Source organism: Actinokineospora sp. PR83 (assembly GCF_021056305.1).
Lineage (GTDB): Bacteria > Actinomycetota > Actinomycetes > Mycobacteriales > Pseudonocardiaceae > Actinokineospora > Actinokineospora spheciospongiae.
Genome location: NZ_JAJCXD010000151.1, coordinates 2652 through 60322, shown reverse-complemented (window position 1 = coordinate 60322; position 57671 = coordinate 2652). Strand labels below are relative to the sequence as shown.

Annotated in this window: 40 protein-coding genes and 1 pseudogene (1 of these 41 only partly in view); 13 read left to right on the top strand and 28 right to left on the bottom strand. The window is 74.6% G+C overall.

Features of this window, described 5'->3' with window-relative positions:
• Together L6E12_RS33775 and L6E12_RS33770 are read right to left on the bottom strand one after the other, a co-directional pair.
• Nucleotides 1–296 carry the beginning of an LLM class flavin-dependent oxidoreductase gene (locus tag L6E12_RS33775; protein ID WP_236231979.1) on the bottom strand. It extends 514 nt beyond the left edge of the window, so 296 of the gene's 810 nt are visible here — the first part of the coding sequence; the start codon lies at nt 294–296; the stop codon falls past the left edge of the window.
• A gap of 293 nt (nt 297–589) precedes the next feature.
• A complete protein-coding gene (locus L6E12_RS33770; RefSeq protein WP_236231978.1) occupies nt 590–889 on the bottom strand; it encodes a DUF1540 domain-containing protein in 300 nt (99 codons plus the stop codon).
• A gap of 364 nt (nt 890–1253) precedes the next feature.
• Here L6E12_RS33770 and L6E12_RS33765 point away from each other — a divergent pair, with 364 nt between their 5' ends.
• Nucleotides 1254–2057 carry an isocitrate lyase/phosphoenolpyruvate mutase family protein gene (locus tag L6E12_RS33765; RefSeq protein WP_236231977.1) on the top strand — a complete coding sequence of 268 codons (804 nt, stop codon included), beginning with the start codon at nt 1254–1256 and terminating at the stop codon, nt 2055–2057.
• A 322-nt stretch (nt 2058–2379) separates the two neighbouring features.
• Here the strand turns inward: L6E12_RS33765 and L6E12_RS33760 are convergent, their stop codons facing one another.
• Nucleotides 2380–3600: an alpha-amylase family glycosyl hydrolase gene (locus tag L6E12_RS33760; protein WP_236231976.1), complete on the bottom strand. Its 1221-nt coding sequence runs from the start codon at nt 3598–3600 to the stop codon at nt 2380–2382.
• Nucleotides 3601–3751: 151 nt separating this feature from the next.
• Between L6E12_RS33760 and L6E12_RS33755 the strand changes: the two genes are divergently transcribed.
• On the top strand, nt 3752–4492 hold the full coding sequence (locus tag L6E12_RS33755) for an SDR family oxidoreductase (protein ID WP_236231975.1): 741 nt from the start codon (nt 3752–3754) through the stop codon (nt 4490–4492).
• Entirely contained in the window at nt 4474–4905 is a 432-nt protein-coding gene (locus L6E12_RS33750; RefSeq protein ID WP_236231974.1) for a hypothetical protein, read from the top strand. Before L6E12_RS33755 ends, L6E12_RS33750 begins: the two co-directional genes overlap by 19 nt.
• A gap of 84 nt (nt 4906–4989) precedes the next feature.
• On the opposite strand, the gene L6E12_RS33745 is transcribed toward L6E12_RS33750, so the two are convergent.
• Nucleotides 4990–5904 (bottom strand): serine aminopeptidase domain-containing protein, encoded by a 915-nt coding sequence (locus L6E12_RS33745; protein WP_236231973.1) that lies wholly within the window; start codon nt 5902–5904, stop codon nt 4990–4992.
• A 138-nt stretch (nt 5905–6042) separates the two neighbouring features.
• Here L6E12_RS33745 and L6E12_RS33740 point away from each other — a divergent pair, with 138 nt between their 5' ends.
• The gene (locus tag L6E12_RS33740; RefSeq protein WP_236231972.1) at nt 6043–6633 is read left to right on the top strand and encodes a TetR/AcrR family transcriptional regulator; all 591 of its coding nucleotides are present in this window, start codon (nt 6043–6045) and stop codon (nt 6631–6633) included.
• A 37-nt stretch (nt 6634–6670) separates the two neighbouring features.
• Nucleotides 6671–7102, top strand: a complete 432-nt coding sequence (locus L6E12_RS33735) for a protein phosphatase (protein ID WP_236231971.1) — start codon at nt 6671–6673, stop codon at nt 7100–7102.
• A gap of 6 nt (nt 7103–7108) precedes the next feature.
• Here the strand turns inward: L6E12_RS33735 and L6E12_RS33730 are convergent, their stop codons facing one another.
• The 4 genes and pseudogenes from L6E12_RS33730 to L6E12_RS33715 all read right to left on the bottom strand — a co-directional run bounded on the left by L6E12_RS33730 (nt 7109) and on the right by L6E12_RS33715 (nt 10435).
• A complete protein-coding gene (locus tag L6E12_RS33730) occupies nt 7109–8722 on the bottom strand; it encodes a DUF2079 domain-containing protein (protein ID WP_236231970.1) in 1614 nt (537 codons plus the stop codon).
• Nucleotides 8723–8844: 122 nt separating this feature from the next.
• Nucleotides 8845–9042 (bottom strand): annotated as a pseudogene (locus tag L6E12_RS33725) (hypothetical protein); the annotation flags it as partial.
• Between the two features lie 206 nt (nt 9043–9248).
• On the bottom strand, nt 9249–9764 hold the full coding sequence (locus tag L6E12_RS33720; RefSeq protein ID WP_236231969.1) for a pyridoxamine 5'-phosphate oxidase family protein: 516 nt from the start codon (nt 9762–9764) through the stop codon (nt 9249–9251).
• 143 nt (nt 9765–9907) lie between these two features.
• A complete protein-coding gene (locus L6E12_RS33715; RefSeq protein ID WP_236231968.1) occupies nt 9908–10435 on the bottom strand; it encodes a hypothetical protein in 528 nt (175 codons plus the stop codon).
• Between the two features lie 384 nt (nt 10436–10819).
• Here L6E12_RS33715 and L6E12_RS33710 point away from each other — a divergent pair, with 384 nt between their 5' ends.
• Together L6E12_RS33710 and L6E12_RS33705 are read left to right on the top strand one after the other, a co-directional pair.
• The gene (locus tag L6E12_RS33710) at nt 10820–11749 is read left to right on the top strand and encodes a PfkB family carbohydrate kinase (protein WP_236231967.1); all 930 of its coding nucleotides are present in this window, start codon (nt 10820–10822) and stop codon (nt 11747–11749) included.
• Nucleotides 11750–11856: 107 nt separating this feature from the next.
• Nucleotides 11857–13887, top strand: a complete 2031-nt coding sequence (locus L6E12_RS33705) for a trehalose-6-phosphate synthase (protein ID WP_236231966.1) — start codon at nt 11857–11859, stop codon at nt 13885–13887.
• Here the strand turns inward: L6E12_RS33705 and L6E12_RS33700 are convergent.
• A complete protein-coding gene (locus L6E12_RS33700; RefSeq protein WP_236231965.1) occupies nt 13874–14614 on the bottom strand; it encodes a PP2C family serine/threonine-protein phosphatase in 741 nt (246 codons plus the stop codon). The genes L6E12_RS33705 and L6E12_RS33700 overlap by 14 nt on opposite strands.
• Before the next feature lie 285 nt (nt 14615–14899).
• Nucleotides 14900–15361: an SRPBCC family protein gene (locus L6E12_RS33695; RefSeq protein ID WP_236231964.1), complete on the bottom strand. Its 462-nt coding sequence runs from the start codon at nt 15359–15361 to the stop codon at nt 14900–14902.
• A 95-nt stretch (nt 15362–15456) separates the two neighbouring features.
• On the opposite strand from L6E12_RS33695, the gene L6E12_RS33690 reads away from it, so the two are divergent.
• Nucleotides 15457–16320, top strand: coding sequence for an ADP-ribosylglycohydrolase family protein (locus L6E12_RS33690; protein WP_236231963.1), 864 nt, complete (start codon nt 15457–15459; stop codon nt 16318–16320).
• Between the two features lie 278 nt (nt 16321–16598).
• Here the strand turns inward: L6E12_RS33690 and L6E12_RS33685 are convergent, their stop codons facing one another.
• The 7 genes from L6E12_RS33685 to L6E12_RS33655 form a co-directional block, all read right to left on the bottom strand.
• Nucleotides 16599–18050 carry a DHA2 family efflux MFS transporter permease subunit gene (locus L6E12_RS33685; RefSeq protein ID WP_236231962.1) on the bottom strand — a complete coding sequence of 484 codons (1452 nt, stop codon included), beginning with the start codon at nt 18048–18050 and terminating at the stop codon, nt 16599–16601.
• A 99-nt stretch (nt 18051–18149) separates the two neighbouring features.
• Nucleotides 18150–18989 carry an LLM class flavin-dependent oxidoreductase gene (locus L6E12_RS33680; RefSeq protein WP_236231961.1) on the bottom strand — a complete coding sequence of 280 codons (840 nt, stop codon included), beginning with the start codon at nt 18987–18989 and terminating at the stop codon, nt 18150–18152.
• The gene (locus tag L6E12_RS33675; RefSeq protein ID WP_236231960.1) at nt 18989–19723 is read right to left on the bottom strand and encodes a class I SAM-dependent methyltransferase; all 735 of its coding nucleotides are present in this window, start codon (nt 19721–19723) and stop codon (nt 18989–18991) included. Before L6E12_RS33675 ends, L6E12_RS33680 begins: the two co-directional genes overlap by 1 nt.
• Nucleotides 19720–20568 carry a class I SAM-dependent methyltransferase gene (locus L6E12_RS33670; protein WP_236231959.1) on the bottom strand — a complete coding sequence of 283 codons (849 nt, stop codon included), beginning with the start codon at nt 20566–20568 and terminating at the stop codon, nt 19720–19722. The genes L6E12_RS33675 and L6E12_RS33670 overlap by 4 nt, the downstream gene beginning before the upstream one ends.
• 43 nt (nt 20569–20611) lie before the next feature.
• A complete protein-coding gene (locus tag L6E12_RS33665) occupies nt 20612–22462 on the bottom strand; it encodes a hypothetical protein (RefSeq protein WP_236231958.1) in 1851 nt (616 codons plus the stop codon).
• Nucleotides 22459–22890, bottom strand: coding sequence for a hypothetical protein (locus tag L6E12_RS33660; RefSeq protein WP_236231957.1), 432 nt, complete (start codon nt 22888–22890; stop codon nt 22459–22461). The genes L6E12_RS33665 and L6E12_RS33660 overlap by 4 nt, the downstream gene beginning before the upstream one ends.
• On the bottom strand, nt 22887–24467 hold the full coding sequence (locus L6E12_RS33655) for a hypothetical protein (RefSeq protein WP_236231956.1): 1581 nt from the start codon (nt 24465–24467) through the stop codon (nt 22887–22889). Before L6E12_RS33655 ends, L6E12_RS33660 begins: the two co-directional genes overlap by 4 nt.
• 179 nt (nt 24468–24646) lie before the next feature.
• Between L6E12_RS33655 and L6E12_RS33650 the strand changes: the two genes are divergently transcribed.
• On the top strand, nt 24647–25459 hold the full coding sequence (locus L6E12_RS33650; RefSeq protein WP_236231955.1) for a serine/threonine-protein kinase: 813 nt from the start codon (nt 24647–24649) through the stop codon (nt 25457–25459).
• A gap of 7 nt (nt 25460–25466) precedes the next feature.
• On the opposite strand, the gene L6E12_RS33645 is transcribed toward L6E12_RS33650, so the two are convergent.
• The 10 genes from L6E12_RS33645 to L6E12_RS33590 all read right to left on the bottom strand — a co-directional run bounded on the left by L6E12_RS33645 (nt 25467) and on the right by L6E12_RS33590 (nt 50634).
• On the bottom strand, nt 25467–26813 hold the full coding sequence (locus L6E12_RS33645; protein WP_236231954.1) for an MFS transporter: 1347 nt from the start codon (nt 26811–26813) through the stop codon (nt 25467–25469).
• 83 nt (nt 26814–26896) lie between these two features.
• Nucleotides 26897–27154 (bottom strand): MbtH family protein, encoded by a 258-nt coding sequence (locus tag L6E12_RS33640; protein ID WP_374201992.1) that lies wholly within the window; start codon nt 27152–27154, stop codon nt 26897–26899.
• A 25-nt stretch (nt 27155–27179) separates the two neighbouring features.
• Nucleotides 27180–28334: a VCBS repeat-containing protein gene (locus tag L6E12_RS33635; protein ID WP_236231953.1), complete on the bottom strand. Its 1155-nt coding sequence runs from the start codon at nt 28332–28334 to the stop codon at nt 27180–27182.
• A complete protein-coding gene (locus L6E12_RS33630) occupies nt 28331–29041 on the bottom strand; it encodes a DUF6875 domain-containing protein (protein WP_236231952.1) in 711 nt (236 codons plus the stop codon). The genes L6E12_RS33635 and L6E12_RS33630 overlap by 4 nt, the downstream gene beginning before the upstream one ends.
• Nucleotides 29042–29065: 24 nt before the next feature.
• Complete coding sequence (locus tag L6E12_RS33625; RefSeq protein WP_236231951.1) at nt 29066–30367, bottom strand: cytochrome P450; 1302 nt, start codon at nt 30365–30367, stop codon at nt 29066–29068.
• On the bottom strand, nt 30364–31395 hold the full coding sequence (locus L6E12_RS33620) for an acetylserotonin O-methyltransferase (protein WP_236231950.1): 1032 nt from the start codon (nt 31393–31395) through the stop codon (nt 30364–30366). Before L6E12_RS33620 ends, L6E12_RS33625 begins: the two co-directional genes overlap by 4 nt.
• Nucleotides 31392–38411 (bottom strand): non-ribosomal peptide synthetase/type I polyketide synthase, encoded by a 7020-nt coding sequence (locus L6E12_RS33615; RefSeq protein ID WP_308075429.1) that lies wholly within the window; start codon nt 38409–38411, stop codon nt 31392–31394. The genes L6E12_RS33620 and L6E12_RS33615 overlap by 4 nt, the downstream gene beginning before the upstream one ends.
• A complete protein-coding gene (locus tag L6E12_RS33600) occupies nt 38408–47731 on the bottom strand; it encodes a non-ribosomal peptide synthetase (protein ID WP_308075428.1) in 9324 nt (3107 codons plus the stop codon). The genes L6E12_RS33615 and L6E12_RS33600 overlap by 4 nt, the downstream gene beginning before the upstream one ends.
• Nucleotides 47728–49398, bottom strand: a complete 1671-nt coding sequence (locus tag L6E12_RS33595; protein ID WP_236231949.1) for a fatty acyl-AMP ligase — start codon at nt 49396–49398, stop codon at nt 47728–47730. Before L6E12_RS33595 ends, L6E12_RS33600 begins: the two co-directional genes overlap by 4 nt.
• Nucleotides 49399–49413: 15 nt before the next feature.
• On the bottom strand, nt 49414–50634 hold the full coding sequence (locus L6E12_RS33590) for a phytanoyl-CoA dioxygenase family protein (RefSeq protein WP_236231948.1): 1221 nt from the start codon (nt 50632–50634) through the stop codon (nt 49414–49416).
• 346 nt (nt 50635–50980) lie between these two features.
• Between L6E12_RS33590 and L6E12_RS33585 the strand changes: the two genes are divergently transcribed.
• The 4 genes from L6E12_RS33585 (at nt 50981) to L6E12_RS33570 (ending at nt 57359) form a co-directional block, all read left to right on the top strand.
• Nucleotides 50981–53995: a helix-turn-helix transcriptional regulator gene (locus L6E12_RS33585; RefSeq protein WP_255683588.1), complete on the top strand. Its 3015-nt coding sequence runs from the start codon at nt 50981–50983 to the stop codon at nt 53993–53995.
• A gap of 49 nt (nt 53996–54044) precedes the next feature.
• Nucleotides 54045–55295, top strand: coding sequence for a cation:proton antiporter (locus L6E12_RS33580; RefSeq protein ID WP_236231946.1), 1251 nt, complete (start codon nt 54045–54047; stop codon nt 55293–55295).
• Complete coding sequence (locus L6E12_RS33575; RefSeq protein WP_236231945.1) at nt 55292–56785, top strand: DUF885 domain-containing protein; 1494 nt, start codon at nt 55292–55294, stop codon at nt 56783–56785. Before L6E12_RS33580 ends, L6E12_RS33575 begins: the two co-directional genes overlap by 4 nt.
• 106 nt (nt 56786–56891) lie before the next feature.
• Nucleotides 56892–57359: a hypothetical protein gene (locus tag L6E12_RS33570; RefSeq protein WP_236231944.1), complete on the top strand. Its 468-nt coding sequence runs from the start codon at nt 56892–56894 to the stop codon at nt 57357–57359.
• Nucleotides 57360–57364: 5 nt separating this feature from the next.
• Here the strand turns inward: L6E12_RS33570 and L6E12_RS33565 are convergent, their stop codons facing one another.
• On the bottom strand, nt 57365–57601 hold the full coding sequence (locus L6E12_RS33565; RefSeq protein WP_236231943.1) for a hypothetical protein: 237 nt from the start codon (nt 57599–57601) through the stop codon (nt 57365–57367).
• Between the last annotated feature and the right edge of the window lie 70 nt (nt 57602–57671).

Sequence of the window (57671 nt, the reverse complement as noted above, 5' to 3'; positions counted from 1 at the left end):
CCGACCCCGATGCCGAACTCGAACCGCCGCCCGGTCAGCACGGACAGGCTGTGGGCCTCCCGCGCCGCCATGCGCGGCACGCGAAGCGCGCCGGACATCACCAGGGTGCCCAGCCGCAACCGCTGCGTGAGACCGGCGGCCACCCCCAGCGACACCGCGGGGGCAGGCATGTGCAGGTTGTCCGCGGTCAACAGGGTGTCGTAGCCGAGGTCCTCCGCCCGGCGCACCACCGCCCGCCACTGCTGTGCGTCGCGGGGGTTGGCCACCATGCCGAACCGCAACCTGCCGTCTGCCACCGCACTCCTCCCACGTGTGGTCCGAACCTCGAACCGCACAGCGATCGAACGCCTGAACCAGCGGACGGGCAGCGGCGAACGTAACGGCACAGCGCCGACACCACGACCGAATATCGCTCGAACCCACCGCGGGAGGTCGAGGGGTTGGCCGCCGGGGTGCTCGCGGGGAGCCCTGACAGCGCTTGAGCGCCCGAGGAGCCCGCGCGGGGCCCTCGGGCGCTCGTGTGCGCTGACCGCCCGGTCTCGCCGTCGGCGCTCTGCTCGCCGACGCGGACCTGGGCAGGTAGGAGGGGTCAGCTGGTGGTGTAGGTGAGGCAGTTGGCGTCGTGGGTGCCCTTGCCGGGGCCGACGCGGACGCCGGAGGCGGTGCACTCCAGGTTGGCGTTGAACTTGCAGTCGGCGCGGGAACAGGCCCCGACCTGGGCGACGACCTTGTCCAGGCCGCCCTTGCGGGCCAGCGGGACGAAGGTGCCGCAGTCGGCGGCGCCGTTGCTGCCGCCGACGGTGATGGCGAAGGCGTGGCAGCCGTCGTGGTTGTACGAGCAGCCGGTGACGGTGCACTCGTTGACGGCGGGCATCTCGGTGGTGGTCATGGCTTCTCCTGTGGTGGGAGTCGGCAGTCCTCGCGGTCTGGCCGCCGGGCGGTTCACCCGGCGGGTGGTTCGACGGTCTCACCGGTCCTGGGAGGTCGCAACAGGGGGGCGATTAGGTGAGGCTAACCTAGAAACTGTTGTGCTGGGCCGGATCCGGTGTGTCGCAAGAGGATTGGAGGGGGGACTGGCCACCGGGGTGCGCCAGGGTTGACCCGTCCGTGGAGTGGGCCCGCGCCTGCGGCGGGGCCCGGCGGCACCGGTTGCGACTAGGATCGGGCGCCGACGAGGGGGGCGGTGACTCGCCCACCCCACCCGAGCCCGACCGGGTTCTCGACGGCCTCCCCCACCCCGTGCTGGAGCAGACATGACCGAGTGGCAGGACAAGGCAGCGGCGTTCCGGGCGCTGCACGAAGACGGTGTGCTGGTGCTCCCCAACGCGTGGGACGCGGGCAGCGCCGTCGCCGTCGCGCAGGCCGGGGCGGCGGCCGTGGCGACCAGCAGTGCCGGGGTGTCGTGGTCGTTGGGCAGGCCCGACGGGCACGGGGTGCGCGGGGCGGACATGGTCGAGGCCGTGCGGCGCATCGCCGGGGCCGTCCGGGTCCCGGTCACCGCCGACGTCGAGGGTGGCTACGAGGACGTGGCCGCCACCGTGCGGGGCGTCGTCGACGCGGGTGCCGTGGGGGTGAACCTGGAGGACTCCACCTCCCGCACCGAGCTGCGCACCTCCGCCGCGCAGGCCGACCTGATCCGCACCGCCCGTGCCGCGGGCGCGGCTGAGCTGTGGATCAACGCCCGCACCGACGTGTACCTGCTCGGCATCGGCGAGCCTGAGAGCCGGTTCGACGAGGTGGTCAGCCGGGGGCGGGCCTACGCCGACGCGGGGGCCGACTCGTTCTTCGTGCCGGGGTTGCTGGACCTGGAGGTGCTGGCGGCGCTCACCGCCGCGGTTCCGCTGCCGGTCAACGCCCTCGCCGGGCCAGGGGCTCCCACCATCGCCGAGTTGGGCGCCGTGGGGGTGCGCCGGGTCAGCCTCGGCTCCGCTGTGAGCAAGGCCGTCTTCGGGCTGGTCCACCGGGCGGTGCGGGAGGTGTTGGCCGAGGGGACCTACGGCGCGTTGGCGGGTGGGTCGGACTACGACGTGGTGAACGGGCTGTTCGACCGGTCGTGAGTTCGCCTGCTCGTGGAGCCCGGGTTGTGGTGGGGGTGCCCGGCTGGGTGGATGTGCTTGGCCGGGGCCCCTACGGCGATCATGTGCCCAGTGTGACCGAGTGGGGCTGAAGAGATGCCCCACAGCCCGAGCAGGCTTGCACATGATCGCCACCCCCGGCCAAGCACATCCACCCACCCGGGCAGTTGCGTAGCCGGGCCTGCGGTTCTCGGGGTGATCGGCAGCTGCGCTGTTGGGGTTGGAGTTGGCTGGTTGTGGCTGCGCCGGCAGGGTTCGGCGTGGCTGGTGGTCGAGCCGCTTGTTCCGGGAAGGGGGCACGGGGTCAGCGTCGGGCGATGCGCCAGCCGTGGGGGCCGAGGTGGGTGGTGGGCTCGCCCGCCACGGCCTCGGTGCCCGCTGCCTCGATGGTGCCGGGGCCGTAGTTGAGGGTGACCACCAGGGTGTCGTCGCCGGAGGTGGACTCGTAGGTCAGGTGTTCGTGGGTGGTCTCGACGATCCTGGTGCGGGCGGTGTGCAGCCAGGGGTGGCGCCTGCGCAGGCCGATGAGGTCCTGGTGCAGGCGCAGGACCGCCGGGTCGGTGCCGGGGAACGGGTCCTCGGGGGTGGCGGGGAACTCCGGGCGGATCGCGTCGTCGCCGCCGTGGCGGTCTTCCTTGACCGCGCGCAGGCCCAGTTCGTCGCCCGCGTAGACGGCGGGGGTGCCCGCGGTGGTGAACAGGACGACCAGGGCGTGGGGGAGGTGGTGGGGGTTGGTGAGCTTGGCGGCGATGCGGGTGACGTCGTGGTTGCCGACGAAGGTGGCAGGCACGAAGGTGTCCAGGAAACCGTTGTGGCGGGTCAGGGACCAGGCCAGTTCGTGGGGGTTGCCGTCGTTGAGGCTCGACCACACCGCCTTCCACAGCTCGTACTGGGTGACGCTGTCCACTGTGGTCTGCGCGGCGAACCCGGCGTAGTCGCCGTGGATGACCTCGGCGACGAACCAGGCTTCGGGGTGGTGGGCGCGGACCCGGGGCAGCACGTCGGCCCAGAAGTCGGGGGGCGTGGCGTAGGCGGCGTCGAGGCGCCAGGCGTCGGCGCCCCGGTCCAGCCAGTGGGTCAGCACGGCGGTGACGTGGTCGCGGACCTCCGGGTTGGCGTGGTCGAGGGTCAGCAGGCCCCCGTGCCCCTCGAAGGTGTGCCCGGGCCGCAGCCACCCCGGGTGCCCGAACTCCGGGCCCACGTGGTTGAACACCCCGTCCAGCAGGACCCGCAGGCCGCGCTGCCGGGCCTCGGTGACGAGGGTGTCGAAGTCCCGGTCGTCGCCCAGGCGGGGGTCGACGCGGAAGTGGTCGGTGGTGTCGTAGCCGTGGCTGGTGGAGGCGAACACCGGGCCGAGGGCGATCCCGGACGCACCGAGCCGCACCGCGTGGTCCAGCCAGGGCAGCAGCCGCAGCAGCCGGTGCTCGTGCGGCCCCGGTGCCGGGTCGGCCGGGTACGCGCCGGTCATCCCCAGCGGGTAGCCGTGCCACCAGATCGCGTGCCGCACCCAGTCCGGCTCACCCACGCCCGATCCCTCCCCTCGACACCCCTGCGCGCCCAGCATCCCGCCCCGCCGGGGCCGCCGCCATCGCAACCACCCGCCGACCTGCCGGTGTCACATCTCGGCCACCTGCCTCGTCCTGGGGGTGGAACTCGATGGACGGGAAAGGTGCGACATGCGGATCGCGGTGGCGGGTGGGACGGGGGCCGTCGGGGCCCCGGTGGTCGAGGCGGCGCGGGCGGCGGGGCACGAGCCGGTGGTCATCGCCCGGTCGACCGGGGTGGACCTGGTGACCGGCGCGGGGCTGACGGCGGCCCTGGAGGGGGCCGAGGCGGTGATCGACGTCAGCAGCGTGACCACGACCAGCGCCGCGGAGTCGGTGGCGTTCTTCGAACAGGCCACCTCGCGGCTGCTGCGGGCCGGGGCCGACGCCGGGGTGCGCCACCACGTGGTGCTCTCGATCGTCGGCTGCGACCGGGTGGACCTGGGCTACTACCTGGGCAAGCGGCGGCAGGAGGAGCTGGTGCTGGCCGGGCCGGTGCCCGCCACCGTCCTGCGCGCCACCCAGTTCCACGAGTTCGCCGAGCAGGTGCTGCGCCGCACCGCGTTCGGGCCGGTGGTACTGGCACCGCGGATGCGCAGCAGGCCGATCGCCGCCAGGGAGGTCGCGGCGGCGCTGGTGGCGGCGGCCGAGGCCGAGCCGGTGGGGCGGGCACCGGACCTGGCCGGGCCGCAGGAGCGGGACGTGCCCGCGATGGTCCGCCAGGTGCAGCGCGCCCGCGGTGGGCACCGGCTCGTCCTGTCCGTCCGGCCCCCGGGCAAGCTCGGCGCCCAGCTTTCCGGCGGCGGCCTCCTGCCCACCGGACCCGGTCCGCTCGGGGTCGAGACCTTCGACGAGTGGCTGGCGCGCTCGTGACCGCCGCGGTCCACCGCGCCCTGCTGCTGGTGCTCGCGGTCGTGGCGGTGTTCATCGGCGGGTGGGCCTACTTCGCCGCGGCGGGCTGGTACGCGACGTTCCCCGGCTTGGGGATGAACTGGCTGCCCCGGCTGGGCCCCTACAACCAGCACCTGGTCAAGGACGTCGGCTCCTTCTACCTCGGGTTCGCGGCCCTGAGCCTCGCCGCCGCGTGGCGACCGCGCAACACCGCCCTGGTCGCCGCGGCGGGGCTGGCGTGGGTGGTGTTCAGCGTGCCGCACCTGGTCTACCACCTGCAGCACCTGGACATGTACGACGGTGTGGACCGGGTGTTGAACGTGGTGAGCCTGAGCGCGTTCGTCGTCGCCGGTGCCCTGCTCCTGGTGCGGCCCCGGCCCGAGCCCGACCGCTGAGGGCCGCCCCGCGACCGCGAGCAGGCCGAGCCGCAACCGCCGGGTCCGCGCGGCGAGGGCCGACAGCACTGCTGTTCCCGGGCGTCACTTGGATTCGATGCGGCCCAGGGGGTCGGTGCTCTGCGCCAGCTCGGCGCGCGCCGCGGAGAAGGCCGTGTCCCCGGGGTGGAGCGCGCTGCGGAGGAAGGCCCAGGTGAGCCGCTGGACCAGCGCGACCCGCTCGGGGCTCTCGTCCGTCGTCTCCGTGGCGGCGTACCCGGAGATCCCGCCCAACGAGTGCTCCGCCCCGAACAGGGTGAGCAGGCTCTTGGGACCCGGGCTCAGGGAGTACGCGTCCGTGAACCACTCCGGCCCCCGGACGCTCAGGGCGGACTGGTCCCGGTCCCCGGCGACCACCAGGGCGGGCGTGGTCATCCGCGCGAAGCCCGGGTTCATGAACGGGAAGTGCTCGGCGGCGAACGGCGTCAGGTCGGCGCCTCCCGTGCCCGGGACGGCGAGCAGCACACCGGCGGAGATCCTCGGGTCGGACAGGTCCTCGCCCGGCCCGCCGTCGGCGTCGAGGACCCGCGCGCCCAGCAGCGTGCTCACCGTCTGGGCGCCCCAGGAGTGGCCCGCGGCGGCGATGCGGGTCCGGTCGAGGCGCCCGGCGAGGCCGGGGACGGCGGCTTCGACGACGTCGAGCTGGTCGACGACCCGGGTCAGGTCCTCGATCCGGGTGCGCCAGGTCCCCGGGTGGCTGGGGTCGTCGGGTGCGAGGCCCAGCGTCCGCGAGTCGAGGTGGGTGGGCTGGACGACCGCGAACCCGTGGGCGGTCCAGAAGTCGACCAGCGGGGCGTAGCCGTCCATCGACTCGCCGAAGCCGTGCGAGAAGACGATGACGGGCAGTTCGCCGCCGGTGGCCGGGGCCGACACCCGCACGTGCAGGTCGGTGCCGCGGCCCGGGGCCGCCAGCGCCACCGGGCGCAGCGAGAGGACGGGTGTGCTGACGAGGTCGTGCACGGGATCTCCTCGAGGAGCGGGGGTGGGTGGTGACGGGATGGCCGGTCTGACATCATGGCCAAACGGATCGGTGTTCCGTTATCGACGATACGGATCAGTGTTCCGTTTGGCAAGATGGGTGATGGGGGTGACACACCAGTGGCTGACACCGACGGACCGGGCCCGTCAGCTCCCAAGAAGCGGGCCGACGCCCGGCGCAACCAGGAAGCGCTGCTGGAGGCGGCCGCCGCGACGTTCATCGCCTCCGGCGTCGACGCGCCCGTGCGCGACATCGCCGCCGCGGCGGGCGTCGGCATCGCCACGATCTACCGGCACTTCCCGACGCGGGCCGACCTCGTCATCGCCGTCTACCGCCACCAGGTCGAGGCGTGCGCCGCGGCGGCACCCGACCTGCTGGCGACCAGCGGCTCGCCGCACACCGCCCTGGTCAGGTGGATCGACCTCTTCGTCGACTTCCTGGTCACCAAGCACGGCCTCGCCGAAGCGCTGCGATCCGACGACCCCACCTTCACGACCCTGCACGCCCACTTCCTCGACCGCCTCGTGCCCGTCTGCGCCGGGCTGCTCGACGCCGCGGCCGGGGCGGGTGAGATCCGCTCCGACATCCAGGCCCTGGAGTTGATGTTCGGCGTCGGCAACCTCTGCATCGGCGCGGACAAGGACCCCCGGTACGACGCCCGCCGCATGGTCGGGGTGCTCCTGGCCGGGCTGCGCCTGCCCGGGGTGTAGTGGCCCGGGTGTCGGTGGTGGGCACTAGCCTGGCCTGATGTCGACCTGGGATGCCGGTGCCGAAGGCGTGCTCCGCCTGCCCTCCGGCCGCCTCGTGCGCGGCCGCGGCCTGCGCCACCCGGTGCCCGCGGGCCCCGAACCCCACTTCGCCCTGCACCTGCGGGGGCGCAGGCCACCGGAGTTCGCGTGGGAGACCCGCTGGGTGCGGTGGCCGGACTTCTGGCTGCCCCTGGACCGCCCCGGCTTCGCCGCCGCCCTGCGCGACCTGCTGCGCCGCGCCGACACCGAGCGCGTCGAGGTGGCCTGCGGCGGTGGCAACGGGCGCACCGGAACGGCCCTGGCCTGCCTGGCGGTCCTGGACGGGGTCGCGCCCGGGGACGCGGTGGCCTACGTCCGCACCCACTACCGCAAGCACGCCGTCGAGACGCCGTGGCAGCGGCGACTCGTGGAGGGCTTCCGCGCGGGCTGAGCGGGCTCAGGCGTCCGGGCGGCCGAGCACCCGGTGGAAGGTGCCGTCGAGGTGGACGAGGACGTCGCTCGCCCCGGTGCCGACGACCACGCGGAAGCCCGAGAGCCCGTCGGGGCGGGGCAGGGCGGTGATGCCGCCGCCGACCACGAGCCCGTCCGGGGTGGTCACCAGGGCGCAGGTGCCCGCCCGCCCGTCGAGGTCGGCCCAGCCCGCGACCACGGTGTCCGCGGCGAGGGTCGGCGCGTCGACCACGCCACCGGTGCGGGGGAGGTCGCGGATGCGGGTGGGGTCGACGCGGTCGCCGAGTTCGAGGTTCGCGCAGCCCAGGGTGTAGGTGCCGTCGAAGGGGTACATGCCCAGGGCCTTGGCGGCCGGGAGGACGGCGGGTTGGACCTGGAGGGTGGCCAGTGCCTGGGTGCCCTCCAGGCGCAGGGCCACCGGGACCACGCCGAGGGGCGCGTAGGAGTTGCGCACGGCCCCGGCCTTCGCGGTCCCGGTCACGAAGGTGATCGCGACCAGGACGGCCGCGAGCGGGACCGCCGCCCGCCCCGGCACCGGCCGCCGCCGGACCAGCAGGGCGATGAGGGCGCAGGTGGCCAGCACGCCCGCGAGGGCGTAGCGGCTGATCAGGCCCGCGTTGCCGCCCGGTGCGGCCGGGGTGGTCCGCCCCAGCCCGATGAGCACGGCCACCGCCACCGCGTACGCCGCCAACCCCACCCACCCGGCGTCGGCGACGGCCTCCGCGCTGCCGCGTCGCCGCACCGCCGCGATCCCCAGCCCGACGAGCACCGCCCCCACGGCCGCGCCCACCACCACGGCGACCGCGGGGGTGGCCGAGGTCCACACGCTCCCGAGCACGGCGGTGACGACCTTCGCCCGCGCCACCGGCGCGAACCCCGAACTGGCCATCGACTGCGCCTCCGGCGGCCGGGTCGCCAACCACCCCGCGACCACCACGACCCCCACGACCGCGGGCACCACGACCCGCCACCACCGCTCCCTCCGCAGCCACAGCACCAGGGCGACGGCGAACCACACCGGCATCGCCGCCCCGAACGACACCGTGCCCACCGCGGCGGCGGCAAGGGCGAACCCCAGCCGCCCGTGGTGCGCGGCCACGACCGCCAGCACCGACAGCACCACCGCGGGGACCCAGCTGATGCCGTTCGTGGCCTGCACCCACAGCTCCGCCAGGTGCGGGGTGCAGAGCAGGAACGCGAACACCGCCACGACCCCCGCCCGTACGACCCCGCTGACCGCCAGCATCGACCGCATCGCGACCAGGGCCACGACGAGCAACCCGACGGTCAGCAGGGTCAGCACCCGGTTGTCCCCGCCGAACCAGGCGGCGTCACCGTAGAACAGCAGGGACGGCAGGACGAACGGCTGCTCCAGGTGGTAGCTCCACAGTGGACCGAATTCCAGGGAGCCGGAGTCCGACGTCACCTTCGCCAGCACGTGCCAGTAGTCCAGCAGCACGTTGACCCGAGTCGTCCGCACGGACTCCCAGGCCGCCAGCAGCACCGGCGCGGCCGCCACGAGCCCGAGCGCCACCACCCACCACCGCTGCTGCTCCTGCTCCCGCACCACCGGCTCCGCGGCGCGCTCGGCCACCACCATTGACCCTCCCCAGTTCGGAGGGTGATGGTACTGGCTCGCATACACCCGATCGTGTGTGCCCGATGTGGTGAAAATTATGCGACTGGTACGGGCTGTTGCCGATTTTTTCATCGGCGAGGTCGGTGTGACCGATCACCGGCCGCGCCACCGCCCGCGAGCAGGCCCCGGCCGTCGGAGTACCCGCGCTCGATTTCCGCGGCGTCGCTCGGGTGGGCGCACGCCACTACATGGTCGCGGTCCTTCTCGCACCAGGAGAAGCCGAGGATGTCGTCATTGAAACCGTGCAGCAGCCCGCACACGCTCGTCCCGTTCTGCGAACTCCGGCGGGCCGCTCGGCGTTGCGGACGGCCAAGCGCCAAGGCCACACCTACATGATTGTCGACGGCACCTCGAACCGGTTCCATGCTCTGGGCAGTGACGATGTCGAGCAACCCGGGGCGTCAGCGGTCGAGCTGCGTCGGTAGAGGACCGCGTCCACCACCTGCCAGCGACAGTGGACCTCCGGCTGCCCACCGTGAGCAGGTGGTCACGTGGCGATGAGCTTCGCGGCATCGGGGGCGTAGACGGTCATCCAGTGCGGATGCAGCCGGTAGTAGAACACGTCCTTGTCCCACTCGGTGTGATCGCCGTAGAAGTCCTTGAAGTACGCGAGCAGGTCTGGCCAGTCTGCGGCAGGCTCGTCGTCCTCGGGGTTGAGGACCTCCACCGTGCCGTGCGTGAACACCCCCAGGTCCTCGCCGCGCATGTGCGCGACGCTGGCGGCGGGGCGGGCCGCGAGGTGGCGGGCCTTGGCGGCGCTGCGTGCTGTGCCGAAGTACCACTTGCCGTGCAGGAAGTGCCCGTCCACGCCGCTGATCCGCGGCTCGCCCTTCGCCGTCACGGTGGACAGGGCGAGGGTGCACATGTCGACCAGAATCCGGGTGAGCTGCTCGGCGGTCACGGTGTGCTCGGTGACGATCGAACGGAGGTGATCGGTGGAGCGGGACAGGGAGGCGTCGAGCAGGGCTTGGAGCTCAGTGATTTCTCCGGGTGTTTCACGCATCAGCCCACGATAGCCACCGCTGGACCATCCTCGGCTTCGCAGGGCGGCCGGAGGAAGACGGCGCCGCGGAGTCACCTCACCTCACCGAACTCGACACGCTCGCAACAGGACATGGTCACTGTCGCGCGCTGTTCGGTGAAGGGTCAGGTGCTGCGCAGCAGTACCCGGCGGGTGGTGTCGAGGTGGCGAGCGACTACGAAGCGGGTGTTGGCGCCGACGACGGGCGGCGTACCCGTCCACGCGAGGACAGACCGGATGCCACCGAACGTGACGACATATTCGCGGTTCGACGGGAAGACGTCGGTGATCTCGGCGATCACTTCCGAACAAACGGGGTACCGGTGTTTCACCGCCTGCCACCCGGGTTCGCTTCTCCAGGAGTCGGTCGTGCTCGACCGAAAGGCATTGTCGAGCGGCCAGAGGCGGACTTGGTGGTGGCGATGCTGGAGCACCTCGAAATCGGTGACAGTGCCGACACCTGGCCACTGGTCGACGGATTGGGGGAGGTGGAGCACGTCGACGAATCCGGTTGGCGATCGGCCGAGGTCGACGAACAGTCCCACGGCGCCGGGGCGCGGGGTCAGGGTGACCTTCCCAGTGACGTGATCACCGACCGGATACGTCTGGCGAGCGGTGTCAAGCGCCAGTTCGGCGGGGTCGGGTTCGGTCATCGCTCGACCATTTCACCGACCGGCCTCGCTGGTTGTCAACCATCGGTGCCAAAACCTTCTGTATTGACCGCGCGGTCCTGCGCATCGAGCGGCGGAGGTCCGCGCTCGCGGAATCACCCCGCACATCGCCCGCCGAGGTGTCGCCCGCGGCTCCGGCCTCGGCGTCATCCGCCGACCTGTCACGTCGATTTCGGTAGAGGCGTCGGTGTCTTCTCGGTGTGCGGCGGGTTGGTTGTGGCGTCGGTGTTCTTTGCCGCCGAGGGGTATCCCGGTTCACCCGGCCGGTGAATACCATGATCGGGACAGAGGGGGTGCCATGCGCGGCCACACCGACGACCACCCGACCCGCTTCTCCGGCGGAGTCCCGCAGCCGCTCGACCGGCGGTGAGCCCGCCGCGGGCGGACCCGGGCGCCGACGCGCCGCGACGTGAGGTCTTGGTGGTCGGCGCCTACTACGCCGACCTGGTGTTCGGGGGGTTGGGCGGGCCCGCGCGGGCGGGTCGGGAGGTGTTCGCCCGGGAGTTCGACGTGGTCCCCGGCGGGGCCTTCACCCAGGCGTCGGCGCTGCACCGGCTCGGGCACGACGTGGTGTGGGCGGCGTCGTTCGGTGACGACCTGTTCAGCCGCGCGGTGCTGGAAGCCGCGCGGCGGGAGGGGTTGGACGAGAGCGGGTTCACCGCCGTCGACGGGCCGCAGCGCAACGTGACCGCCGTGCTGTCGGGTGCGGGGGACCGGGCGATGGTCAGCTACCAGGACCCGGTGGTGGAACCGCTGTTGGGGGAACTGGTGGCCGCGCACCGCCCGCGGGTGCTGCTGCTGCCGATCCTGCGCCACGGTTCCGGGGTGGCGCAGGCGTTGGGGAGGGCGCGGGCGGCGGGGGCACTGGTGTTCATGGACTGCCAGGACGTGCCGGTGGCGCTGGGGGCCGCGCGGGACGCCCTCGCCCAGGTGGACGTGTTCGCGCCCAACGCCGAGGAAGCGCTGCGACTGACCGGGGCGGCCACCGTCGAGGACGCCGCCCGGGTGCTGGCGGAGGTGGTGGGGACGGTGGTGGTCAAGCGGGGCGCGGACGGCGCGTTGGCGTTGCGGGGCAAGGAGTTCTGCGCGCTGCCCGCGCCCGCGGTGGAAGTCGTCGACACCACCGGCGCGGGGGACTGCTTCGACGCCGGGTTCGTGCACGGGCTGTTGGGCGGGGCCGACCTGCGCACGTGCCTCGCGCTGGCGGTCGCCTGCGGGTCGGCGTCGGTGACCGGGGTCGGCTCCAGCGCCGCGCCCACCCGCGCGCAGGCCGCCGAACGGGTGAGCGGCGGGTGATCGTCGTCGCGCCGCGGGTGGGCGGGCCTGGCTGTGCCCTAGCGTGGAGCGGCTTCACCCGGAGGTCTTTTCCCGGCCACCGGGCGTTCGCTTGACTGGGGGCGACGATGCCGGTGCTGGTCACGGACCTGGACGGGACGCTGCTGGCCGGGTCACCCGCCGAGCGCGCCGCGCTGCTGGCGGCCCTCACCCCGGACATCACCGTCGTGTTCGCCACCGGTCGCGGGCGGGCGTCCGTCGCCGAGGTGTTGCGCGACCCGCTCGTGCCCCGGCCCGCCTGGGTGATCGGCGACGTGGGCGCGACGGTGTGCGACGGGTCCCTGCGGACCGTCCCCGAGGTGCAGGACCCGCTGCGCCGGGGGTGGCCGGGGGCGGCGCGCGTCCGGGCGGCGCTGCGCGGCTTCCCATTGGTGTACCAGGAAGGCGTGCCGCAGGAGGGGCGTTGCTCCTACCTCGCCGAGGAGGTCACCGCCGAGGTGGCCGAGGCGGTCCGCGCGCTCGGGTGCGACCTGGTGCACTCCGGTGGTCGCTTCCTCGACGTGCTCCCGCGCGGGGTCGACAAGGGCGCCGCGCTGCGCGCCCTGGCCGCCCACCGGGGGTGGTCGATGGCCGACGTCCTGGTGGCCGGTGACTCGCTCAACGACCTGTCGCTGTTCACCACCGGGGCGCGCGGTGTGGTCGTGGGCGGCGCCGAGCCGGGCCTCACCGCCGCCGTCGGCCCCCGCGCCACCCACCGCCCCGGGCAGGCCGGGGCGGCGGCGATCCTCGCCGAACTGCGCGCCCTGGGCTGGGTCGACGACCGCGGGCCGCTGGTCGTCGGCTACCACCGCACCCCGGTCGTCCCGACGCCGGACGGGTGGCGCCCACCCGGCAGCCCCAACGGCATCCTGCCCACGCTGACCTCCCTGTTCGCCCAGGGCCTGGACGCGGTGTGGGCGACCGCGGCCACCCACACCCGCACCGACGACCACGGCACCGGCCTCCCGCTGGCCTTCCTGCCGCTGACCCGCGCGCAGTGGTCGGACTCCGTGCACCGCGCCTGCAAGGAAACCCTGTGGCCGGCCCTGGTGTCCCGCCCGGACCTGCTGCGGTTCGACGCGCGGGCGTGGTCGGTGCACCGCGGGGTCAGCGAGCGCTTCGCCGAGCACGTCAGCGCGCTCGCCCGGCCCGGGGCGGTGGTGTGGCTGCACGACTACAACCTCTGGCTCGTCCCCGGCCTGCTGCGCGCCGCCCGACCCGACCTGGTGGTGGGGCTGTTCCACCACACCCCGTTCCCGGAACCGGCCGTTTTCGACCGGCTCCCGGTGGCCGAGGAGGTCCGGGAGTCGCTGGCCCGGTTGGACTGGGCGGGGTTCCACACCCGGGGTTTCGCCGAGAACTTCCGCCGCGCGGTCCCTGGCGGTCCCGCGGTCGGGGTGCACCCACTGGGGATCGACCGGCCGCTGGTCGAGGACCTGGCCCGCGCGCACGCGCCGGGCCGGACCCCGCGCCTGGTGCTGTCGGTGGAGCGCCTCGACTACGCCAAGGCGCCGGTGGCCAAGGTCGACGCGGTGGACGAGCTGCTGCGCCGCCGCCCGGACCTGCGCGGCGACCTGGTCTTCCGCCTGGTGTGCCCGCCGCCGGAGCCGGGCATCACCGCCTACGACACCACCGGGCGGGACCTCGCGCGCCGGGTCGCCGAGGTGAACCGGCGGTGGTCCACCGGCACCTGGCGGCCGGTGGAGCACCTGCCCGGCCTGCCGTTCCCCGACGTCGTCCGCCAGTACGCCGCCGCCGACGTGTTCTGGGTGACCTCGCTGCGCGACGGCATGAACCTCACCGCCCTGGAGTTCGTCGCCGCCCAGGCCGCGACCGGCGGCACCGGTGTGCTCGTGCTGTCCCGGTACGCGGGTGCCGCCGAACGCCTCGCCGCGGGCGCCCTGCTCACCGACCCGGCGTCACCGGAGAACCTGGTGTCGACAGTGGAAACCGCGCTCGCACTGCCCACCCGGGAACGGCGGGCCCGCCTGCGCAGCCTCTCCACCGCCGTCGGGCACACCCGGCCGATCGACTGGGCGGCGGACGTCCTCGCCGCCATCACCGCGCGCCGCGCGGTCTCCCCGTCCTGGGCCGACGGGCCCGGGGTCACCGCCTGCTGAGCTGCGGCGGGGTGCCCGCGGGGGCGCCGCGGTCCGCGCGGACCACGACCGCGGTGGCGTTGTCCTCGCCGCCCGCGGCCCCCGCGTCCGCCAGCAGGGCCGCCACCATCGCCTCCGGGGCGCCGGGGGAACCCAGCACCTCCGCGATGCGGGTGTGCGGGACCTGACCGGAGACGCCGTCGGAGCACAGCAGCAGGACGTCGCCGCGGGACACGTCCAGCCGGAGCAGGTCCGGGGCGGGGCGGTCGAAGTGGCCGACGTAGCGGGTCAGGTGGCGGCGGGTCGGGTTGGTCGCGGGAGGACCGAACGGGGTCCGGCCGTGGACGGTGTCCAACCAGGCCATGGTGTGGTCGGCGGTCAGCAGCTCCAGCAGGCCGCGGCGCAACCGGTACAGCCGCGACCCGCCGAGGTGCACCACCCAGAACCCGTCCGCGCACTCGGCCAGGGCGGTCAGCGCGCAGCCCGCGAAGGTGGTGTTCCCGGCGGCGTGCGTCGCGGCGCGCTCGTGGGCGGCGACCACGGCGGCGCGCAGCCCGTCCACGCCGTCGCCCGCGTGCCTGATCAGCAGCTCCACCGCCGTGCGGCCCGCGTGGGCGCTGCCGGGGCTGGTGCCGAGGCCGTCGGCGACCACCGCCAGCAGCGGGTTCAGCCCCAGGTGCGCCACGTCGTGGTTGACCCGGCTGCGGCGACCGGTCCTGCTCCCGGCCGCCCCGCTCAGCGTGGTCACCTGCACGACGCCCCCCGTGGTTTTGTCGCGGGGTGTTCGACCACCCGCCCGCGCGAGGTCGAAGAATACTAGGCATTCCGGAATTCGGAAGGCGGGGTCCGGTATATCACTCGATCCGTGCATTCGGGGCCGGGTGCAGGGCTTTTCCACGGCACGGTGGGTGATCGGAATAATCTTGGAAAGCGAATTCGCCGCCCGGTCGGTTCGATTCTTCCAGGTTTACCGCGCTGTTTGGGATTTCTTGACCACGGTGGAATTCCGGTGGTCACCCGCCCCGGGGCCCGGTCAGCCGCGGGGTTCGACCAGGGCGGCGAGGTTGGCCAGGGCCATCCGGGTCCCCGCCTCGTTGTCGGCGGGGGCCACGCCGTCGGGCAGTCCTTCGTGGACGATCGTCACCGTGGTCGCGCCGCCCGCGTCGGCCAGGCTGGTGGTCATCGTCATCACCCCGGCCAGGGCCGGGTCGTCGGTCTCGAACTCCAGCACCTCCACCACCCGCTCGCCGGGCACCAGCTCGGCGAAGTGCCCGCGGTAGGTGTCGGTGCCCGACGACGACTTGCCCGTCCCGTCCGGCACGTCGTAGGTCAGCGACACCCGGAAGGCGCCGCCCTCGCGCGCGTCGAACCCGTGCACGTGCCCGGTCATCCCGTCCGGCACGCGCCACCGCGCGACCGCCGCGGGGTCCAGCAGCGCCCGGTAGACCGCCGCGCGCGGTGCGTTGACCACCAGCGAAACCCGAGTCGAGTGCACACCCCGACCGTACCGAACCCGGCCGCAGGCGCGCGGCGCACCGCGAACCCGGAAGAGCAGGTGCGCGAGAGGCCCGGCGCGCGCACCATCCGACCATGACCGGACCCGCTGCCGCCCTCGACTCCCTGCGCGGCCTGGCGCTGGGCGACTGCTTCGGGCAGACCTGGTTCCGGCCGCTGGGCGACCTGCCGTCCCGCCGGGTCGCGCCGGGCCCGTGGCCGTGGACCGACGACACCGCGATGGCCCTCGCGCTGCACCGGGTGCTCGTCGAGCGCGGGGAGGTCGACCGGGACGCGCTGGCGGCCGGGTTCGCCGCGACCTACGCCCGCGATCCCCACCGCCACTACGGGGCCTCGATGCACGACGTCCTCGCCGCCCTCGGCGCCGGGGTGCCGTGGCGCGCGGCGGCAGGGGCGCCGTTCGGCGGCGCGGGCTCGTGGGGCAACGGCGCGGCCATGCGGGTCGCCCCGCTGGGCGCCTGGTTCGCCGACGACCTCGACCGGGTGACCGGAGCGGCGGTGCGGTCGGCCGAGGTCACCCACGCGCACCCTGAGGGGGCCGCCGGGGCGGTCGCGGTCGCCGTGGCCGCCGCCGTCGCCGCGGGTCGTGGCACGCCGGGGCGGGGGTTGATCCCGGCGGTGCTGGAGCGGGTGCCCGCCGGGCGGGTGCGCGACGGCCTGCTGCGGGCGGACCGCGTCGGCTTCGGCACCGACCCGCGCAACGCGGGCGGCACGCTGGGCACCGGCCGCCGGATCTCCGCCGCGGACACGGTCCCGTTCGCCCTGTGGTGCGCCGCCCGGCACCTCGACGACCTCGTCGAGGCGCTGTGGGCCACCGCGGCGGCGGGCGGTGACGTCGACACGACCTGCGCCATCGTCGGCGGTGTCGTCGCCGCCCGCACCGGGCTCGACGGCGTCCCCGCCGACTGGCTCGACCGGTGCGAACCGGTCGACCCCTGAGTCGGGGGCGGATCACCCGCGCAGCCGCCGAGCAGTGCCACCACGAGGGGGTGGCGGGCGCAACCCCGGTCGGCGGGGAACGGCACCTGCCTCCGAAGAGGACCGCTCGACCGTGCACCGTCCACTTGGGTCGGTGCGCGGTCGGTCACCCTGCCGCGCGGGGGATCGGGGCCCTCCGGGCGGCACCGCCGGAGCCGGGCTACGGTCACCCCGGTGGCCGAGCCCGACGGCTGCGCCCTCGTGCACGACCACGCCCCGTGACCTGGCGGGGCAGCGGCTCAGCCGGTCTCGGTGGGCCGCTGCCTGCGTGGCAGGGCGAACCCGACCAGGAAGATGAGCGCGGCGGCCACGAGCAGGGACCAGAAGGTGTCGGAGTAGGCCGACTCCGCGGTCCCCGAGGCCAGGTTGCGCTGCAGGACCAGGGCGACGATCGCGATGCCGAAGGCCGCGCCGAGCTGGTGCAGGACCATGGCGGCACTGGTGGCGCGGGGGACCGCGTCACCGGGGACCGTGCGGTAGAGCGAACCCATGGTCGGGGCGCCGACGCAGCCGACGCCGAAGCCCGCCAGGAAGGTCCACGGGATCAGCCACCCGACCGACGTGGTGGGGCCCGCGGTGATGAACACGACCGCGGTGGCGGCGATCAGCAGGCCGCCGAACGGGGCCAGGACCCGGGCGCCGAGGCGGTCGACGTACTTGCCCGCGACCGGGTTGCCCACCAGGGCACCCAGCCCCAGCGGGGCGAGCAGGAGCCCGACGGCGAGCGGGCCGTAGGAGCGGATCTCCTGGTAGTACAGCGGGATGAGGAACAGCAGGGAGAACAGGACGACCCCGAGGACCGTCATGCCGACCGCGCTGGCGGTGTAGGTCCAGCGGGCGAACAGGCGCGGGTCGATCAGCGGGGTGCCGCTCATCCGCAGCGCGTGCACCAGGTAGGCGATCAGGAACACCGCGCCGACCACCAGCCCCACCACCACCGGGGTGCTGCCGAAGCCGCTGCCGTCCCCGGCCCGGGACAGGCCGAACATCAGGCCGACGCTGGCCGGGCACAGCAGCGCGATGCCCAGCACGTCGACCTTGGCGGGCTGCGCGCCCTCGCCCGCCGGTGTGTCGGCGGGCAGGTAGCGCACGGCGCAGGCGATGGCGGCCAGGCCGAGCGGCACGTTGATCAGGAACAGCCAGTGCCAGTCGAGGTTGGCCAGGATCGTCCCGCCGAGCAGGGGGCCCAGCACCGGACCGACGGTGACGGCGCCGAGCAGCCCCATCAGCCTGCCGATGCGGGCGGGCCCCGCCGCGCGGACCAGCAGCGCCAGCATGATCGGTTCGAGCATCCCGCCGCCGAGGCCCTGCACCACCCGGAAGGCGATCAGGCTCGGCGCCGACCAGGCCAGGCTGCACAGCACCGACCCGAGGAGGAACGCCACCAGCCCGGTGAGCCACATCCGCTTGCCGCCGAAGCGGTCGATCAGCCACCCGGCCAGCGGGGTCACCACCGCCACCGCCAGCAGGTAGCCGGTGGCGACCCACTGGATGGTCTCCAGCCCGGTGCCGAACTCGGTGCGCAGGGTGTCCACGCCGACGTTGACGATGGTCGCGTCCAGGAAGGCCATCATCCCGCCCAGGACCATGACCAGCACGAGCCGCAGGAACGGCCAGTCGAAGTCGGTGGGGTGCGCCGTTGCAGCCGTCGTGTCAGCGGTGGTATCGGTCGTCCCGGGGACGTCGGACATGGGTCACTCCGGTGCGGTGGGGGTCGGTTTCCGTGCCGGGGCGCTCACGCAGGGTGCCCGGCGGGGCGGACGAACCATACCGGGTTCGCCCGCCCGCGGTCACCGGAAGGTCCGGACCACCTCCTCGTACAACCGGGTGATCTCCTCGGCGGGGTCGGCCGGGGGGCGGGCCGGGACCAGGATCACGTGGGCGGCGCCCTGGTCGCGGAACTCCGCCACCCGCTCGACGACCGCCCCGTAGCCGCCGAAGGCGTAGATGTCGGCGGTGGCGAAACCCGGCTTGTGCCTGCGGACCTCGTCGTCGAGCTGCTCGGTGAGCCAGTCCTGGCCGTCCAGCTCGGGGGGCACGTACACGACCTGGACCGCGTGCGTGACCTCCTTGCGCCCGCCGCGCTCGGCCACCAGCCCGTCGATCATCGCCCGCCGGGCGCCGAACTCGGCGGGGGCGATGAACGACGGCACCCAGCCGTCGGCCAGGGCGGCGACCCGGCGGGCCGCCCTGGGCGAGTGCCCGCCGAGCCAGACCGGGGGCCTGGGCCGGGAGTCGTCGGCGTCGAAGTGGGCCGCCATGTCGGTGAGCAGGCCCTCCATCGCCTTGGCCGCCTCCCTGGGGTCCGGGATGAGCGCCTCGCGCGGCCCGCCGAGGCCGAGCTGGGCGACGAACCGGCCCCCCGACGCCGCCGCCAGGCCGCTGAGCCGCTCGGCCAGCGGCAGCGGGGGCATCCCCGCCGCCACCAGCACGTGCGGGCCCACGACCAGCCGCTCGGTGCGCGCCACGGCCTCGGTGAGCAGGTCCAGCACCGGCGGCAGGGCGCCGTTGGTGTTGTAGAGCCAGGCCGAGTCGTACCCGGTCCGCTCGACCCGGGCCAGCAGCTCCCAGAGCCTGCTCGCGTCCGGGTCGGCGCGCAGCATGGTGCCGAAGCAGAACCCGAACTCCATCACCGCTGCACCGGCCGGTAGAGCGAGATGTGCGAGCGGCTCTCGGCCAGGAACGGTCTGCTGCGCGCCCAATCGCCCCACCGCTCGGCCAACCGCATCCCCGCCAGCTCGCACATCAGGTCCAGCTCGCAGGTCGAGGTGAGCCGCAGCGCCATCGGGTTGAGCCGGGTCTCGCCGTCGCGCATGATCACGTGCTGGGCGAAGTAGTGCTGGTGCACCGGGTCGTACTGGGCGGCGAGCAGGTGCAGCTCGTCGGAGGTCATCCGCAGGATCTCCAGCCCGGGGCGGATGAACACCGCCGGGTTGGCCTCCTCCAGCACCAGCACGCCGTCGGGCGCCAGGTGCTTGGCGACGTTGCGCAGGCACTGCTGCTGGGTGTCGGCCCCGGCGAGCTGCAACAGCGAGTTGACCACCAGCACGACCTTGAACCGGCCGGTCACCGGCAGGTCGATGAAGTCGCCGAGCACCGTCTCCACCCGGCCGTCGGGGTCCTTGGCCCGGAGCTGGGCCAGCATCGGCTCGGAGATGTCCACGCCGGTGACCTTGACCCCGCGCTCGGCCAGCGGCAGCGCCACCCGCCCGGTGCCCACGCCCAGCTCCAGCACCGGGCCGCCGTCGGCCAGCTCGACCACCGTGTCCACGGTGTCGTCCGGCGTCCAGTTGCTGTGCACCCGGTCGTAGATGTCGGCGATCCGGTCGCCGTAGGTGGACTGCTGGTATCCCTGCACCGTCACTCCGCCTTGCGGGCGGCGGCGATGATGTGGGTGCCGCCGTCGATGTTGCCGGGGGCGCGGCAGGCCTGCAGCTCCCAGCGGGTGAAGGCGGCCATGACCTCCGGGTCGGCCAGCAGCGACTCGTCGAGCAGCGGGGTGTCGGCGGACAGGAAGTTCGACGCCGAGGCGGTGACGATCTCGCAGCCGCGCGAGGTCAGGTGCGTGCGCAGCTCGTCCCAGGTGAAGAAGTGCGTGGTCAGCAGCTCGAAGTCGGCCTGAACGCCCGCGATGTCGCCGGTGGCCACCGCCTGGTCGATCGCCCCGAGCTGCCCGCCCGCGGCGACCATCGGCAGGATGGCGTTGAGGCCCGCCCGCAGGTAGCCGTAGCGGGAGGTGACGCTGACGACCACGGTGCCGCCGGGGCGCACCAGCCGGATCAGCTCGTCGAACGCCTCCGGGATGCGGTCGAGCACGCAGCTCAGCACGCTGCCCACGCACACCACGGTGTCGAAGCCCGCCGACGGGAAGCGGCTCAGGTCGACGATGTCGGCCTGGTGCCAGCCGGTGACGTTGCCCGCCAGGCCCGCCTCGGTGACCTTCTCCTTGTTGATGGCGAGCTGCACGTCCGACAGGTCGCACACGGTGACCTCGGCGCCCGCCTTGGTCAGCTCCAGGGTGAACCGGCCCGGGCCCGCGCCCGCCTCCAGCACCCGGTCGCCGGGCTTGACCAGCTCACCCAGGATGGTGCGGTGGATCTGGTAGTTGATCCGGTTCTCGAACGAGCTCTCCAGCCGGTTCCACTCGTTGGCGCCCCAGTTGTTGTAGAAGGAGCGGGTGGTCTCGGGCTGGTACATCGCCGAAGTCATGACTCTCCTCGATCTGGTTTCTCGGACTGTCCGAACGGGATGGCTAGCGGGTGTTGGCCGCGTGGTAGGCCAGGTCGCGGCTGCCCAGGCGGATGCGGCTGCCGGAGGCGACGGTGAACGGCTGCCCGGGGGCCAGGCGCACCCAGGTGGCGCTGTCGGGCTCGCGGACGTGGGTGCCCTGCGGGTGGCCGCGGTCGACGACGGTCACGTCCCACTCGCTCAGGGCGATGTCGGCGTGCGCGTCGGCGAGCAGCCCGGTGCCGTCGGCGACGGCCAGGGCGACCGCCTGCCCGGTGCGCACCTTGTCGTCGTTGTGCGGCGCGGTGCCCAGCACCACGTCGTGGTCGAGCACGTGCGACACGCCGTCGTCGCCGATCAGGTAGCCCAGCGGCGGGCGCGGGCCCTGCCTGGGCTCGTGGGTCAGGCCGTGCATCGCGGTGCCGCAGGCCGCGCAGTAGCGGGCGTCGGGGCGGTTGAAGTGCCCCTGCTGGCAGTTGATGCCCCAGACCATCGGGGTGTTCGCGGCGGGACCCCCGGCGGACCTGGCGGTGGTGGGCGAACCGGGCAGGGACTGGAACCCGCTCTGGCCATCGGTGGAGCCGCCGCCCGCGGTGGCGGGCCTGCGGCGGTACACCAGCTTGCGGGTGGGCGGGATCTTGCCCAGGACGAGCACGCCGAGGCTGATCAGCACGGCGACCACACCCAGGTCGATGGCCAGGGCGATCTCGTCGACCACGTACCCGTCGGGCAGCAGCAGGGTCTGCACGCCGTAGGCCAGCGCCGCCTCGGGCACCGCCTGCGCGAGCAGGAACGCCACCGGCCAGTCCTTGGCCGAGCGCTGCCGCTGGAGGGTGTCGAAGAGGAAGTCCCACACCACCGCGCCGAGCACGAACAGCAGGCCCAGCCCGATGAAGGTGGACAGGTAGACGTCCTCCAGCGGCGCGAAGCCGACCGGCAGCACGAACCCGAGCAGCAGCGTGGCCAGACCGCCGACGATCGCGGTGCTGATCAGCCGGGCGCCGATCCGCGAACCGTAGGAGGGGGTGGGTGCCCCGGTGGTGGCTTCCTCGCCGCCGGAGCGGGAGTCCTGGTCGAGCCAGTCGGGGGTGCCGCCGAGCCGCGCTGGCTGCGGCCGGGGGGTGCCGGAGGTGGGGAACACCGGCGGCCCGCCGGTGAACGACGGCGCGGGGACCTGCCCGGTGGGCGGGGACTGCGCGGGCGTCGGCCGGGTCATGGGCTGCGACATCTGGTGCGACGCGGGCTGGGAGGCGGGCTGCGACACCGACTGCGCCATCGGCTGCGCCGCCGGGGGAGCGGGCGGTGCGGCGGTCATGGTGCCGCCCGCGCCGTTGGTGCTCGCCGGGGCGTCGTGTTCGGCCATCATCGGAGCCGCCTCGGCGGGCCGGGCAGGGGGCTCGGCGCCGTCGCGGTGCAGCACCAGGCCGCCGCCGGAGACCAGCCCGTTGCGCAGCGACAGCGAGGCGGTGTCGGTGCTGATCTGCTCGCCCACCCCGCGGATCGACAGCGAGCCGATGCCGTCGGGGGCGTCGTAGCGGCGCAGGCCACCACCGGGCTGCCCCCACACCCGCAGCTCCGCGGTGGGGCTGTCGGCGGAGACCTCCAGCGGGCCGTGCAGGTAGACGTGCACCCGCTCCCCGGCCTCCACCACGGCGGCGAACACCGAGGCGGACTCGGTCGGGCCCGGGGCGGCGAACATCGCCTCCAGCCGCGGGCCCAGCTCGGCGCCGTCGCTGAACAGGCCGATCAGCTTGTCGTGGGCGTTGGCGCCCGCGTCCGGCCGGTCGTCCCCGGCCAGCAGCAGGACCGAGGTCGGGAACCGCCCCACCAGCCCGGGGCCCGGCCGCACGGCCACCTTGAAGTCGTCGAGTTTCACAGCAGTCTCCCAGCACGGAATCGCCAGCGGACCGACACCACGCGCAACGGCCCGTGCAGGCAGAGGAACACCACGAGCCAGGTCGTGCCGAAGTGGATGAGGAACGGGGTGGCGCGCACGTCGAAACCGAGGACGTCGCGCAGCAGGAAGAAGACGACCACACCCTCCGGGATGCCCTCCAGCAGGGTGAACATCGCAGGCCAGTCCTTCTCCCAGCGGAACTGCTGCAGGAACTGGTAGAGCGGTTCCCACAGCACCACGCCCACCGCCGCCGTCACCCCGATGGCGGCGAAGGTGCTCGCGTAGGTCTCCCGCGTGGTCGCGAACCCGACCGGCAGCAGCGGGGTGACCAGCAATGTCCACAGCAGACCGGCCGTGGCCAGGACGAACAGCCGCGACTGCCAGCGGCCCAGCAGCGTCGGGGTCACGGGGTCACCCCCCGCATGAAGCGCCACCACTGCGCGATCGAGCGGCCGGAGCCGATGCGCTTGCCGAAGCCCAGCTCGGCGAGCTGGTCGGCGGTGCGCAGCGAGGCGTACTGCACGCCGAGCAGCGAGTCGGCCGGGGCGTAGTAGGCGCCCTCGGTCACCGCGCCCGCGGCGAACATCCGGCCGGAGCCGCTGCGCGCCGAGCGCACCTCGAAGCCGGGGCTCACGTCGAGCCTGCCCCGCACGTTGCGCGCCACCCCGGTGACCTCCACCAGGTCGTTGAGCAGCCGGTGCGAGCGCAGGTCGCCGATCAGACCGGTCGCGTCGACCAGGAAGTCGGCGTCCAGCGAGCGCAGGCCGCCGCCCTTGGTGTCGCGGTAGACCACGCCGAGCCGCCCGTCCCCGACCCGGTCGACGCGGTCGATGACCCCGGCGACGGTGGTGTAGACGCCGTCGCGGCGGGCGGCGGCGAGCTGCTTCTGCCACCCCTTGCGGTAGGGGGTGGTCGTGCCCTCCAGGGTTTCCCAGAGCTGCTTGCGGTCCTCGCCCTCCAGCTTCTCCATGCGCATCTTGAGCTGACCGCCCCAGGCGGCCTTCGGCCAGTTGAAGCCCTGGTGCGCCCAGCCGTTCTTACCGCGGCGGCGCATGAACCGCGACGGGCCGTGCGGGCCCTCCACGTAGGTGCGCAGCACGTGCACGATCCTGGTCTGCGCGCCGAGCTGCTCGCGGTCGTTGAGCAGCCGGTGGATGATCGCCGAGGCCGCGATGCCGCCGCCGCGCAGCACGACCGTGCCGGGGCGGGCCACCAGGTCGTCGTAGATCTGCTCGTGCGGCTCGTAGGCGTTGACGAAGCGGTACCCGTTGCCGTGCTGGGAGCGGAACTGCTGCATGTCCGGCAGGAACCGGATGCTCGGCCAGCCCACCGCCAGGTGCACGTACGCGCTGCGGTAGATGATCCGCTGCTTGCGCGCGCCCTGGGTGGTGAACACGGTGAAGTAGCCGCCCGCCGCGCGCTTGCGGACCATCCTGGCCTGCCCGTGCGCCACGCAGTCCCAGTAGCCGATCCGGTCGGCCTCGCGGCGCATCCCCTCGAAGACCTCACCGGCCAGCGGCGTCCAGTAGTCGGTCAGCACGTTCTCGGTCAGCACGTTCCACAGTGGAGCGATGAAGCCGCTGACGCTGCGCGAGTGGAAGGCCCGCCTGGCGGCGTAGCTCGGGAAGCCCCAGAGGTTGTCCGGCATCGAGGACGCGTCCGAGCGGATGCGGTAGTGCGGCGGGAGCTGGGAGACGCCGGTGAGGTAGGCGTAGTTCTCCCAGGGGTGGCGCAGGTTCGTGAGCACCTTCACCTGGCTGGTCGGCACCCCGGCGATGCGCAGCACGTCGACCATGGTGAACGAGCCCATGCCGCCGCCGACGGTCACGAACGGCACGTCCACCACGGGGATGCCCGAGGCCGCGACGAGTTCATCCGTCCACACCGGAGTGCGCTGGAGCTGGTCTGGCAGGTCGGGGGTCCGGTCGTCCCAAACCGGTCGCGCCGGGGGCGCAGACACCCGGGTTTCGTCTGTTGTGGACACGGTCTCACACCTTCGGCGAAGTGGTCGGCCGCCGCGCCCTTCTCGGGTCCTGCGTCGACCGGGTGGTTGTGACTGTCCCGCTCGGAATCGAGCTAACCACGGGCCCCGGATTCGGTACAGGGGCCGGATTTCCGATGTAGGGTAGGGTGTTCCGGCAGTCGTGCGGGGAAGGAGTCGCGGTGGACACGCCCCACGTTCCCGGGTACCGCGTGCACGGCGAGATCGGCGGTTCGGGCATCAGCGTGGTGTACCTGGCCGAGGACCTGCTGCTCGCCCGCCGGGTCGCGATCAAGCTACTGCGCCCCGCCGTCGCGCACGACGACCGGCTGCGCGCCCGCTTCCTCGGCGAGGCGCGGATGGCGGCCGGGCTGGACCACCCGCACATCACCCGGGTGCTCTCGGCGGGGGAGGCGGGCGGGTCGCTCTACGTCGTCCTGGCCTACGTGCACGGCTCCGACTTGCAGAGCCTGCTCGACGAGGAGGGGCCGTGCACCCCGGCGCGGACGGCCGAGGTGGTGGACCAGGTGGCCTCGGCCCTCGACCACGTGCACGCCTGGGGGCTGGTGCACCGCGACGTCAAGCCGCGCAACGTCCTGGTGGCCACCCGGGCGGGCGGGCACTGCTTCCTGAGCGACTTCGGCATCGCCACCCCGGCGCGCACCCCGGGCACCGCCGCGCAGGCCCGCCCGGAGCGCTCCGCCGGGTCACCCGGCTACGGGGCGCCCGAGCAGCGCGCGGGGCTGCCTGCCGACCACCGCGCCGACGTGTACTCCCTCGGCGCGCTGGTGCTGGCCTGCGCCACCGGCGTGGAGCCGTGGCGGCTGGAGGAGGAACCGGGTCTGCGCGAACGGGTGCACGCCGCGCTGCCCGGGAACGGCGCGGCCCTGTCGGCGGTCATCCGCCGGGCCATGGCCCCGCGCCCGGAGGACCGCTTCGCCACCTGCGGTGAACTGGCCGCCGCGGTGCGCCGGTGGGCCGACGCACCGCGGTAGCCGACGATCAGCCCCTGGCCTGCTTGTCCGCCAGGGTCTCGTCGGAGGACAACGCGTCCTGCGCGACCTCTTCCGGCGCGGGGTCCTCCGGTGCCTCCGGGGTCGGCGGGGTGTGGCGCTTGATCGCCCTGGGCAGCGTGACCGCCACCAGCAGGGTGAACACCACACCGCCGCCACCGGCGATCATCAGCGTGGTCGGGGCGTCCGTGGCGTCGAGCAGCAGACCGCCGCCGACGTAGGAGATCGCCGCCGCCACCCCGATGGCGCCGTAGAGGTTGCCGAAGACCCGGCCGAGCAGGTTCGGCGGCACCATCCGCTGCAGCATCGTCGAGGACGCCACGTCCATGCCCGCGATGCCCAGGCCGCGCACCGCCTGCACGGTGAACGCCGCGGCCACCGACCAGGCCAGGCCGGTCAGGAAGTTGCCCGCACTGCTCACCAGGAAACCGGCGACCAGCAGGGTCGGCATCGCCATCGACGAGCTGTAGCGGGTCAGCAGCGCGTACCCGACCAGCAGGCCGATGCCGACCGCGCCCAGCAGCAGGCCCACCGAGGAGTCCCCGGACATCAGGTCCTCCTTGGCCAGCAGCACCAGCGCCACGTCGTCGACGCCGTTGAACGCCACCACCGCGCAGAAGCCCAGTGAGATGATCCGGATCGCCGGGGTGCGCAGGATGTAGCCCAGCCCCACCTTGGCCTGGGTCAGCAGCGTGCCCTGGTCGGCGTCGGGGTCGGGCACCGGCGGCATCGGCTTGGTGGCCAGCAGCACCACCGCCGAGAGCAGGAACGACGCCGCGTCGACCAGCAGCACCCCGCGGATGCCCAGGAACGGCAGCATCGCCGCGGCCAGCAGCGGCCCGAACGCCTCGGCGCAGTTCGAGCCGAAGCCCACCGCCGAGTTGGCCGTCTCCAGGTCGCGCTCGCCCACCATGGACGGGATGGCCGCGCGGGAGGCGGGCTGGAAGATCTGCGAGGCGATCGCCCGCAGGCCGACCAGGGTCAGCAGCAGCGGCAGCGGCGGCAGGGCCAGCGCGATCATCAGCACCAGCACGCCCTGGGCGATCTCGCACATGATCATCACGCGGCGCAGGTCGAACCGGTCGCTGATCGCCCCGGTGAGCGGGCTGATCAGCGACGGCACGAAGTCGCCCACCAGCAGCAGCAGCGCCACCGCGAGGCCCTGGCCGGTCGTGTTGGCCACGTGCAGCATCAGGGCGACCAGGCTGAGCGAGTCACCGCCGTAGGACACCACCCGCGCCGTGAACAACGCGCGCAGCGGCCGGTTGGTCCGCAGCAGGCGGGTGGCGCTGGGCGTCCCCGCCTCGGTGTCGGCTGTTGGCTCGACTGTCGGCATGTCCTAGTTCTCCCGCGCGTCTGGTTCGACCGGCTCACCGAAAGTACCGGCCCGGTTCCGGTGGGTGCACCCCTGGGGTCCGATCACGGTGCTGCCACCCGTTCGGCCCCCATCGCCCGTCGCAGGCTGAGCGGGCGCAGGTCGGTCCAGTGCGCCTCGACCCAGTCCAGGCACTCCTCCTCCGGACCGGCCACGCCCACCGGGGTCCAGCCCGCGGGCGGTTCCCGGTCGGCGGGCCAGATCGAGTACTGCTCCTCGTGGTTGACCACCACCTGCACGCGCGGCCCGGTGCTGGTGTTCCCGGAGGTGTCCTGCTCTGCCGTGTTCTGCTCAGCGCTCACGGTCGTCCCTTCCCGGCTGCGCGGCTCACTTGCCCGCGCGCTTGGTCTTGCCGCCGCCGCCGTTGTTGAGCAGCACCGACATGTCGCTGGAGTTGTGGTTGACCGTGACCAGGTCGGTGGCGCCGTCGCCGTCGACGTCCAGGGCGGCGATGCCCCCGCGCGGGTCGTCGCCCACGTCGGCGAGCGCGCCCTCGCTGAAGCGGCCCGCGCCGTCGCCGCGCAGCACGCTCACGTCGTCGGTGGTGGAGTTGTTCGTCGCCAGGTCCAGGTACCCGTCGCCGTTGAGGTCCACCGCCAGCAGGCCCGCCGGTGCGCCCCCGTTGACCGGGTAGCGGCGGGCGTCGGCGAACTCGCCCTCGCCCTCGCCGAGGAACACCGACACGTCGTTGGAGCCGTAGTTGGCGACCGCCAGGTCCACGTGCCCGTCGTCGTCGAGGTCGGCGACCGCCAGGCCCGCGGGGTCGTCGGCGGTGGTGATCACCTCGGGGGCGCGGAAGGCGCCCTTGCCGGTCCCGTACAGGATCGACACGTCGTGCGAGCCGAAGTGCCCGATCACCAGGTCCAGCACGCCGTCCTCGTCGAGGTCGGCGGCCAGCAGCCGGATCGGCGCCGCCGGGGTCGGGGTGTTGACCGGCTCGGCGAAGGCGCCCTTGCCGTCGCCCATCAGCACCGAGATGTCACCGCCCTTGTAGTTGCTGGTGACCAGGTCCAGCGACCCGTCGTCGTCGAGGTCGACGGCCAGGATGCGGTTGGGGTCCTCACCGGTCGGGAACTGCGTCGGGTTCGCGAACTTCCCGGACCCGTCGCCGAAGACCACGGTGACCATGCCCTTGCCGTAGTTGGGGACCGTGGCGTCGAGGTTGCCGTCGCCGTCGAAGTCGCCGACGCCCACGTCGGCCGGGTTGATGCCCACCTCGGAGTTGATCGGCTCGGCGAAACCGCCCTTGCCGTCGCCGAGCAGCACCGACACGGTCGTGCTGAGGAAGTCGCCGGTGATCACGTCGGTGATCCCGTCGTCGTTGATGTCGGCGGTGGCCGTGGAGGCCGGGCCGCCGCCGATGTCGAGGGTGGACGCCGCGGCGAAGTCCACCTCCTCGGGCAGGGCGCAGCCGACGGCGGTCAGGCCCGCGGCGCACGCGACGGCGGCCAAGCGCAGCTTGCGGCGCACGGTGGTGTTCATCGCTTCTCCAGTTCTTCCTCGGTGTTGTCTTCCCTGGCGAGGTCGGCGGTGTTGATGTCAGCAGAGGCCTCTTCGAACAGCCGGACCATCAGGGGGTCGTTGACCTTGCCCGCCGCGTACTCGGCGGCGAAGCGGCGGTGGTACTCGGCGAACCAGTCGGCCCGCTCGTGCAGGAACAGCACGTCGTGCGGGGCCATGTGCCGGATGACGAAGCAGGGCACCGGCCCGGTGGACACCTCGAACCCGGGGTTGCGCACGGCGGTCTCCGGGCAGCCCTCGTAGAACTGCCCGAGCATCGCCCCGCCCAGGACCATGTCGGTCTTGACGTCGCGGTGCACCTGGTCGAGCAGGGGGTAGTGCTCGTCGGCGATCGAGGGGAGCACGATCACCAGGCTGCGCTGCCGCCGCGCCGCCGCGGAGGCGGGCGTGGTGGCGATGAACTCGGCCAGGTAGTCGCGCAGCAGCGCGGCGATCGCGTCGGTGTCGGTGCCGTCGATCTCGTCGTGCAGCACGATCCGCACCTGGTCGGTGCGCAGCGACTGCGGGACGAACGGGCACACCGGTCCGCTGCGGCCCAACCGGGGGTGCGGCATGGAGATGTAGTCGCGCAGCCAGTCGAGGATCGTGCTCGCGTGCCGCAGGTCGGTCAGCGACACCGGGCTCTTGGGGGCGGGTTGCGCTCCCGGTCGGGGGGCGTCGGCTCTCATCGTGGGTACCTGGTCCTTGTCGGGTCAGACGGGCATCAGCAGCGGGGTCGGCGCTGGGACGGGGGTCAGCGCGATCGCGGGCTTGGTCCCGGTCGGCTGGTTGGGCAGCGGGTCGAGGCGGAAGCGCTGGGCGACCCTGGTCAGCACCAGGTCGCCCTCCAGTTGGGCGAAGGTGTTGCCGACGCACTGGTGCGCGCCCGCGCCGAACGGGAAGTAGGCGAAGCGGTGCCGCTCCTCGCCGGAGAGCCAGCGCTCCGGGAGGAACGCGTCGGGCACCGACCACACGTCGGGGTGGCGGTGGGTCACGTACGACGACACGATCGTCCGCGCCCCGGCGGGCAGCACGTGCCCGCCGACGTCCAGCGGTTCGTCGAGCACCCTTCGCAGCGCCCACGCGGGCGGGTAGAGCCGCAGCGACTCGCGGACGGCGGCGCGCGGCACCCGCAGCTTCCGCAGCAGGTCCCCGGTCGGGTCCCGCTGCCCCACGACGTCGTCGACCTCGGCGCGGAGCTGCTCGGCCACCTCGCCGTTGAGGCTGAGCAGGTGCAGCGCCCAGACCAGCGCGGTGCCGGTGGTCTCCGTGCCCGCGATGAAGATGGACAGCACCTCGTCGACCAGTTCCTCGTCGGAGAACCCGGCCCGGTGTTCCAGCAGCCCGTCGAGGAACGTCGGCTCGGTGCCCGGCCGCCGGGTGCGGGCTCCCAGCGCGTCGCCGATGATCCGGCGCAGCGCGGCGATGTCGGTGCGGTAGCGCCGGTTCGCGGGTGTCGGCCAGGAGCGGGGCGCGGTGGCGAAGGTGAAGAGCTGGTGGTCGACGTAGCCGAGCAGGAAGTCCAGCGCGGCCCGGGCGGCGGCGCGGTCGACGTCGGCGCCGGTGCCGAAGGTGGCCTCGACCATCATCGCCACGGTGATCCGCTTCATCTCGGTGGCCAGGTCGATCCGCTCGCCGGTGCGCCACCGGGTGTCGAGCGCCTCGTCCAGCGGACCGAGCAGCAGCGGGGTCATCGCGGCCAGCCGCTCGGCGCGGAACAGCGGGGTCAGCAGCCTGCGCCTGCGCCCCCAGTCGTCGCCGCTGGGGCTGGTGAACAGGCCCTTGCCGAGCAGTTCGCGCAGGAGCTGCCGGTGCGTGCGGCGGCCGTTCATCAGCACCTGCTTGACGCCCTCGGGGTGGAAGACCGCGTGCAGCGGCCCGGCCAGGCCGAGGTCGAGCTGCACCACGTCGCCGTGGTCGCGGCGGGCCTGGGAGAACATGCCGATGGGGTCGCGCAGGAAGCGCAGGTTCAGCCCCAGCAGCGGCGGCCCGGGGAAGACCGGGATCGCACTCATGGCCGACCGTCCACACTGGACTCCAGCAGGGTCCAGAAGGTGCCGGGGACCTGCTGGACGCGGTCCAGGCGCAGGCCCGCGCCGGTCAGCAGCTCGGTGAACTGGGCGCGGGTGCGGACCGCGCCGCCGAGGTGGGCCAGGGCGTTCATGTCGCCCTCGACGACGGACATGCCCTCCTCGACGCGGTCCGGCGCCATCATCTCGAACACCAGCAGCCTGCCGGTGGCGCCCAGGGCGGCGCGGCAGTTGGCCAGGATGCGCCCGGCCACCGGGTCCGGCCAGTTGGCCAGCACCCGCGACAGCACGTAGACGTCGCCGCCGGGGGGCACGTGCTCGCGGAAGTCGCCGGGGACGAACCGGCACCGGTCCCCGCCCGGCACCGACGCGAGGGTCTGGGTGGCCGACGGCTCGGTCAGCGGCAGCTCGAACAGGGTCCCGGTCGCGGCCGGGGCCAGGGTGAGGATCTCCGCGAGCAGCGAGCCGTTGCCGCCGCCGACGTCGACCACCTCGGTGGCGGTGGAGAAGTCGAACAGGCTGCCGATGAGCGCCGCCGACCCGGCGGGCAGGGCGATCATCCGGTGGTAGTGCTCGGCCAGGACCGGGTCGCGGTCGAGGTGGTCGTAGTAGGGCATCCCGAAGACGTGGTCGAAGGCGATCCCGCCCTCGCGCAGGGCGGTGGTCAGGCCCGAGTAGGCCCGGTAGCTGGCGCCGCCGAAGTAGACCGCCTGCCCGTGCAGCGACCCCGGGTGCGCCGGGTCGAGGTACTCGCCCGCCTCGGTCAGGCCGAACCGGTCGTCGTCGTCCTGGTCGAGTAGGCCCAGGCCGACCAGGGCGCGCAGCACCTGGGTGAGCGGCCGCTCGTGGGCGCCGACGCGGCGGGCGAGGTCGGCGGCGGTGCGCCGGGTGCCCGCCAGGTGCGCGGCCACGCCGAGTTCGGCGGCGGTGTGCACCAGGGCGCTGCGCCGGTAACCCTCGATCATGGTGGAGACCCGCTGCCGGGGGTCGACCCCGGTCCGCGCCCCGGTCACCGCTCGTCCCGGGTGGTGAGGGCGGCCAGGCGGGCGAAGACCGCCTCCGCCAGGGGCACGGCCGCCCCGTCGATCCGCGCGTCGTACAGCATCACCAGCTCCAACCTGTGTTCGGTGTGGTGGGCCTGAAGTGCCAGCCCGAAGTCCGTCCAGTGCTCCCGGGGCGCCTCGGCGACCAGGCCGGGGCCCAGCGCCGGGGCCGGGTCGGCCAGGTCCGCCATCAGCGGCAGGTCCACGGCCCGCTCCAGCGCGGTGTGCGGGAGCAGTTGCTGCCGGTGGTAGGCGGTGAGCGCCTCGGCGTGGGTGCGCCGGACCCGCTCGGCGAAGTCGCCCGCCCCGACCGGGCGCACCACGGCCAGGTTGACGAACCGGCCCACCACCCCGTCCAGCGCCGGGTCGGTGCGCCCGCTCACCGGGACCGCGATGGGCAGCGGCCCGGTGACCGCCTCGGCGCAGTCGGCCAGCACCGCCAGCAGCAGCGAGCGCGCGGGCACCCCGTGTTCCCGGGCCAGCGCGGCGAACCGGGCCGTCCGCGCCTCGTCGAGGACGTGGGTGCGGACCCGCCGGGAACCGCCCGGGGGGACGCGCAGCGCGTCGGGGACGGGGGGCGGGGTGGTGTCGGCGAGCCAGTCGCGGACCGCCGCGTCGACCACCTCGGGGGTCAGCCGCTCGCGCTCCCAGGCGGCGAAGTCCGGGTGGTGCAGCCGCAGCGGCGGCAGCGGGTCCGGGGCGCCCGCGAGCCGGGCCCGGTAGAGGGCGGCGAGGTCGGTGGCGAGCACGCCCGCCGCGGCGCCGTCCACGGCGATCCGGTGCGCCCGCAGCACCAGCCGGTGCCCGTCCTCCACAGTGGACAACTCGGCGGCCAGCAGCCTGCCGGTGCCCAGTGACAGCGGTTCGGTGCTGCCGAGCACGTCGTACGGGTCCACCGGGTGCTGGCGGTCGCCGTCGACCACCACGCGCAGCGCCTCGTGCCGGGCCACCAGGGCGGTCAACGCCTCGGCGAGCGCGTCCTCGTCCACCCCGCCCGCGATCCGGGCCGCCACCGCCAGCTCCACCTCGGCGCCGGTGCCGCCCGCCGCGACCACGGCGGCGACCCGCCGCTGGCTCCACGACAGCGGGGCGTCCGGCGTTTCCCGGCGCCGCAGCGGTGGGGTGTCCGCCCCCGCCTCGACCGCCTCGGCGAGCCGTTCCACGGTGGCGGCGGCGAAGAAGTCGCCCAGCGCCACCGTAACGCCGAAGCGGTCGCGCACGGCGCGGATCAACCGCACCGCCACCAGCGAGTCCCCGCCGAGCTGGAAGAAGTCCGCGTCGGCGGCGACCTCGGGCAGGCCCAGCGCCTCGGCCCACAGCGCGGCCAGCGCCGCCTCCGTGCCCGGCTTCGGCGCCCGGGCACCGGTACCGGGGTCGACCTCGGGCAGCGCCCGGACGTCGACCTTGCCGGTCGGGCTCAGCGGCAGCGCGGGAATGGCCACCACGTGCGCGGGCACGAACGCCGAAGGCAGCCTGCCCGCCACGAACGGCCGCAGCGCCGCCGGGTCCAGCGGCTCGGCGCCCGAGGGGGTCACGTACGCGGTGAGGGCGGGCAGGCCGCGCACCGGGCGCAGCACCGCGACCGCCTCGGCCACCGCCGGGTGCGCCCGCAGCACCCGCTCGACCTCGGCGGGCTCGATCCGCACGCCGTTGACCTTGATCTGCCCGTCGACCCGGCCCGCGAACTCCAGCGTGCCGTCCGGCCGGTGCCGGGCCAGGTCGCCGCTGCGGTACATCCGCGACCCCGGCTCGCCGAACGGGTCCGGCCGGAACCGGGCCGCGGTCTGCCCGCTCGCCCCGGTGTAGCCCAGGGCCAGGCCGGTGCCGCCGATCCACAGCTCGCCGACCGCGCCAGCGGGCACCGGCTCGCCGTGCGCGTCGAGCACCCGGACCCGCTTGCCCGCCACCGGCCGCCCGATCGGCACCTCGGTCTCGGCGCGGTCGCGGGGCAGGGCGTGCGAGGTGGTGTCGATGGTGGCCTCGGTCGGGCCGTACTGGTTGTGCAGGGTGGCGGTGGTGGCCGCGTGGAAGCGGGCCACCAGGTCCGCGCCGAGCCGCTCGCCGCCGCAGAACACGTGCCGCAGCGTGCGCAGCCGCCCGTCGGCGACCTCCAGCGCCCGACCGAGCTGGGCCGGGACGAAGTCGGCGACGGTGATCCCGCGCGCGGCGATCAACTCCACGACGGCGGTCGCGTCGGCGGTCGTCTCCTGGTCGGCCACGACGACCGCGGCCCCGGTCACCAGCGGGCCGAAGAGCTGCCACACCGAGGGGTCGAAGGCGAACGATACGGTGTGCAGCAGCCGGTCGCCCGGGCCCAGCCCGGTCACCGCCCGCCGCCAGTCCAGGTCCGCCGACACCCCGGTGTGCGCGACCGCCACGCCCTTGGGCGCCCCGGTCGACCCCGAGGTGTACATCAGGTACGCCAGGTCACCCGCGCCCACCTCGGGCAGCGCCACCTCGTGTGTCCGGCTCGCACCCAGTCGGTGCTCGGCCACCCCGGTCAGGTCGGGGTCGGAGCCGATGAGCCGGGTGGCCCCGGAGTCGGCGAGCATTCGGCGGCGCCGGTCGGCCGGGTGCGCCGGGTCCAGCGGCAGGAACGCCGCCCCGGCGGTCAGCACCGCCAGCAGCGCCACCACCAGCTCGGCCGAGCGCGGCAGGCACACGGCCACCACCTCGCCGCGCCGCACCCCGGCCGTGACCAGCCCGCGTGCCTCGGCCAGCACCCGTCGCCACAGCTCGGCGTAGGTCAGCTCCTCGTCCCCGAAGACCACAGCGGTGGCGTCCGGGGTGCGCTCGACCTGCGCGGCGACCAGCGCGTGCACCGTCTCCGTGATCCACGGCAGGTCGGCGTGGTCGGCGAGGGATTCCAGGACCGCCGCGCGTTCGCCGTCCGACAGCAGCGGCACCCGGTCGACCGGGACCGTGCTGCCGGGCAGGGTGTGCAGCAGGCGCTCGTAGTGCGCCAGCAGCGCCTCCACGGTCGCGCGGTCGAAGCGGGCGGTGTCGTAGTCCACCAGCACGGTCAACCCACCGCCCTCGCGCACCAGGGACAGCGTCAGCGCGCACTGGGCTGTGCCACGGCCCAACTCCAGCGGTTCGACGCTCAGGCCGGGCAGGTCCGGGGGCGGGGCGGGGGTGTCCTGGAGGGCGAAGAGCACGTCGTAGGACCCGGTCAGGAACCGCTCGGCGGGCACGGCGGCGTGCTCGAAGGCCGCCGCCGCGGTGTGCCGCACCCGTTCGGTGACCTCGGCGAAGCCCGGCGCACCGGACAGGTCGGCCACCAGCGGCACCGTGGCGAACAGCGGCCCGACGACCGACTCCAGCTCCGGCAGCCGCCGCCCGGTCACCGGCACGCCCACGACGAACCGCTCCCCGGCGCCGTAGCGGCTCAGCAGCACCTGGAAGGCACCCAGCAGGCAGGCGAACAGCGGTGTCCCGGTCCGCTCGCGGTGCGCGTCGAGCGCGGCCAGGTCGGCGGTGCGGTGGGTCAGCCGCCCGGAGTGGACGGTGCGGCCCGCCGGGCGGTCGACCGGGAGCTGCACCGCGGTGGACACGCCGTCGAGGCTCGCCCGCCAGTGCGCTTCCGCCCGCTCCTGCTCGCCGTCGGCCAGCCGGGCGCGCAGCCACCGGGCGTAGTCGGCGAACTGGAGGTCGGGTTCGGGCAGCTCGGGGCGCTCGCCGCGGGCCTCGGCGGCGTAGCAGGCGGCCAGGTCGTGCAGCAGCACCGCGTTCGAGGCGGCGTCGGTGGCGATGTGGTGCACCGACAGCATCAGGGCGTGCTCGTCGTCGGGCAGGCTGACCAGCAGCGCGCGCACCGGGGGCTCGGCGGTCAGGTCGAACGGGCGCTCGGCCTCGGCGCGGGCCAGGTCCTCCAGCTCGGCTGGGGTGCCCGTGGTGCGCGAGCGCAGCGGCAGCTCGGCGGTGGTGGGCACAACCTGGCGCAGACCCGCCGGGGTGTCGACGAACCGGGCGCGCAGCACGGCGTGCCGGGCCGGGAGGGCGGCGCAGGCGCGCTCCAGCGCGGCCCGGTCGAGCCTGCCGCGCAGCCGGACCGCGACGAACACCGTGCCCGCCACGTCGTCGGGCACCGCCCGCTGGCGCAGCCAGAAGCGCTCCTGGGTCGGGGTCAGCGGTGCGCCGTCGACCGGTCCGGCGGTGATCGGCGGCAGCTCGGTCGCCTCCGCGCGGTCGACCGCGCCCGCCAGCTCACCCAGGGTCGGGTGGTCGTAGAGGGCGGCCACCGGCAGCCGGACGCCGAACTTGGCGGCCAGCTCGTCGAGCACCCGCATCCCGACCAGCGAGTGCCCGCCCAGTTGGAAGAACGACTGGTCGCGGGTCACGCCCTCGACGCCCAGCAGCCGCTCCCACACCGCCGCGACGACCTGCTCGGTGCCCGTCCCCGGCTCCTGCCGCGCTGTTTCTCCTGGCGCCCGGCGGATGACCTGGGTGGGGGCGGCGTCGCCGCGGACGGTGTGGCGGGTGCGCTGGAAGGCGTAGCCGGGCAGGCCGGTGCGGCGGCGGCGCTGACCGCGGTGCAGCCCCGACCAGTCCAGCGGGACCCCCGCGCACCACAGGGCGGCGGCGGTCTCCACGAGGGTGGCCGCGTCGTGCCGCTCGGCGCCCGCGGTCGGCAGGCTCTGCCGGGCACCGGGACCGGCCAGCTCGGACAGGGACCGGCCCGGGCCGACCTCCACCATCGGCAGGCCGCGCACCGCGGCCACCGCGTCGGCGAAGCGCACCGGGGCGCGTAGCTGCCGCCCCCAATACCCGGGGTCGACCTCGGTCATCGGCTCGCCGGTCACCGTGGAGTGCAGTGGAATCCGCGCCGGGGCGTGCGCCAGGGTGGCCGCCACCGCCGCCACCTCGGCGGCGGCGGGGGCCATGGCGGAGGTGTGGAAGGCGTGCGAGGTGCGCAGCAGCCGGGTGCGGATGCCGCGGGCGGCGCAGTCCTCGGCGAACGCGGCGACGGCGGCGGCCGGACCCGCGACGGTGGTCTGCGCGGTGGCGTTGACGGCGGCGACCTCCACCCCCGGCGGCAGGTCGCCCAAGTCGCCTGAGATGTCCGCGCCCACGGCGAGCATCGCCCCCGGCGGGCAGGCCGCGATGGCCCGGCCCCGGGCGACGACCAGGGCCAGCGCGTCGTCGCGGGTGAGGACCCCGGCGACGCAGGCGGCGACCAGTTCACCCACGCTGTGCCCGACCACGGCCGCCGGGCGCACGCCCCAGGACTCCCACAGCCGGGCGAGCGCGTACTCCACGGCGAACAGCGCGGGCTGGGTGAACTCGGTGCGCCGCAACAGCTCCGGGTCGGCCAGCGCGGCGCGCAGGTCGGTGCCCAGGTCGGCGGCGATGCCCAGGCACGCGTCGAACTCGGCCCGGAACACCGGTTCGGTCTCGCGCAACCCGGAACCCATGCCCGGGTACTGCGACCCCTGCCCCGAGAACAGGAAGACGACCGGCGACACACCCTCCACTGTGGAATGCCCTGTGGTGCGCAACCGCTCGGCGGCCTCGGCGCCGGTGCGGGCGGCCACGGCGAGCCGGTGGCCGAAGACCTGCCTGCCGGTTTGCAGCGTGTGCGCGGCGTCGGCGAACTCGGCGCCGGTCAGGGGCGCGAGCGCGTCGGCGAGCCGCGCCGCCGCGTCGGACAACGCCTCCGGGGTCCGCGCGCTGAGCGGGACAAGCTGCCACGGGCGGTGCCCGTCCGGCGCGGGGCGCGCGGGGGCCTCCTCCAGCACCACGTGCGCGTTGGTGCCGCCGATGCCGAACGAGCTGACCCCGGCCCGCCCGGACCAGGGGCGCGGCTCGGCGCTGACCCGGAACCGGGTGTCGGCCAGGCCCAGTTCCGGGTTGGCGGTGCGGAAGTGCAGGGTCGCGGGCACCACCCGGGTGCGCACCGCCTGCACGGCCTTGATCAGCGAGGCGACCCCGGCGGCGGCGTCGAGGTGGCCGATGTTGGTCTTCACCGAGCCCAGTACGCAGTCGCGGCCAGGGCCCAGCGCCTCGGCCAGCGCGGCCACCTCGATCGGGTCGCCCAGCCGGGTGCCGGTGCCGTGCGCCTCGACGTACCCGACGGTCGCCGGGTCGGTGCCCGCGGCGGCGTGCGCGGCGCGGATGACCTCGACCTGACCGCCGACCGAGGGCGCGGTGTACCCGGCCTTGGCGGCGCCGTCGTTGTTGACCGCCGACCCGCGCACCAGCGCCAGCACCCGGTCGCCGTCGGCCAGCGCGTCGTCGAGCCTGCGCAGCACCACCGCGCCGACACCGTCACCGGAGACCATGCCGGTGGCACCCGCGTCGAACGCCCGGCAGCGGCCGTCGGGGGACACCATGCCGTCACCTCGGCTGGGCAGGGCGGACGCGGAGCCGCCGCGCACCGACACCCCGCCCGCCACGGCCAGGTCGCACTCCCCGGCCAGCAGCGCCTGCACCGCCAGGTGCACCGCCACCAGCGAGGTCGAGCACGCCGACTGCACCACGACGGCGGGGCCGCGCAGGTCGAGCCGGTGCGCGACCCGAGTGGCCAGGTAGTCCTTGTCGCAGCCGATGACAAGCTGCGACTCGTCCAGGTCGGCGGTGTGCCGGGGGCTGGCCAGCACGTCGAGCAGGTAGGTGCTCAGCCCGGAACCCGCGTACAGCCCGGTCACCGGCCTGCGGGCGGGGTCGCCGTGCCCGGCGTCGTCCAGGGCCGCGTGCACGCACTCCAGGAACACCCGGTGCTGCGGGTCGGTGCGCTCGGCCTCCAGCGGGCTGAACCCGAAGAACCCGGCGTCGAACAGCTCCGCGTCCGCCAGCACCCCGCGCGGCCCGGCGCCCGGGGTGTCGGTCACCGAGTCGACCCCGGCGAGCAGGTTGGCCCAGAACGCCCCGACGTCCCCGGCCCCGGGGAAGCGGCCCGCCATGCCGATCACCGCGATGGCGTCCACCGGGGTCTCCGGTGCCGGGGCGGCCCCGGCGGGGTCGGCACCGGGCAGGTGCGTGGTCACGGTGCCTCCATCGGCTCGGTGCGGTCGGGCACCCGCGCGGCGCGGGCGCGGCGGCGGGTCAGCCGGGCGCGGCCGGAGCCGGGGTCGACCGCGGGGGAGTCGGTCCGGTGCGGACCGCCGGAGAGGTAGGCCGCCAGCGTGCGGACGGTCGGGTAGCGGAACAGGTCGACCACCCGCAGGTCCGCGCGCATCGGCCGCAGCAGCTCGCACGCCTGCACCAGCAGCAGCGAGTGCGCGCCCAGCTCGAAGAAGCTGTGGTCGACACCGATGCCCCCGGTGCCCAGGAGCTGCCGCAGCACCTCGCTCACCCGTTCCTCGGCGGGGGTGGTGGGGGCGGCGCTGTGCACGGCCACCGGGGTCGGCGCGGGCAGGGCCTGGGCGTCGACCTTGCCGTTGGGGGTCAACGGGAGGGCGGGCAGCGCGACCAGGTGCGCGGGGCGCAGCCAGTCGGGCAGGTGCCCGGCCAGGTGCGCCCGCAGCTCGGCGGCGGGGGCGTCGGCGACGGTGTAGGCCACCAGTTCGGGGCCGCCCGGGCCCTCGCGCACCACCGTGTGCGCGGCGGTGACGGCGGGGTGGCGCAGCAGGGTCGCGGTGACCTCGTCCGGTTCGACCCGGTAGCCGCGGATCTTGACCTGGGTGTCGACCCGGCCGCGGAAGGACAGCCGCCCGTCGGCGGCGCGGTGCGCCAGGTCGCCGGTGCGGTAGGCGCGGGCCCCGGGGGCACCGTGCGGGTCGGGGCGGAAGCGGCTCGCGGTGAGCCGCGCGTTGCGCAGGTAGCCGCGGGCCAGGCCGGACCCGGTCAGCCACACCTCGCCGACCACGCCGTCCGGGCAGGGCTCCAGCCGGGCGTCCAGGACGTGCGCCCCGGAGCCGGGGATCGGCGCCCCGATCGACACGGCGGTGCCGGGCGACAGGCGGGCGGCGGTGCTCCAGACGGTGTTCTCGGTCGGCCCGTACTCGTTGTACAGCGCCACGTCCGGGCAGGTCCGGTGGTGCAGGTCCACCAGCGCCGGGTCGACCGGCTCACCCGCCACGGCGACCACTCGCAGCGCGCCGGGAGCGCCCTCGAACCGCGCCATCAGCAGCCGCCAGAGCGAGGGCAGGCAGACCAGGTGGCTGGCCGAGGGCCTGCGCAGCAACGATTCCAGGTGGTCCAGGTCGAGCTGTGCGCCGTCGGCAGGCAGGTGCAGTTCGGCGCCCGCGGTGAGGCTCCAGAAGATCGACGCCACGGAGGTGTCGAACGCGGGGGAGGACACCAGCACGAACCCGCGGACCGGACCGTCGTAGACGCTCGACCGGGCCGCGGTGGAGGAGGCCAGGTTCGCGTGGGTGACGGCGACGCCCTTGGGGGTGCCGGTGGAACCGGAGGTGTAGATGACGTACGCGAGGTTCCCCGGGTGCACGGTGACCGGGTCGTCGGCCGTCGCGGGCAGCGGTATGTCCAGCGGGACCGCGGTGACCCCGGCCAGTTCGGGCAGTGGCGCGTCGAACAGCACCACCGGCGGGCGGGCGTCCTCGACGATCGCCCGCACCCGGGCGGGCGGGTAAGCCGGGTCCAGCGGCAGGTAGGCGCCGCCCGCGCGCAGGATGGCGACGATCCCGACCACCAGGCCGGTGCCGCGGTGGGCGTGCAGGCCGACCAGGGTGTCCGGGCCGACGCCGAGCCCCCGCAGGTGCGCGGCCAGGTCGCGGGTGCGGCGGTCCAGCTCGCCGTAGGTCAGGGCGCCGGAGTCGTCGCGCAGCGCGACCGCGTTCGGCGCCTCGGCCACCCGCGCGGCGAACTCGTCGAGCACGAGGACGTGCGCGTCGGGGGTGGCCTCGGTGGTGCCCGAGGCGATGGCGCGGTCGCGGGCCTCGGGTGAGAGCAGGGGCAGCGCGTCCACGGCGGTCCCCGGTGCGGCGACCGCGGCGGCGGTGAGCACGGTGAAGCACTCGGCGAACCGGGCGGTGGTGGCCGCGTCGAACAGCTCCGTCGGGTACTCCCAGCGCAGCTCCAGCCCGCCCGCCCGGTCCTGGTGCACGGCCAGGGTCAGGTCGGCCTTGGCCGTGCCGGTGTCCTCGCCCGCCGTGGTGACCGCGTGCCCGGCGGCGGTGCGCTCGCCGCGCTCGTGCCGCAGGGTGAGCATGGCCTGGAACAGCGGGTTGCGGGTGTGGTCGCGCGGCAGCCGCAGCTCGTCGACGATCTCCTCGAACGGCAGGTCCTGGTGCTCCTGCGCCTCGACGAGCGTGCGGTGGCAGCGGTCGAGCAGCACCGCGAACGGGGTCGACGGCTCGACCGGCGTGCGCAGGGCCAGCGTGTTGGCCAGGAAGCCGACGACGGAGGCCAGTTCGGTCCCGGTGCGGTTGGCCACCGGGGTTCCCACGACCACATCGGACTGTCCACTGAGGCGGGACAGGAGAACGGTGTAGGCGGCGTAGAGGGCGGCGAAGACGGTGGTGCCGTGGGCTGCGGCGAGGTCGCGCAGACCCGCGGCGACCTCGGCGGGCAGGGCGTGGGTGTGCTGGGCGCCGCGCACGGCGGGGCCCGCGGGGCGGGGGCGGTCGGTGGGCAGCAGCAGGGCCGCGGGCGGGTCGGCGAGCCGGGTCCGCCAGTAGCCCAGTTGCCGGTCGCGTTCGCCGCCGGAGAGCAGGTCGGCCTGCCACAGAGTGTGGTCGGCGCACTGCGCCGGCGCACCGGTCGGCGGGGTGCCGTCCAGGGTGGCGACCAGCTCGTCCAGCAGCAGGTCCAGCGACCAGCCGTCGCAGATGATGTGGTGCAGCACGAGCAGCAGCTCGGTGGAGTCGGCGTGTTCGACGACCGCGGCCCGCACCAGCGGACCCCCGGCCAGGTCGAACGGCGCGTCCCGCCACGCCGCCACGCCCTCCGCGTCGAGCACGGGCAGCGGGACCGGCGCGGGTTCGGCGACGTGCTGCACCGGGCCGTCGGCGTCGTGCGGGAACGTCGTGCGCAGCGCCTCGTGCCGGGCGCGAAGCCCGTCCAGGGCGGCGGCGAGCCGGGCGCGGTCGATCCGCGGGCTGACGCGGACCGAGACGGGGACCGCGTAGGCGCCGGGCGCGAGCTGCTCCAGGAACCACAGCCTGCGCTGCGCCGGGGACAGCGGCAGCCGGTCGGGCCGGGGCCGCCGGGCGGGCGCGGGTGCGCCCCCGGTGGTGCCCCCGGTGGTGTTGAGGTGCGCGGCGAGGGCGCCGACCGTGGGGTGGTCGAAGACCGCGCGCAGCGGCAGCCCGAGGCGGGCCGCCAGCCGGGTGGCCAGCAGGGAGTGCCCGCCGCGGCGGAAGAAGTCGTCGGCGGTGGAGTCGACCGGGACCTCCAGCAGCTCCGCGAACAGCCCCGCGACCAGGTGTTCGGCCGCGGTCCGCGGCGGGGTGGGCGGCGCGGGGGCGGTGGTCGGGGTCGGGAGGCGGCGGGTGTCGAGCTTGCCATTGACGGTCAGCGGCAGTTCGTCGAGCGGCAGCAGGTGGGCCGGGCGCATCCAGGCGGGCAACTGCTCGCCGAGGTGGGCGGCCAGCGCGTCGGCGGCGGGCTCACCAGCCCAGACCACATAGGACACGATGTCGCCGTCCGGGCCGAGCACGGTGTGCGCCGAGCGGACGCCGGGGTGGCGCACCAGGACGGCGGTCACCTCGCCGAGTTCCACCCGGTAGCCGTTGACCTTGGTCTGCTGGTCGGCGCGGCCGTGGAAGTGCAGCACGCCGCCCGGGTCGCGGTGGGCCAGGTCGCCGGTGTCGTACACCCGCGCACCCGGCTCGCCGTACGGGTCCGGGCGGAACCGCTGCGCGGTGAGCCGGGGATTGCCCAGGTAGCCGCGGCTGACCCCGGCGCCGGACAGGTGCAACCGGCCGATCACGTGGTCGGGTGCGGGCAGCAGCGACGGCTCCAGCACGACGGCGCCGGTCCCGGGTACAGCGGTGCCGATGGGCGTGCTGGTCGCGGTGGTGTCGATGGGTGCGGTGGTGGCGTAGACGGTGGCTTCGGTGGGTCCGTAGCCGTTGATGTGCCGGGTGTTCGGGAGTTGGTGCAGGAGTTCGCGCAGGGCGGGGGAGATGGCTTCGCCGCCGAGCATCAGCGTCGTGAGGCCGGACAGCGCGGAGGTGTCGCGGGTGAGCAGTTTCGTGGCGTAGGACGGGGTGGTTTGCAGGTGCGTGACCCCGGGCAGGGCCGCCGACTCGTCGCCCGCGTCGGGGAGGACGACGGTGGCGCCGGTGGTCAGCGTCCAGATGAGTTCGACCACGGAGATGTCGAACGCCGGGCTGGTCAGCGCGAGCCAGGTCTGCGGTTCGGGGGTGCCCAGCAGGTCGTCCACGGCGTGCAGCAGGTTCGCCAGGTTCGCGTGCGTGACCGCCACGCCCTTGGGCACACCGGTCGAACCGGAGGTGTAGAGGACGTAGGCCAGCGATGCCGGGTGCGGGTCCACGCCCGGGTCGGTCGCGGCAGGCTGATCGGCTGAGTGGTCGGCGCCCAGGTCAAGCACCGGCACGTCGGTCGTCGGCGCCGGGCCCGCCGCCGGTTCGGTGAGGACGACGACCGGGTTCGCGTCGTCGGTGATCCGGCGCAGCCGGGCGGGCGGGTGCGTGGGGTCCAGCGGCAGGTAAGCGGCGCCGGTGAGCAGGGTCGCCCACAGCCCGACCACGGTGTCCACCCCGCGCACGCTGTGCAGGCCCACCAACGACTCCGGCCCGGCGCCTTCGGCGCGCAACCGGGCGGCGAGGGCGTGCACGCGGTCGGCCAGTTCGGCGTAGGTCAGCGTCCGGCCGCCCTGCACGAGCGCGGTCCGGTCGCCGTGGCGGGCCAGCGCAGCGCGCCAGCGGGTCAGGACGCCGGTCGTGCCCGCCGGGGTGCGGTGCCCGACCGCCGCCGCCCGCTGCACGCCGGTCAGCACCGGCAGTGCGCTCACCGGAGTGGCGGGGGCGTCGGCGATCGCGGCGAGCAGGGTGCGCAGGTGACCGGCGAACCCGGCCACGGTGGCGGGGGTGAACAGTTGGGTGCGGTACTCCCAGCGCAGGCCGGGCGCGGGCCCGTCGATCCCGACGACCTCCACCGACAGGTCGAACTTGGCGGTACCGGTGTCGACCGCGCTCGCCCGGTACTCCACCCCGTCGGCGGTGACCACCCCGGGCAGCTCCGGCCGCACCGAGAGCATGGTCTGGAACACCGGGTGCGCGTCCGGGTCCGCGACCGCGCCCAGCTCCCGCACGACGTGCTCGAACGGCACGTCCTGGTGCTCGTGCGCGCCCAGCACCGCGTCCCTGGCCCGGGCCACCAGCTCGGCGGCGGTCGGGTCGTCGGACAGGTCCAGCCGCAGCGCCACGGTGTTGAGGAACAGCCCCACCAGCGGCTCCAGCGCCGGGTCCGGGCGGTGTGAGACCGGGGTGCCGATCAGCACGTCGGTGCTCCGGGACAGCCTGCCCAGCAGGGCCGCGTAGGCGGCGGCCACCACCATGAACAGGGTCGCGCCCCGCTCGGCGGCGAACGCGCGCAGCCGCTCGGTGAGGTCGGCGTCGAGGACCTGGTGGTGGTTGGCGCCGCGGCCGTCGGAGCCGACCGGGCGCGGGTGGTCGGTGGGCAGCCGCAGCGCGTCGGGCAGGTCGGCCAGCCGGGTCCGCCAGTGCGCCAGGTGCGCGGTGTGGTCGTGGTCCGCCTCGGCCAAGGTGTAGTCGGCGTACTGCAACGGCAGCGGCTCGGCGGTCGCACCGGTCAGCTCCGCCAGCAGCACGCCCAGCGACCAGCCGTCGCAGACGATGTGGTGCACGGCGACGAGCAGTTCGTACCCGGTGTCGACCGGCACCAGCGCAGCGCGCAGCAGCGGCCCGGTGGCCAGGTCGAACGGCCGGTCGACCAGCTCCCGCCGCTCCTCGGCGGTGATCACCGGCAGCGGCACCGGGCCCGCGGGGTGGACCACCTGGTGGGGGCCGTCCTCGTCGTGCGGGAACGCCGTGCGCAGCGCCTCGTGCCTGGCCACCAGCGCGTCCAGCCGGGCGCCCAGCTCGGCCGGGTCGACCTCGCCGGTGATCCGCACCGCGCCCGCGATGACGTAGGCGTCCTTCGTGGACAGTTGGGCCTGGACCCAGATCCGGCGCTGCGCCGCCGACAGCGGCAGCCGGGCGGGCCGGGGCAGCGGCAGCGACGCGGTGTCGCCGCGGGGGCAGGTGTCCAGGTGCGCGGCCAGGTCGGCGATCGTGGGGTGCTCGAACACCGCCCGCACCGACAGCTTCCTGCCCAGCGCGGCGCGCACCCGGGCGGCGAGCTGCGCGGCGAGCAGCGACTGCCCGCCGGAGGCGAAGAAGTCGTCGTCGCGCCCCGGCTCGGCGGTGCCCAGCAGCCGCGCCCAGATCGTGGCCAGCACCTGCTCGGTGGCGCCCTCCGGTGCCCGGTGCGCGCGCACCGCCCGGTCGGGCAGCGGCAGCCGGGCGGTGTCGAGCTTGCCGTTGACGGTCAGCGGCAGCTCCGGCAGCGCCACCAGGTGCGCGGGGTGCATCCACGTCGGCAGCAGGCCGCGCAGGTGTGCGCGCAGCTCGGCCTCGTCCGCGTCGCCGACGAGGTAGGCGGTGATCTCCGGGCCCGGGGTAAGGGCGGTGTGCGCGGCGCGGACGGCCGGGTGGGCGGTGAGCGCGGCGGTGATGTCGCCCAGTTCGACCCGGTAGCCGTTGACCTTGGTCTGCTGGTCGGCGCGGCCGTGGAAGTGCAGCACACCATCGGGTTCGGCGTGCGCGAGGTCGCCGGTCCGGTACACCCGCGCGCCGGGCTCGCCGTGCGGGTCGGGGGTGAAGCGGGCGGCGGTGAGCCGCGGGTTGCCCAGGTAGCCGCGGGCCACCCCGGCACCGCCGAGGCACAGTTCGCCGGTGGTGGGGGTGATCGCCAGCGAGCGGTCCAGCGGGCGCGCGGTCACCCCGGGCACGGGCAGGCCGATGGGGGTGGTGGTCGCGGTGGTGTTGATGGGGGCGGTGGTGGCGTAGACGGTGGCTTCGGTGGGTCCGTAGCCGTTGATGTGTCGGGTGTCGGGGAGTTGGTGCAGGAGTTCGCGCAGGGCGGGGGAGATGGCTTCGCCGCCGAGCATCAGCGTGTTGAGCCCGGCCAGCGCGGAGGCGTCCTGCGTGAGCAGTTTCGTGGCGTAGGACGGGGTGGTTTGCAGGTGGGTGATGCCGTCGAGCTGGTCGGTGACCGGGGAGTCGTCGGGGAACACGACGGTCGCGCCGGTGGTCAGCGTCCAGATGAGTTCGACCACGGAGATGTCGAAGGCCGTGCTGGTCAGCGCCAACCAGGTCTGCGGGTCGTGCCCGGCGAGCAGCTCGTCCATGGCGACCAGCAGGTTCGCCAGGTTCGCGTGCGTGACCGCCACGCCCTTGGGCACGCCGGTCGAGCCGGAGGTGTAGAGGACGTAGGCGAGGTTGTCCGGGAGCGGGGCGGTCCGCTGGACCCCTGAGTCCACATCGGACCTGTCGGTGAGCGGGATCGTGCGCGCGGGGAGTTCGGGCAGGTCCGGCTCGGCGAGGACCACCACCGGGTCCGCCGCGGCGACGATCTGCTCCAGCCTGCGCGGCGGGTGCGTCGGGTCCAGCGGCAGGTACCCCGCGCCGGTGTGCAGGACCGCCCACAACCCGACAACGGTGTCGATGCCCCGGCCCGCGTGCAGGCCCACCAGTGCCTCCGGCCCGGCGCCCAGCGCGACCAGCCGGTCCGCCAGCGCGTGCACCCGGGCGGACAGCTCCGCGTAGGTGACGGTGTCCGCCCCCGCGCGCAGGGCCGTGCGGTCGGCGAACCGGCGGGTGGCGCGGGCGAAGCGCGACAGCACCGACGGCGCCCTGGTGACCGGGAGCCCCTCGCCCAGGTCGGCGCGGGCGGTGATCTCGGCGGCGGTCAGCAGCGGCAGGTGGTCGACCGGCCACTCCGGCCGGTCGGCGATCCCCTGGAGCAGCACGGTGAACCAGCCCGCGAACCCGGCGATCGTCGCCTCGTCGAACAGGGCCGTGCGGTACTCCCAGCGCAGCGCGAACTCCACGCCGGTGTCCTCGACGTCCAGCGACAGGTCGAACTTCGCCGTCCCGGTGTGCAGCTCGCGGGCGGTGGCCCCGGCCCGCTCGGCGCGGCGGCGCACCGTCAGCAGCGTCTGCGCCAGCGGGGCCGCCCCCGGCGCCCGGGTGGGCACCAGCGCGTCCACCAGTTCGTCGAAGGGCAGGTCCTGGTTGCGCTGCGCGTCGAGCAGGGTGTCGCGGCAGCGGCGCAGCAGCACCCCGAACGTCGGGGCATCGCCGAGGTCGGTGCGCAGCGCGAGGGTGTTGACGAAGAAGCCGACCAGCCGGTCCAGCGCCGGGTCGGGGCGGTTGGCGACCGGGGTGGCCACCACGACGTCGGTCTGCCCGGTGATCCGGGACAGGAAGGTGGCGTAGGCGGCGTGCAGCACGACGAACGTGGTCACGCCGTGCGCGCGGGCGACCCCGGCGAGCGCGGACCGCACCTCGGCGGGCACGACGTGCTCGTGCACCGCGCCCGCGCCGTCGACCCCGGTGCGCGCGTGGTCCACCGGCAGCTCCAGCGGCGCGGGCACCTCGGCGAAGCGCTCCCGCCAGTGCGCGAGCTGCCGCTCCCGCTCCCCGGAGTCGAGCAGCCGGTGGTGCCACAGGCTGTAGTCCGCGTACTGCACGGGCGGCGGGGCCGGGTCCTCTGCGGTCAGCTCGTCCAGCACCACGTCGAGGGACCAGCCGTCGCAGACGATGTGGTGCGCGGCCAGCACCAGGTCGCGGCCGACCACGGCGGCGCGCACCAGCGGGCCCCGGGCCAGGTCGAACGGTTCGGCGGTCAGCGCCGCGACCGCGTCCGCGCCCTCGGGCAGCGTCGCCACCTCGACCCACCCGGCGGGCAGGACGTGCTGGTACGGGCCGTCGACGTCGGAGGGGAAGACGGTGCGCAGGACCTCGTGCCGCTCGGCCACCCGCGACAGGCGCGCGGCCAGGTCGGCGGCGTCGGGCTCCTCCGGCAGCCGGATCGCGCCCACCAGCACGTACGCGCCGGGGTCGAGCTGGTCGAGCACCCACATCCGGCGCTGCGCCGCCGACAGCGGCAGCCGGTCGGGCCGTTCCCCGGCGGTGACGGCGGCGCGGGCCGGGCCCGCGGCGGACTCGGCCAGCTCGCGCAGCGTGCGCCCGGCGAGGATGTCGCCCACCGGCAGCACGACGCCCAGGGCCGTCTCCGCCTCGTGCGCCAGGCCGATCGCCAGCAGCGAGTCGAAGCCCAGCTCCAGCGGTGCGGTGTCGGGGTCCAGCCCGGCGGGGTCGCGCTCCAGCAGGCGCGCGGCGATGGCGGTCAGGGTCTGCAGGGCGCTCACCGGCCCGCCCCCCGCTCCGCCGGTTCGAGCAGGTCCAGCGCACCGTCGAGGAACAGCGCCCGGCACTCCTGGCGGCGCAGCTTGCCGTTGGCGGTGCGCGGCAGGGCGCGCGCCCGGACCGCGACGACGGTGTGCACGTGCAGCCCCAGTTCCTCGGCGACGGCGCGGCGGATCGCGGCGGCGGCGTCGGCGACGCCCGCCGGGTCCTTGCGCTGGAACATCTCCGCCACCACGACCAGCCGCTCGGCGTCGGGGCCGGGCACGGTGAACACCGCGCTGCCGTGCGCCCGCACCAGGTCGTGGGCGCGCTCGGCGCACGCCTCCACGTCCTGCGGGTAGTGGTTGCGGCCCCTGATGATCAACACGTCCTTGAGCCGACCGGTGATGTAGAGCTGCCCGTCGGCGATCACGCCGAGGTCGCCGGTGCGCAGGAACGGTTCGGTGGAACCGGGCAGCCGCAGCTCGAACCGGTCGGCGGCGACGCCGTTCCAGTAGCCCGCCGCCACGCTCGCCCCGGCCACGACGACCTCGCCCACCTCGCCCTCGGGCAGCTCGGTGTCCCCGTCCTGGCGCACCACGCGGACGTCGAGGCCCTTGGGGAGCCCACCGCACCCGACGTGTTCGGTGACGGCCCCCGGACTGTCGTCGCCGACCACCCGGGTGACGGGCTCGGTCCCCACCGGTCCGCCGCTGACGAACAGGGTCGTCTCGGCGAGGCCGTAGCAGGGGAACCACGACGACCGTCGGAAACCACGCGGTGCGAAGGTCTCGGTGAACCGGTCCAACGTGCCCGGCCGGATCGGCTCGGACCCGCTGAAGGCCACCTGCCAGCCGCTCAGGTCCAGGTCGTCGGCGTCGTCGGGGCGGTAGCGGCGGGCGCACAGCTCGTAGGCGAAGTCGGGGCCGCCGCTGACCGTGGCGCCGAACCGGGAGACCAGCCGCAGCCAGCGCATCGGCTGCTGCAGGAACTCCAGCGGCGGGGTCAGCACCCCGGGGAAACCGGAGAACAGCGGTTGCAGCACCCCGCCGACCAGGCCCATGTCGTGGTACGGCGGCAGCCAGCTGACCAGCGTCGACTCCGCGCCCAGCCGCATCCGGTCGGCGATGACGGCCGAGTTGTGCAGCAGGTTCGCGTGGCTGACCAGCACGCCCTTGGGTGCGCCTGTCGACCCCGAGGTGTACTGCAGGAACGCCGGTGTGGTGGCGACCGGGTCCACGTCGGTGCTCCCGCCGGGCGCGGTGAGCGCGGCGGCGTCGACCCGGGTCAGCCGGTCGAACACCGGGTCGCCCGCGGGCAGCAGGGCCAGGACCGCGGCGTCGGCGACCACGGCCACCGGCTCAGCGTCCACGGCGATCCCGCGCAGCCGCGCCAGGTTCTTCTCGGTCACCGGCGGATAGCTCGGCACCGCGATGACACCGCAATGCAGGGCGGCGAGGAATGCGACCACGAAACGCTCACCCGGCCCCGGCATCAGCAGTACCCGGTCGCCGGGGCGGGCGTGCTCCCGAAGTGCCGCCGCGGCGGCGAGTACGCTTTGGTGGAGTCGGCGATAGGAAACCGTGTCGGTGTCACCGCCCGTAATGAAATGGTAAGCGGTTCGCTCTGGCGTTTCCTCCGCCCGGCGGGTAAGGATTTCGCCGAAGAAGTCGTCGGGCAACGTTCGCATGATGGGGATACCGTCCTAGTCCCGGAACCAGTTCAACTGTTCGACGGCGAGTTCCGCGGCGCCCTCGATGCGCAACCGCCCGGACCCCAGCGCGCCCATCGGGTCCATTTTCCCGGAAACGATCTTGAGGTAGTCGGCGAACGAGGCGCTGATGGTGACCTGGCCCACAGAATCGGGCCGCGCGGCCACCGCGCATTCGCCGCCGGAAACCACGAGCTGCCAATGGTGGTCGGTGCCGTCCCCGGCGATGCGGTAGTCCACCACCGCCTCCCGGCCACCCGCCTTCCTCGGGCGGAACGCGTCGCGCATGTTGTTGAACAGGCCCGCCAGCACCACGTGCTCGCCCTCGGCCGGGCTCTGCTCCGGCACCCGGACGAACCGGGAGGCGGGCACCCCGGCCGCCTCGCCGCCGCTGCGCTCGACCACCCGCACCCCCTCCGGCGGGGTCACCCACGACCGGTCCGCCCAGTCCGCGCCCAGCTCGTCCCACCCGGGCAGAGCGCCCGCCAGGTGCGGGCCCAGGGCGTCGGCGGGCACCGGCGTGCTCGCCGACTGCCACCGGTAGTCGGCCGACAGGCGCAGCCGGTCGGTCCGGTTGGGCAGCGCCCCGTGCGCGGTCAGGCAGTGGAACAGCAGCACGTCGCCCACCCGGTAGTGGGTGCTCGCCCACCGCTCGTCGTCCGGGTCGACCGCGTCGAACCTGGCCTGCACGCCCTCGTTCTGCGACCCGGTCAGGATGGCCAGCCCGCCCAGCTCCGGGGGGCACTCGACGAACGGGACCCAGGTGGTGAACATGTCCGCCACGCCCTCGACCACGAAGTCCTGGTGCACGTAGAGCCCGGGGGTCGTGCCCAGCTCGGCGGGCCAGACCAGCCTGGCCACCTTGCGCGGGTGGCAGAAGACGTCCTCGCCGACCAGCGCGCGCAACACCGAGGTCAGCGCCGGGTCGTGCGGGAGGGCGTGCAGGTATTCGATTCTCTGGACATCGGTGTATCCGGGAACAAAGTTCGCATTCTTGAAGTCCCTGGCCGGGGGCAGCAGCGCCGCCCGCTCCGGGTCGGCGCCCCCGGCCAGCCAGCCGTCGCGCTGCAATGCCCCGAGCACGTCGCGGGCGAGCTTTCGGATCGGTGCCGGATCGAGCAGACCGCGCAGGAACACATAGCCCCGATCGGCGATCGCGGCGCGCAGCGCGGCCGGGTCGCCCGCGATCGGCGTCGAATCCACCAGTTCCCGCATGACCACTCCTGAAATCGAGGCCGCAATGGTTTAGCCGAGTATTCCGGCGCGTGCCGGACCGCTGTGCGTTCGAGAGGAATTCAATCGAGCCGAGCGGTTCGGGGGCTTTTCGCGGCCGGCGGCCAGTGCAGCCGTCAACCCCCTCCTGGCCGTGGTCGCCAGCTTATGCGGCCCCGGGGGTGGTCCGGCAAGTTAGGGAAATCCCTGACTTCCCCGTTCAGCCCAACAACTCCGACCCCACCACGCTACGTGTTTTAGGGATCGACCGTCCGGGTGAGTTTACTGGGGCTGCTTGCCTGGAATCGGCTGCGGCGGTAGACAAGTTTGGGACAGTTCGGGCTTGAGCATGAGGAGTTGGGGTAATGCGCCTGGGTATCATGTTCGGCGCACCATCGGGTACGAGCTTTTCCGGGGCGGCTTTCTTATTGAACCCGAAGCGATCGTGAACCGTGACAACGCGCCCACCCGTTCGATATTCGGACGCGGGGCGGAGTTGAAGCTGCTCTCCAGGGCGGTCACCGACGTGGGACGGGGGCACAGCCGCACGATCGAGGTCATCGGCGAGCCGGGCATCGGCAAGACCAGGCTGCTGCTGGAGTTGCGGCGCGATACCGCGGCCTCGCGGATGACCGTGCTCACCGGCCGCGGCGGCGAACCCGGCCGCGAGGTGCCGTTCTCGTTGTTCACCGAGGCCGTCGACGACTACCTGGCCGGTCTCGCGCAGGCCGATCGCGCCCGGCTGCTGGCCGACCCGTTGCTGGCGCCCGCTTTTGAGCACCTGGCGTGCGTGGCACCCGGCGCCTCCCCGGAGCGGGCGGTGTGCGCGGAGGACGTCGAGCGCAGGAGGCTGTTCAACTCCGTGCGCGAACTGCTGACCCGGATCGCGGGCGGCCACGGCCTCGCCCTGCTGCTCGACGACGTGCACTGGGCCGACCCGGACTCCGCGGACCTGCTGGGGCACCTGGTGCGCCACCCGCCCGCCGGTCCGGTCCTGCTGGCCGTGGCGCACCGGCCCAAGCAGGCGGTGGCCAGGCTCGCGGCCACCCTCAGCTCCGCCGCGCGCTACGGGCTGCTCCAGGTGCTGCACCTGGGCCCGCTGACCCCGGCCGCCGCGGACGAGCTGCTGGAGGCGCTGACCCCGGCCGTCGGGCAGGCCGGTCGCGCCGCGCTCTACCGCGCCAGCGGCGGGAACCCGTTCTACCTGGAGGTCCTCGCCGACGCCCGGCGCGGCGGCAGGCCCGCCGAGGCCGAGGGCCCGTGCCCGCGGCTGACGGCCATGCTGCACGCCGAGCTGACGGCGCTGCGCCCGCAGACCCTGGCCGCGGCGCAGGCCGCGGCCGTGCTCGGCGAACCGTTCGACGTGTGCCTGGTCGCCGAGGTGGCGGGCCTGGGCACCGCCGAGGTCTTCGCCGCGATGGACGAGCTGGCCTGCCGGGACCTGGTGCGCCAGCTCGGTTCCTCGTCGCGGTTCGTCTTCCGCCACCCGGTCGTGCGGCACGTCACCTACCGGGCCATCGGCGCGGGCGGGCGGATCGCCGCGCACACCAGGGCGGTCGAGGCGCTGCGGGCCCGCGGCGGTTCGGCGGTGGCGATGGCCCCGCACGTCGAGCGCACCGCCGGGGTCGGCGACACCGACGCCACCCGGGTGCTGGCCGACGCCGCCGGGGACGCGCTGGACCGCGACCCCGCGGTGGCCGCGCAGTGGTTGCAGACCGCGCTGCGGCTGCTGCCCGACCCGCCCGAGTTCCGGCTCCGGCGCAGGGAACTGCTGCTGCGCCTGGCCGAGGCGCACGCGCGGGGCGGGCAGCTCGTGGAGAGCGAGGCGGCGCTGGTGCGGGCGATCGAGATGGTCGACGAGGACGACCGGGACACCCGCACCCGGCTCGTCGTCCAGCGCGCCGGGATCACCCGGCTGCTCGGGCGGCACGTCCAGACGGTGAGCTGCGTCGACGACGAGCTGTCCGGCGGGCAGCCCGCCGACAGCGCCGACGCGGTGGCGCTGCGGCTGGAGCGGACGGTCAACGCCGCGCTCGCGGGCACCGGCGCCTGCCGCGTCGAACCCGAACCGGTCTGGGCCGAGCAGGCGGTGAGCGCCGCGCTGCGGCTCGGCGACCGCGGCCTGCACGTGAGCGCGCTGGCCGCCGCCGCGCTGGCCGAGGTCGTCGCGGGCGGCTTCGACGCCGCCGCGGAGCTGGTGGCGCAGGCGGGCGGGCGGGTGGACCGGCTGGCCGACGTCGACGTGGCGGTGCACCTCGACGGGGTGGTCTGGCTGAGCTGGTGCGAGGTGCACCTGGGCGAGTCGACGGCCGCGGTGCGCCACCTGGAGCACGCGCTCGTCCTGGCCCGGGCGTCCGGGCGGTCGGTGGACACCACCCGGCTGCTGGTGGTGCTGGCCGCCGCCCAGCTCGACCTCGGGTCGGTACCCGCCTCCGCCGAGGCCGCCGAGGCCGCGGTGGAGGCCGGGATCGGGCTGCCCGGCACCGAGCTGCGCACGATGACCCTCTACGCCCACTGCCGCGCGCTCGCCCACCGCGGCGACACCTCCGCCGCGGTGGAGGCGGGGCTGGCCGCGACCAGGGCCGCCGAACCCGGCCGCGGGCTGTGGTGGTCGCTGGCCTGGCTGGCCCTGGCCGAGGCCCGCCTGCTGCACGGCGACCCGCAGGGCGCGGTCACCGCCGTCCGCGCGGTCGTCGGCGACGGGGGGCTGGCCGCGGTGCCGCCGATCGCCCGCGCCGAGGTCGCCGAACTGGTGGTGCGCGCCGAACTGGCGCTGGGCAGGCCGGAAGCCGCGTGGGGCTGGGCCGAGCGGCTCGACCCCGCCGAACCGCACCGCGCCGGGTTCGCCGCGCTCGCCCGCGCCCAGGCGCTCACCGGCAGCGACCCGACCGCCGCTGCCCTGCACGGGGCGCAGGCCGAGTCGGCGTTCACCGCCGCGGGCAGGCGGCTGCTGGCGGGCCGGGCCCGGCTGGTGACGGCCTCGGCGCTGCTCGCCGCGGGCAAGCAGGCCAAGGCCGCCGCCGAGCTGTTCCGCGCCGAGCAACTGCTGCGCGAGTGCGGGGCCGCCGCGCTGGTCGAGCGCGCGGTCGCCGAGCAGCGCAGGCTCGCCAAGGCCACCCAGGCCCCACCGGAGCCCCGGGCCGGGCTGGCCACGCTCACCGCCCGCGAGCGGCAGGTGGCCGACCTGGTCACCAGCGGGCGCACCAACCGGCAGATCGCCCAGCGGCTCGGGGTCAGCGACAAGACCGTCGAGGCGCACCTGGCCAGGGTGTTCGCCAAGCTGGGTGTGGGTTCCCGGGCCGCGGTCGCCAGCGTCGTCGCCCGCTCCCGCACGGCCGTCGGCCTGCTCAGCGAAGGTGCGTGACCCGCACCCGTCCTCCTCCCCGTCGCGACCTGAGAATTCGGAGTTCCCCATGCTCGATTCCCTGCGCTGGCTGGGGCTGCTGCTCGGTGCCCTGGTGGTCACCCTGGCGGTGGCCAAGCTCGGTGCCCTGCTCGCCAGGGCGGTGCGGCAGCCCGGCGTCGTCGGCGAGATCGTCCTCGGCCTGCTCACCGGCCCGTTCCTGCTGTGGGTCGGCGGGGACGGCGTGCGCGCCGCGCTGCTGGGCGAGGGCAGGCTCGACGTGCTCAACACGGTGGCGCACGCCGGTCTGGTGCTCTTCCTCGTCGGCGTCGGGCACGAGCTCAAGGTCGGCACCGGCATCCCGCGCGCCAGGGCCCTGGTCCTGACCTCGACCGGGGCGCTGCTGCTGCCCGCCGTCGCGGGCCTGCTCATGGCGCTGTGGGTCGGCGGGCAGGGCGCCGACCTGCGCGGTACGGCGCCGACGTCGTCGTTCGTGCTGGTGATGCTGGTGGCGCTGACCGTCACCGCGGTCCCGGTGCTGGCCAGGATCCTGGACGAGAGCGGCCGGATCCACACCCCCGCGGCCCGGCTCTCGCTCGGCGCCGCCTCGCTCATCGACCTGGTCGCCTGGGCGGTGCTCGCGGTGGCGATCACCGGCGCGACCGGCTCGGGGGACCTGCTCTCGGTCCTGGGCAGGCTGGGGGTGCTGGTCGGCGTGGTGCTGGTCATCACCTCGGTCGGGCGGCTGCTGCGGATCGAGCGGGTGCGCGCCGCCGCCGGGGCGCACCGCCGGGTGTCGATCGTCCTCATCGGACTGGCCGCGCTCGGTGTCGCGGTGCTGGCGAAGGCGCTGGGGATCAACGAGATCATCCTCGCCCTGGCCGTCGGCCTCGCCCTGCCGGTGGACGGCGAGCGCGGCACCTGGACCCCGGTGGCCACGACGGTGGCCCGCGCTGGCCGGGAGCTGGTGCCGGTGTTCTTCTTCGTGACCGGCATCGGGGTGTTCGCCGCGCAGGTCGGGTCGATGCCCTGGGCGGCGATCGGGGTGGCGCTGGTGCTGGCCGTCGCGGGCAAGGTGGGCGGCAGCTACCTCGGCGCCCGGGCAGGCGGCAGCACGCCGAAGGAGAGCCTGGAGCTGGCCATCCTGCTCAACACCCGCGGCCTCACCGAACTCGTCGTGCTCCAAGCCGCGTTCGCCGCCGGGATCATCACCCCGGCGCTGTACCTGGCCCTGATCGTGATGACCCTGGTGACCACGGCCATGACCGGGCCGCTGCACAAGCGGCTGACCCGAGAGCCCGCCGAGATGAGGTCAGCGTGACCGCCACCCGATCCGCCGCCGACCGCTTCTTCGCCAGGCAGAGCGCGCTGGACCCGGTCCGCGCGGCGCTCTCGGGGGCGCCGGTCGACCCCGGCGCCCTCCCCGACTACTCCCCGGCGGGCTGCGCGGCCCGGGCCGACCTGCTGCGCTCGACCGACCCGGGCGGCGACCCCGCACTCGCCGAACGCCTCGCCGCCGAGGCCGCCTACACCGAGGCCGGGCTGGCCACCGAGCTGAACCTGGTGACCTGCCCGCCGGTGCTGCTGCGCGAGCACCTGGGCCAGCTTGCCAGGGACGGCGACCCGGCGGTGCTCGCCGAGACCCTGGCCGGGGTGCCCGCCGCGCTGCGCGGGTACGCCGAGACCCTGCGCGCCGCCGCGCTCCCACCCGCCCGGCGGCAGGTGGAGATGGTGCTCGGCGCCGTCGGCTCCTGGGCCGCGGGAACCGAGTTCGGCGACTCCCCGCACGCGGAGGCGGCCCGGCGGGGCTACGCCGAACTCGCCGCGGTGCTCACCGAGGAGGTCCTGCCGACCGCCCGCCCCGAAGACGGCGTCGGCGCCGACCGCTACCGCGCCGCCGCCCGGTTCCACCTCGGCGAAGACCTCGACCCGGCCCACTGCCACGAGGTCCTGGTGGCCGAACTCGACGAACTCCGCGCCGCCTCGGCCGCGTTGGCCCCCCGGGGCGTCCGGGAAACCTGCGCCGAGCTGAACACCGACCCCCGCTGGACCGTCACCGGCCCCGGCGCACTGCGCGACTGGGCGACCGAACGCCTCGACACCGCCGCCTCGGTGGGCCGCGACGTCCTGGCCGCGGCGCCACCGGGCCTGGGCGCGGTGCAGGTGCACGTCCCGGTCGAACAGGGCTCCCCGCGCTACCTCCCACCCGCGGCGGACGGCTCCCGACCGGCCCGCCTGATCTGGCCGGTGCCCGCCGCGGACCCGGTCCCGGTGTGGAACCAGACGACGATGCTGCACCACGAGGGCGTCCCCGGCCACCACCTCCAACTGGGCACGGCGGTCCTGACCGCCACCTCCACCTGGGCCGCCCACACCGTCGTCCCGGGCAACGCCGAGGGCTGGGCGGTCTACGCCGAGGGTCTCATGCGCGACGCGGGCGCCCTGACCACCCCGCAGGAGCGCCTCGGCCACGTCCTGGGCCTCCGGCTCAACGTGGCGATGGCCCTGGCCGACCTCTCAGTCCACACCGGACTACCGATGGGCGACACGGGCCAACCGTGGACGCTCGACGGCGCAGCCGCGTTCCTCGCCGCCGAATCGGCGTTCGACGCGGGATCGCTGTACTTCACCGTCCTGCGCTCGGCGGCGTGGCCCGGTCAGGCGCTGACCTACGCCTGGGGGGCTCGGGTGTGGCAGGAGTTGCGCGCGGCCTCGGACGCCAAGGGGATCGACCCGCGCGAGTTCCACCGGCGGATGCTCGCGCTGGGCCCGTGCGGGCTGTCGGTGCTGCGCTCGGCCCTGGGGGCGTAGTGCTCCGGTGACCGGATGCGACGGTCTGAACAGGACAATCACCTGATCGTGGTGCTTGTGGCGCTTTCGTGCGGGGTATCCGCAACAACCCCACGGAGGAGGAACCATGACCACCGAAATGCCCTCGACCTTCCCGGCCACCCGACAGGCCGCGGACACCGCACCCGCCGGGATCCCCATGCCCGCCGAGGAGCCGAAGCACACGCAGCGGACCCCCGCGCAGGCCGCGCAGCGACACGCCGAGAGGCCGGAGGGCATGCAGAAGCCGGAGACCGCGCGGCAGGCAGCGGAGGGGCCCAGGAACACCGAGATGCCGAAGAGCACCGAGATGCCGAAGGACACCGCGAAGGCGGAGGACGCCGACAACGGTGGACTGCGGATCGCCGGTGTCCGGCTGCCGGTCCCCACGATGGCGCCCGCCGACTCCAAGCGCGCCCTGTGGTGGGGCGGGCTGGCCGCCCTCGCGGTGGTCGGGGTGCTGGAGTGGCCGGTGGCGGCGGTCGTCGGGGTGGGCAGTTTCGTGGCGGAGAAGCTGTCCCGGGAGGACGCTCGCACCGAGCCGCAGGCCCGGTAGCGCGGTCACCTCCGGTCGAGGAGGACCTTCACCAGCAGTGCGAGCGCTTCGACGGCCGCCGGGCTCGCCCCGGCGGCCGTCGCCGCTGCTCGGAGGGCGGGTTCGGCGTGGTGCAGGGCCGGGGCCAGCAGGGTCGAGGCGAGGACGACCGGGGTCAGCAGGGGCGCCAGTGGGGCGGTGTCGACGACCAGGACGGGACGCGTGTGCTCCCCGGTGGTCGGCTCGTGGATCAGCTCGAACATGGGCGTGTCCATTCGAGTGAGGGCGGTTCGAGCATCTCCCGTCGTCGGGCCGGGGCCAAGAAACGGTGTG

What these genes read in the sequence shown, in the direction of transcription:
- L6E12_RS33705 (WP_236231966.1), top strand. Translation starts at nt 11,857, where the DNA reads ATGCCGGTGCTGGTCACGGACCTGGACGGGACGCTGCTGGCCGGGTCA.
- L6E12_RS33715 (WP_236231968.1), bottom strand. Translation starts at nt 10,435, where the DNA reads ATGACCGAACCCGACCCCGCCGAACTGGCGCTTGACACCGCTCGCCAG.
- L6E12_RS33630 (WP_236231952.1), bottom strand. Translation starts at nt 29,041, where the DNA reads ATGAGAGCCGACGCCCCCCGACCGGGAGCGCAACCCGCCCCCAAGAGC.
- L6E12_RS33765 (WP_236231977.1), top strand. Translation starts at nt 1,254, where the DNA reads ATGACCGAGTGGCAGGACAAGGCAGCGGCGTTCCGGGCGCTGCACGAA.
- L6E12_RS33565 (WP_236231943.1), bottom strand. Translation starts at nt 57,601, where the DNA reads ATGTTCGAGCTGATCCACGAGCCGACCACCGGGGAGCACACGCGTCCC.
- L6E12_RS33635 (WP_236231953.1), bottom strand. Translation starts at nt 28,334, where the DNA reads ATGAACACCACCGTGCGCCGCAAGCTGCGCTTGGCCGCCGTCGCGTGC.
- L6E12_RS33590 (WP_236231948.1), bottom strand. Translation starts at nt 50,634, where the DNA reads ATGCGGGAACTGGTGGATTCGACGCCGATCGCGGGCGACCCGGCCGCG.
- L6E12_RS33585 (WP_255683588.1), top strand. Translation starts at nt 50,981, where the DNA reads ATGAGGAGTTGGGGTAATGCGCCTGGGTATCATGTTCGGCGCACCATC.
- L6E12_RS33680 (WP_236231961.1), bottom strand. Translation starts at nt 18,989, where the DNA reads ATGGAGTTCGGGTTCTGCTTCGGCACCATGCTGCGCGCCGACCCGGAC.
- L6E12_RS33755 (WP_236231975.1), top strand. Translation starts at nt 3,752, where the DNA reads ATGCGGATCGCGGTGGCGGGTGGGACGGGGGCCGTCGGGGCCCCGGTG.
- L6E12_RS33580 (WP_236231946.1), top strand. Translation starts at nt 54,045, where the DNA reads ATGCTCGATTCCCTGCGCTGGCTGGGGCTGCTGCTCGGTGCCCTGGTG.
- L6E12_RS33570 (WP_236231944.1), top strand. Translation starts at nt 56,892, where the DNA reads ATGACCACCGAAATGCCCTCGACCTTCCCGGCCACCCGACAGGCCGCG.
- L6E12_RS33645 (WP_236231954.1), bottom strand. Translation starts at nt 26,813, where the DNA reads ATGCCGACAGTCGAGCCAACAGCCGACACCGAGGCGGGGACGCCCAGC.
- L6E12_RS33730 (WP_236231970.1), bottom strand. Translation starts at nt 8,722, where the DNA reads ATGGTGGTGGCCGAGCGCGCCGCGGAGCCGGTGGTGCGGGAGCAGGAG.
- L6E12_RS33720 (WP_236231969.1), bottom strand. Translation starts at nt 9,764, where the DNA reads ATGCGTGAAACACCCGGAGAAATCACTGAGCTCCAAGCCCTGCTCGAC.
- L6E12_RS33735 (WP_236231971.1), top strand. Translation starts at nt 6,671, where the DNA reads ATGTCGACCTGGGATGCCGGTGCCGAAGGCGTGCTCCGCCTGCCCTCC.
- L6E12_RS33595 (WP_236231949.1), bottom strand. Translation starts at nt 49,398, where the DNA reads ATGCGAACGTTGCCCGACGACTTCTTCGGCGAAATCCTTACCCGCCGG.
- L6E12_RS33670 (WP_236231959.1), bottom strand. Translation starts at nt 20,568, where the DNA reads ATGACTTCGGCGATGTACCAGCCCGAGACCACCCGCTCCTTCTACAAC.
- L6E12_RS33625 (WP_236231951.1), bottom strand. Translation starts at nt 30,367, where the DNA reads ATGAGTGCGATCCCGGTCTTCCCCGGGCCGCCGCTGCTGGGGCTGAAC.
- L6E12_RS33690 (WP_236231963.1), top strand. Translation starts at nt 15,457, where the DNA reads ATGACCGGACCCGCTGCCGCCCTCGACTCCCTGCGCGGCCTGGCGCTG.
- L6E12_RS33770 (WP_236231978.1), bottom strand. Translation starts at nt 889, where the DNA reads ATGACCACCACCGAGATGCCCGCCGTCAACGAGTGCACCGTCACCGGC.
- L6E12_RS33685 (WP_236231962.1), bottom strand. Translation starts at nt 18,050, where the DNA reads ATGTCCGACGTCCCCGGGACGACCGATACCACCGCTGACACGACGGCT.